The 55,605-nt window shown below is 62.3% G+C and carries 54 protein-coding genes (2 of these 54 running past the window's edge); 20 read left to right on the top strand and 34 right to left on the bottom strand.

Translation table 11 applies throughout. From position 1 onward, the window contains the following. The 5 genes from ACZYTC_RS13230 to ACZYTC_RS13210 form a co-directional block, all read right to left on the bottom strand. Positions 1 to 254, bottom strand: partial view of an ABC transporter ATP-binding protein gene (locus ACZYTC_RS13230; protein ID WP_434959609.1) — the beginning only. The gene continues 859 nt to the left of window position 1, outside the view; 254 of the gene's 1,113 nt are visible here — the first part of the coding sequence; it begins with the start codon at positions 252 to 254; its stop codon lies beyond the left edge, outside the window. Positions 255 to 435: 181 nt separating this feature from the next. Then, positions 436 to 1,260: a sugar phosphate isomerase/epimerase family protein gene (locus ACZYTC_RS13225; RefSeq protein WP_488989775.1), complete on the bottom strand. Its 825-nt coding sequence runs from the start codon at positions 1,258 to 1,260 to the stop codon at positions 436 to 438. Positions 1,261 to 1,281: 21 nt separating this feature from the next. After that, positions 1,282 to 2,115, bottom strand: a complete 834-nt coding sequence (locus ACZYTC_RS13220; protein WP_488989774.1) for a carbohydrate ABC transporter permease — start codon at positions 2,113 to 2,115, stop codon at positions 1,282 to 1,284. 307 nt (positions 2,116 to 2,422) lie between these two features. After that, positions 2,423 to 3,346: a carbohydrate ABC transporter permease gene (locus ACZYTC_RS13215; RefSeq protein ID WP_434955632.1), complete on the bottom strand. Its 924-nt coding sequence runs from the start codon at positions 3,344 to 3,346 to the stop codon at positions 2,423 to 2,425. 4 nt (positions 3,347 to 3,350) lie between these two features. Next, positions 3,351 to 4,691, bottom strand: a complete 1,341-nt coding sequence (locus ACZYTC_RS13210; protein WP_488989773.1) for an ABC transporter substrate-binding protein — start codon at positions 4,689 to 4,691, stop codon at positions 3,351 to 3,353. A gap of 192 nt (positions 4,692 to 4,883) precedes the next feature. Between ACZYTC_RS13210 and ACZYTC_RS13205 the strand changes: the two genes are divergently transcribed. After that, positions 4,884 to 6,023, top strand: a complete 1,140-nt coding sequence (locus ACZYTC_RS13205) for a Gfo/Idh/MocA family protein (protein WP_488989772.1) — start codon at positions 4,884 to 4,886, stop codon at positions 6,021 to 6,023. Between the two features lie 20 nt (positions 6,024 to 6,043). Here the strand turns inward: ACZYTC_RS13205 and ACZYTC_RS13200 are convergent, their stop codons facing one another. Next, positions 6,044 to 6,793: an SDR family oxidoreductase gene (locus ACZYTC_RS13200; protein WP_488989771.1), complete on the bottom strand. Its 750-nt coding sequence runs from the start codon at positions 6,791 to 6,793 to the stop codon at positions 6,044 to 6,046. 111 nt (positions 6,794 to 6,904) lie between these two features. On the opposite strand from ACZYTC_RS13200, the gene ACZYTC_RS13195 reads away from it, so the two are divergent. Further along, positions 6,905 to 7,840 carry a LysR family transcriptional regulator gene (locus ACZYTC_RS13195; RefSeq protein ID WP_488989770.1) on the top strand — a complete coding sequence of 312 codons (936 nt, stop codon included), beginning with the start codon at positions 6,905 to 6,907 and terminating at the stop codon, positions 7,838 to 7,840. Between the two features lie 170 nt (positions 7,841 to 8,010). Next, positions 8,011 to 8,868 (top strand): aldo/keto reductase, encoded by an 858-nt coding sequence (locus tag ACZYTC_RS13190; RefSeq protein ID WP_488989769.1) that lies wholly within the window; start codon positions 8,011 to 8,013, stop codon positions 8,866 to 8,868. A gap of 6 nt (positions 8,869 to 8,874) precedes the next feature. On the opposite strand, the gene ACZYTC_RS13185 is transcribed toward ACZYTC_RS13190, so the two are convergent. Continuing rightward, the gene (locus tag ACZYTC_RS13185; protein ID WP_488989768.1) at positions 8,875 to 9,708 is read right to left on the bottom strand and encodes an aminoglycoside phosphotransferase family protein; all 834 of its coding nucleotides are present in this window, start codon (positions 9,706 to 9,708) and stop codon (positions 8,875 to 8,877) included. A gap of 254 nt (positions 9,709 to 9,962) precedes the next feature. Here ACZYTC_RS13185 and ACZYTC_RS13180 point away from each other — a divergent pair, with 254 nt between their 5' ends. The 5 genes from ACZYTC_RS13180 (at position 9,963) to ACZYTC_RS13160 (ending at position 19,496) form a co-directional block, all read left to right on the top strand. Next, the gene (locus ACZYTC_RS13180) at positions 9,963 to 13,979 is read left to right on the top strand and encodes a PAS domain-containing protein (protein ID WP_488989767.1); all 4,017 of its coding nucleotides are present in this window, start codon (positions 9,963 to 9,965) and stop codon (positions 13,977 to 13,979) included. Positions 13,980 to 14,286: 307 nt separating this feature from the next. Next, positions 14,287 to 15,537, top strand: coding sequence for a sarcosine oxidase subunit beta family protein (locus ACZYTC_RS13175; RefSeq protein WP_454813316.1), 1,251 nt, complete (start codon positions 14,287 to 14,289; stop codon positions 15,535 to 15,537). Positions 15,538 to 15,647: 110 nt separating this feature from the next. Continuing rightward, positions 15,648 to 15,926, top strand: coding sequence for a sarcosine oxidase subunit delta (locus ACZYTC_RS13170; protein WP_149251521.1), 279 nt, complete (start codon positions 15,648 to 15,650; stop codon positions 15,924 to 15,926). Beyond that, positions 15,923 to 18,904, top strand: a complete 2,982-nt coding sequence (locus tag ACZYTC_RS13165; RefSeq protein ID WP_441773776.1) for a sarcosine oxidase subunit alpha family protein — start codon at positions 15,923 to 15,925, stop codon at positions 18,902 to 18,904. The genes ACZYTC_RS13170 and ACZYTC_RS13165 overlap by 4 nt, the downstream gene beginning before the upstream one ends. Continuing rightward, the gene (locus ACZYTC_RS13160; RefSeq protein WP_434955642.1) at positions 18,897 to 19,496 is read left to right on the top strand and encodes a sarcosine oxidase subunit gamma; all 600 of its coding nucleotides are present in this window, start codon (positions 18,897 to 18,899) and stop codon (positions 19,494 to 19,496) included. The genes ACZYTC_RS13165 and ACZYTC_RS13160 overlap by 8 nt, the downstream gene beginning before the upstream one ends. A 74-nt stretch (positions 19,497 to 19,570) precedes the next feature. On the opposite strand, the gene ACZYTC_RS13155 is transcribed toward ACZYTC_RS13160, so the two are convergent. The 3 genes from ACZYTC_RS13155 to ACZYTC_RS13145 form a co-directional block, all read right to left on the bottom strand. Then, the gene (locus ACZYTC_RS13155) at positions 19,571 to 21,169 is read right to left on the bottom strand and encodes a peptide ABC transporter substrate-binding protein (protein WP_488989766.1); all 1,599 of its coding nucleotides are present in this window, start codon (positions 21,167 to 21,169) and stop codon (positions 19,571 to 19,573) included. 123 nt (positions 21,170 to 21,292) lie between these two features. Further along, positions 21,293 to 22,165 (bottom strand): DMT family transporter, encoded by an 873-nt coding sequence (locus tag ACZYTC_RS13150; RefSeq protein WP_441773778.1) that lies wholly within the window; start codon positions 22,163 to 22,165, stop codon positions 21,293 to 21,295. Positions 22,166 to 22,173: 8 nt separating this feature from the next. Next, on the bottom strand, positions 22,174 to 23,079 hold the full coding sequence (locus tag ACZYTC_RS13145; RefSeq protein WP_441773779.1) for an SDR family oxidoreductase: 906 nt from the start codon (positions 23,077 to 23,079) through the stop codon (positions 22,174 to 22,176). A 92-nt stretch (positions 23,080 to 23,171) separates the two neighbouring features. Between ACZYTC_RS13145 and ACZYTC_RS13140 the strand changes: the two genes are divergently transcribed. Next, positions 23,172 to 23,747, top strand: a complete 576-nt coding sequence (locus ACZYTC_RS13140) for a TetR/AcrR family transcriptional regulator (RefSeq protein WP_434959610.1) — start codon at positions 23,172 to 23,174, stop codon at positions 23,745 to 23,747. A gap of 46 nt (positions 23,748 to 23,793) precedes the next feature. On the opposite strand, the gene ACZYTC_RS13135 is transcribed toward ACZYTC_RS13140, so the two are convergent. The 4 genes from ACZYTC_RS13135 to ACZYTC_RS13120 all read right to left on the bottom strand — a co-directional run bounded on the left by ACZYTC_RS13135 (position 23,794) and on the right by ACZYTC_RS13120 (position 27,212). After that, positions 23,794 to 24,129, bottom strand: a complete 336-nt coding sequence (locus tag ACZYTC_RS13135) for an ArsR/SmtB family transcription factor (protein ID WP_441773780.1) — start codon at positions 24,127 to 24,129, stop codon at positions 23,794 to 23,796. Between the two features lie 788 nt (positions 24,130 to 24,917). Beyond that, positions 24,918 to 25,232, bottom strand: a complete 315-nt coding sequence (locus ACZYTC_RS13130) for a hypothetical protein (RefSeq protein WP_488989765.1) — start codon at positions 25,230 to 25,232, stop codon at positions 24,918 to 24,920. Beyond that, entirely contained in the window at positions 25,196 to 25,411 is a 216-nt protein-coding gene (locus ACZYTC_RS13125) for a hypothetical protein (protein ID WP_441773782.1), read from the bottom strand. Before ACZYTC_RS13125 ends, ACZYTC_RS13130 begins: the two co-directional genes overlap by 37 nt. Before the next feature lie 655 nt (positions 25,412 to 26,066). Beyond that, complete coding sequence (locus ACZYTC_RS13120) at positions 26,067 to 27,212, bottom strand: DegT/DnrJ/EryC1/StrS family aminotransferase (RefSeq protein ID WP_434955648.1); 1,146 nt, start codon at positions 27,210 to 27,212, stop codon at positions 26,067 to 26,069. 162 nt (positions 27,213 to 27,374) lie between these two features. On the opposite strand from ACZYTC_RS13120, the gene ACZYTC_RS13115 reads away from it, so the two are divergent. Continuing rightward, positions 27,375 to 28,253 carry a glycosyltransferase family 2 protein gene (locus tag ACZYTC_RS13115; RefSeq protein ID WP_488989764.1) on the top strand — a complete coding sequence of 293 codons (879 nt, stop codon included), beginning with the start codon at positions 27,375 to 27,377 and terminating at the stop codon, positions 28,251 to 28,253. Positions 28,254 to 28,278: 25 nt separating this feature from the next. On the opposite strand, the gene ACZYTC_RS13110 is transcribed toward ACZYTC_RS13115, so the two are convergent. From ACZYTC_RS13110 to ACZYTC_RS13075, 8 genes are all read right to left on the bottom strand, one after another. Beyond that, a complete protein-coding gene (locus tag ACZYTC_RS13110; protein ID WP_488989763.1) occupies positions 28,279 to 28,869 on the bottom strand; it encodes a GNAT family N-acetyltransferase in 591 nt (196 codons plus the stop codon). 45 nt (positions 28,870 to 28,914) lie between these two features. Beyond that, positions 28,915 to 29,634: a WbqC family protein gene (locus tag ACZYTC_RS13105; protein ID WP_488989762.1), complete on the bottom strand. Its 720-nt coding sequence runs from the start codon at positions 29,632 to 29,634 to the stop codon at positions 28,915 to 28,917. A gap of 144 nt (positions 29,635 to 29,778) precedes the next feature. Beyond that, complete coding sequence (locus ACZYTC_RS13100; protein ID WP_488989761.1) at positions 29,779 to 30,492, bottom strand: CatB-related O-acetyltransferase; 714 nt, start codon at positions 30,490 to 30,492, stop codon at positions 29,779 to 29,781. A gap of 236 nt (positions 30,493 to 30,728) precedes the next feature. Next, complete coding sequence (locus ACZYTC_RS13095) at positions 30,729 to 31,556, bottom strand: transporter substrate-binding domain-containing protein (RefSeq protein ID WP_488989760.1); 828 nt, start codon at positions 31,554 to 31,556, stop codon at positions 30,729 to 30,731. 28 nt (positions 31,557 to 31,584) lie between these two features. Next, the gene (locus ACZYTC_RS13090; RefSeq protein WP_488989759.1) at positions 31,585 to 32,235 is read right to left on the bottom strand and encodes an amino acid ABC transporter permease; all 651 of its coding nucleotides are present in this window, start codon (positions 32,233 to 32,235) and stop codon (positions 31,585 to 31,587) included. Between the two features lie 8 nt (positions 32,236 to 32,243). Beyond that, the gene (locus ACZYTC_RS13085) at positions 32,244 to 32,915 is read right to left on the bottom strand and encodes an amino acid ABC transporter permease (protein ID WP_488989758.1); all 672 of its coding nucleotides are present in this window, start codon (positions 32,913 to 32,915) and stop codon (positions 32,244 to 32,246) included. Between the two features lie 196 nt (positions 32,916 to 33,111). Beyond that, positions 33,112 to 33,750 carry a hypothetical protein gene (locus tag ACZYTC_RS13080; RefSeq protein ID WP_488989757.1) on the bottom strand — a complete coding sequence of 213 codons (639 nt, stop codon included), beginning with the start codon at positions 33,748 to 33,750 and terminating at the stop codon, positions 33,112 to 33,114. A 107-nt stretch (positions 33,751 to 33,857) separates the two neighbouring features. Continuing rightward, positions 33,858 to 34,934 (bottom strand): substrate-binding domain-containing protein, encoded by a 1,077-nt coding sequence (locus tag ACZYTC_RS13075; RefSeq protein WP_434955657.1) that lies wholly within the window; start codon positions 34,932 to 34,934, stop codon positions 33,858 to 33,860. Between the two features lie 240 nt (positions 34,935 to 35,174). Between ACZYTC_RS13075 and ACZYTC_RS13070 the strand changes: the two genes are divergently transcribed. Both ACZYTC_RS13070 and ACZYTC_RS13065 read left to right on the top strand, forming a co-directional pair. Next, on the top strand, positions 35,175 to 36,629 hold the full coding sequence (locus ACZYTC_RS13070; RefSeq protein ID WP_488989756.1) for an aldehyde dehydrogenase family protein: 1,455 nt from the start codon (positions 35,175 to 35,177) through the stop codon (positions 36,627 to 36,629). Positions 36,630 to 36,831: 202 nt separating this feature from the next. Continuing rightward, positions 36,832 to 37,797: a methionyl-tRNA formyltransferase gene (locus ACZYTC_RS13065; protein WP_488989755.1), complete on the top strand. Its 966-nt coding sequence runs from the start codon at positions 36,832 to 36,834 to the stop codon at positions 37,795 to 37,797. Between the two features lie 61 nt (positions 37,798 to 37,858). On the opposite strand, the gene hppD is transcribed toward ACZYTC_RS13065, so the two are convergent. Further along, entirely contained in the window at positions 37,859 to 38,962 is a 1,104-nt protein-coding gene (gene hppD, locus ACZYTC_RS13060; protein WP_488989754.1) for a 4-hydroxyphenylpyruvate dioxygenase, read from the bottom strand. Positions 38,963 to 39,205: 243 nt separating this feature from the next. Here hppD and ACZYTC_RS13055 point away from each other — a divergent pair, with 243 nt between their 5' ends. Next, positions 39,206 to 39,688, top strand: a complete 483-nt coding sequence (locus ACZYTC_RS13055; protein WP_488990008.1) for an Lrp/AsnC family transcriptional regulator — start codon at positions 39,206 to 39,208, stop codon at positions 39,686 to 39,688. 15 nt (positions 39,689 to 39,703) lie between these two features. Here ACZYTC_RS13055 and ACZYTC_RS13050 read toward each other — a convergent pair whose 3' ends face one another. After that, positions 39,704 to 40,561, bottom strand: coding sequence for a LysR family transcriptional regulator (locus ACZYTC_RS13050; RefSeq protein WP_454813333.1), 858 nt, complete (start codon positions 40,559 to 40,561; stop codon positions 39,704 to 39,706). 151 nt (positions 40,562 to 40,712) lie between these two features. Here ACZYTC_RS13050 and ACZYTC_RS13045 point away from each other — a divergent pair, with 151 nt between their 5' ends. Next, complete coding sequence (locus tag ACZYTC_RS13045; RefSeq protein WP_488989753.1) at positions 40,713 to 42,287, top strand: MFS transporter; 1,575 nt, start codon at positions 40,713 to 40,715, stop codon at positions 42,285 to 42,287. Positions 42,288 to 42,506: 219 nt separating this feature from the next. Here the strand turns inward: ACZYTC_RS13045 and ACZYTC_RS13040 are convergent, their stop codons facing one another. Next, a complete protein-coding gene (locus ACZYTC_RS13040; RefSeq protein ID WP_434955663.1) occupies positions 42,507 to 42,938 on the bottom strand; it encodes a winged helix-turn-helix transcriptional regulator in 432 nt (143 codons plus the stop codon). A gap of 89 nt (positions 42,939 to 43,027) precedes the next feature. Between ACZYTC_RS13040 and ACZYTC_RS13035 the strand changes: the two genes are divergently transcribed. The 3 genes from ACZYTC_RS13035 to ACZYTC_RS13025 are packed head-to-tail and all read left to right on the top strand — an operon-like array spanning position 43,028 to position 45,549. Further along, on the top strand, positions 43,028 to 43,843 hold the full coding sequence (locus ACZYTC_RS13035) for an oxidoreductase (RefSeq protein ID WP_488989752.1): 816 nt from the start codon (positions 43,028 to 43,030) through the stop codon (positions 43,841 to 43,843). Between the two features lie 48 nt (positions 43,844 to 43,891). Continuing rightward, on the top strand, positions 43,892 to 44,893 hold the full coding sequence (locus ACZYTC_RS13030) for an NADP-dependent oxidoreductase (RefSeq protein ID WP_488989751.1): 1,002 nt from the start codon (positions 43,892 to 43,894) through the stop codon (positions 44,891 to 44,893). A 47-nt stretch (positions 44,894 to 44,940) separates the two neighbouring features. Continuing rightward, positions 44,941 to 45,549 carry an HAD-IA family hydrolase gene (locus ACZYTC_RS13025; protein ID WP_488989750.1) on the top strand — a complete coding sequence of 203 codons (609 nt, stop codon included), beginning with the start codon at positions 44,941 to 44,943 and terminating at the stop codon, positions 45,547 to 45,549. Here ACZYTC_RS13025 and ACZYTC_RS13020 read toward each other — a convergent pair. From ACZYTC_RS13020 to ACZYTC_RS13010, 3 genes are read right to left on the bottom strand one after another with little or no spacing between them, the layout of a single operon-like run. Then, a complete protein-coding gene (locus ACZYTC_RS13020) occupies positions 45,546 to 45,812 on the bottom strand; it encodes a hypothetical protein (RefSeq protein ID WP_488989749.1) in 267 nt (88 codons plus the stop codon). The genes ACZYTC_RS13025 and ACZYTC_RS13020 overlap by 4 nt on opposite strands. Before the next feature lie 26 nt (positions 45,813 to 45,838). After that, positions 45,839 to 46,369, bottom strand: coding sequence for a chromate transporter (locus tag ACZYTC_RS13015; RefSeq protein WP_434955668.1), 531 nt, complete (start codon positions 46,367 to 46,369; stop codon positions 45,839 to 45,841). After that, a complete protein-coding gene (locus tag ACZYTC_RS13010; protein ID WP_488989748.1) occupies positions 46,369 to 46,932 on the bottom strand; it encodes a chromate transporter in 564 nt (187 codons plus the stop codon). Before ACZYTC_RS13010 ends, ACZYTC_RS13015 begins: the two co-directional genes overlap by 1 nt. A 104-nt stretch (positions 46,933 to 47,036) precedes the next feature. Here ACZYTC_RS13010 and ACZYTC_RS13005 point away from each other — a divergent pair, with 104 nt between their 5' ends. Next, positions 47,037 to 47,939, top strand: a complete 903-nt coding sequence (locus ACZYTC_RS13005; protein WP_488989747.1) for a LysR family transcriptional regulator — start codon at positions 47,037 to 47,039, stop codon at positions 47,937 to 47,939. Between the two features lie 17 nt (positions 47,940 to 47,956). On the opposite strand, the gene ACZYTC_RS13000 is transcribed toward ACZYTC_RS13005, so the two are convergent. The 4 genes from ACZYTC_RS13000 to ACZYTC_RS12985 form a co-directional block, all read right to left on the bottom strand. Further along, positions 47,957 to 48,700, bottom strand: a complete 744-nt coding sequence (locus ACZYTC_RS13000; protein ID WP_434955671.1) for an SDR family oxidoreductase — start codon at positions 48,698 to 48,700, stop codon at positions 47,957 to 47,959. A 120-nt stretch (positions 48,701 to 48,820) separates the two neighbouring features. Then, complete coding sequence (locus ACZYTC_RS12995; RefSeq protein WP_488989746.1) at positions 48,821 to 50,092, bottom strand: sugar ABC transporter permease; 1,272 nt, start codon at positions 50,090 to 50,092, stop codon at positions 48,821 to 48,823. After that, entirely contained in the window at positions 50,089 to 50,946 is an 858-nt protein-coding gene (locus ACZYTC_RS12990) for an ATP-binding cassette domain-containing protein (RefSeq protein WP_488989745.1), read from the bottom strand. The genes ACZYTC_RS12995 and ACZYTC_RS12990 overlap by 4 nt, the downstream gene beginning before the upstream one ends. Positions 50,947 to 51,137: 191 nt before the next feature. Next, the gene (locus tag ACZYTC_RS12985; protein WP_434955674.1) at positions 51,138 to 52,208 is read right to left on the bottom strand and encodes an ABC transporter substrate-binding protein; all 1,071 of its coding nucleotides are present in this window, start codon (positions 52,206 to 52,208) and stop codon (positions 51,138 to 51,140) included. A gap of 653 nt (positions 52,209 to 52,861) precedes the next feature. Between ACZYTC_RS12985 and ACZYTC_RS12980 the strand changes: the two genes are divergently transcribed. Further along, positions 52,862 to 54,259 (top strand): glycerophosphodiester phosphodiesterase family protein, encoded by a 1,398-nt coding sequence (locus ACZYTC_RS12980; protein WP_434955675.1) that lies wholly within the window; start codon positions 52,862 to 52,864, stop codon positions 54,257 to 54,259. A gap of 107 nt (positions 54,260 to 54,366) precedes the next feature. Further along, positions 54,367 to 54,747 carry a hypothetical protein gene (locus ACZYTC_RS12975; RefSeq protein WP_434955676.1) on the top strand — a complete coding sequence of 127 codons (381 nt, stop codon included), beginning with the start codon at positions 54,367 to 54,369 and terminating at the stop codon, positions 54,745 to 54,747. Between the two features lie 27 nt (positions 54,748 to 54,774). Here ACZYTC_RS12975 and ACZYTC_RS12970 read toward each other — a convergent pair whose 3' ends face one another. Then, complete coding sequence (locus ACZYTC_RS12970; RefSeq protein WP_488989744.1) at positions 54,775 to 55,302, bottom strand: DUF1697 domain-containing protein; 528 nt, start codon at positions 55,300 to 55,302, stop codon at positions 54,775 to 54,777. Positions 55,303 to 55,448: 146 nt separating this feature from the next. After that, on the bottom strand, positions 55,449 to 55,605 hold the 3' end of the coding sequence (locus ACZYTC_RS12965) for a MarR family winged helix-turn-helix transcriptional regulator (protein WP_488989743.1). 326 nt of this gene lie beyond the right edge of the window; only the last 157 of its 483 coding nucleotides appear in the window; its start codon lies beyond the right edge, outside the window; it ends in the stop codon at positions 55,449 to 55,451.

Below are 55,605 nucleotides of genomic sequence, written 5' to 3'. Positions count from 1 at the left end.
GCATAGCTCTGGAACACCATGGCGAGGCCGCGCTTGGCCGGCGCGATGTCGTTGGAAAGACGCCCGTCGATGAGGAGGTCGCCGCCGGTGATCTTCTCTAGCCCCGCGATCATGCGTAGCAGAGTCGATTTGCCGCAGCCGGAGGGGCCGACGAAGACCACGAACTCGCGATCCTCAACCTCCAGGTCGACGCCCTTGATGACCTCGACGGCGCCATAGGATTTGCGCAATCCCTTGAGATTGACGGTGGCCATCGTGGCGTTCTCCTTTGCGAGATGATGCAGGGATGGAGGGTCGATCTCCAGATCGACCATCTTGGAAACGTCGAGCGAAATAGAGAACAAAGACGGTCGATCTCGCTCCATCGTTCGATGGAGCTGGGAGATCGACCCTCCATTATTCCGCGCTACTGTTCGCAAAGTGAGCGCTCATGGGTCAGATGCCGGCGCGGCGCAGCGTTTCGCGATTGACCCTGACGGCAGCTGCGGGGTCGGCGGCGGCGGTGTCGGATTCTTCCTCCAGCACCAGCCAGCCATTGAAGTTCGGCCCTGCGGCAACGATGTCGACCACGGCTCTGAGATCGCAGACGCCCTGTCCCAGCATGCGCCACTGGCCCTCGGCATCGACATCCTTCAGATGCAGATAGCGGATGCGATCCTGGTAGGTGCGCAACGTATCGAGGATGTCCTGGCCGCCGCGCAGGATGTGGCCGGTGTCGGGTACCCAGCCGACCAGGACCGGGTCCAGAAGGGCCATGATGCGGTCATAGTCGGCTCGCGAGCTCAGCAGCGTGTCGTGATGCGAGCTTGGATGCACGGCGACATCGACGCCGACGATACGGCCGAGTTCGCCGGCGCCATTGTAGAAGCGGCCGGCAATGGCGAACTTGTCGTCGAGAGGGCCGGGACTCATGATCGTGGCGCTGCCCAGCGACAGGATGGCACCGGGGAAATGCGCGGTGAAGCGCAGGGCGCGGTCGACCATGGCGAGGTCGGCCTCGACGGCGTCGGCTTCGGTGAAACCGGAACTGCTGCCGCAGGCAAAGGCCACCAGCGTCAGGCCATGGTCTGCCAATGCTTTCGCAAAGTCCTGCGGGCGGTCGGCATAGGGCGGGATCATGGTGTCGGTGATCTCGATGCCGGCATAACCTGCCGCCGCGATGGCCGCGAGCAGGTCGTCGGCATTGCCGCTCCAGCCCTTGCCCAGCATTTCCCAGGTGAAGGTCTGGCAGCCGGCCTTCAGTTTTGCAGTCTCGTTCATGATGTCATTCCTTGGCGACGGTCATTCCTTGACCGCGCCTTGAGTCAGGCCCTCGATGATGTGGCGCTGGAAGAACAGTACCAGCGCGATCAGCGGCACGGTCACCACCACGGAGGCGGCCGCCACGTCGCCCCAGGGCACGTAATAGAGGTTGGTGAAATTGGCGATGCCGACCGGGATCGTCTGGTGCTCGATGGTCGAGGTGAAGGCCAGGGCGAACATGAATTCGTTCCAGGCAGCGATGAAGGCGAGCAGGCCGGTGGTGACGAGGCCGGGCAGCGACATCGGCAGGATGATGCGGACGAACAGGCCTGTAACCCCGACTCCGTCCATGCGCGCGGCCTCGTCGATCTCGCGCGGCAGCGTGTCGAAATAGCCGAACAGCACCCAGGTCACCAGCGGCAGGCCGAGCGCCAGATAGACGATGACGAGGCCGGTATAGGTGTCGAGGAAGCCGTAATTGGAAGCGGTCAGGTAGAGCGGGCCGACGATGGCGATCTGCGGGAACATCGAGACCGAGAGCACGACCCCGAGGATGCCGAAGCGCCCCTTGACCTCCAGCCGCGACAGCGAGAAGGCGGCCAGCGCCCCGATGGCCAGGCAGAACAGGGTGGTGAGCCCCGCCACGATCACCGAGTTCAGCACATAGAGCTGGAACTTCTTGACGAAGAAGACATTGGCATAGTGTTCGAAGGTGACCGGCGAAGGCCAGAAGCTCGGTACCGGATCGGTCAGCGCCTTGTCGAGCTGCAACGAGGTGGAGAACTGCCACAGGAACGGGCCGGCCGACCACACGAGCAGCAGGGCCGCGCCGGTATAGACGACGATGAGGCGCAGGATCTCGCGGGCGTTCATCCCTGCCTCCTCAGCCACGAAATCGGCATAGGTTGATGACTGATCAGAAGTAGGCGCGACTCAATCCTTCCCCGGTTTCGGGGAAGGTGGCGCTGCGTAGCAGCGACGGAAGGGGGAGAGTGGCACGAGACCATCAAATATGGGTGGCTTCGTGCCACTCTCCCCCACCCGACCTCGCTTTGCTCGGCCACCCTCCCCGAAGTCGGGGAGGGATTCGTGCGCCACACCGGTTCTGGTCGAGAGGCGTGAATGTGATAGCCACAACGGGGGAAGGATATCGTCGCCTGTTTCGGTTGCAGAAGGCAGTTCATCCCTGCCTCCTCAGCCGCGCCACGATGAAGATGCCGAAGCCGATGGCGATCAGGGTTTCGGTGATGAACATCGCGGTGGAGAGCGCAGAGCCATAGCCGAACTGCAGGGTGGAGAAGAGCACCTTGTAGCTCAGGGTGGACAAGGTCTCGGTGGAGTCGGCCGGGCCGCCGCCGGTGAGGACATAGACGAGGTCGAAGATGCGGAAGGCATCGAGGGCCCGGAACATGCCGGCGATCAGCAAGGTCGGCAGCAACAGGGGCAGGCGTACATGCCAGAAGATGCGCCAGGCCGAGGCACCGTCCATCTTGGCGGCCTCGGTGAGAGACCGAGGCACAGTCTGCAAGCCCGCCAGCAGCAGCAGGGCCATGAAGGGCGTGGTCTTCCAGACGTCGGCGATGATGATGGTGTCGAGGGCGTGGTCGACAGAGCCGTACCAGTTGATGTTGCCGTCGATCAGCCCGACGGACTTCAGGAGGTAGTTGATCAGCCCGTGCTGTCCGTCGAACAGCCAGCCGAACATTTTCGAGGTGACCACGGTGGGCATTGCCCAGGGCACCAGCATGGCGGCGCGCACCAGGGAGCGGCCAATGAAGGGCTCGTACAGCAGCAGGGCCATGGCGAGGCCGAGCACGGTCTCAAGCGCCGTCGACACCGCCGTGAACAGCACCGTATGCCCCCAGGCGTTCCAGAAGCCGTCGTCACCGAGCAGCGTGCGATAATTGGCAAGGCCGACGAAGGCGTCTTCCTGGGTGACCAGGGAGGTATTGGTCAGCGACAGCCAGACCCCGTTGACGATGGGATAGACCGAGACCGAGCCGAGCGAGATCAGCAGCGGCAGGATCAGCAGCCAGGGCGCCAGGTCCAGGGACCGCAGGCCAGCCCCGAGGGGAGGGCTGGCCGCGGAGGCTTGCACGCTCATCGCGTCATCCTGCGACGATCGAATTGATCTTGGTGCTGGCGGCCTCCAACTCTGCCTTGATGTTGCCGCTGACCAGCGCCTTGGAGACGCCCGACTGGATGGCGAGGGTGACCTGGGCATATTTCGGGGTTACGGGGCGCGGCGTCGCGCCGGTGAACACCGATTTGAGCTGCTTCATGAAAGGCTGCTCCTTGCCGAGTTGGGCATCTTCGAACACTTCGGGGCGTGTAGGGGCGATCCCGAGCTGCAGGGCGAACTGGAGCTGGGTTGATGGCGAGGACATCCAGGTCAGGAATTCGATGGCCGCCTCCCGGTTCTTGGTGTTGGCGTTGACGCCATATTGATAGCCGCCGAGGCAGGCCGCGCTCTTGCCACCGGCGAAATGGGGCAGTGGCACCACGCCAACCTTGTCGACCACCGAAGATGCCGCCTTGTCCTGCGCGATGGCATAGACATAGGACCAGTTGCGCAGGAAGGGGGCGCGGCCCGCCGTGAAGGGCTGGCGCGAGGGTTCTTCGTCCCAGCTCAGGACATCGGAAGGGCTGATCTTCGTCTTGTTGATGGTGTCATAGAGGAATTGGACGGCCGCCACCGCCTTGTCGTGGCTGAGCGTCGAGGATTTGCCGTCGGGGGCGAGGATCGAGCCGCCATTGGAGGCAATCGCCTCCACGAGATCGCAGACCAGCACTTCAGCCTGCTTGCCTTGCCAGAGATAGCCGAAATCGGCCTTGCCGGATTTCTGGATCTCCTGGGCGGCGGCGGCCAGTTCGTCCCAGGTCTGCGGCGGCTTGGCACCAATGCCTTCGAGCAGGTCCTTGCGATAAAACAGCATGCCTGAATCGACATACCAGGGCAGGGCGGTGAGCTTGTTGTTGTACGTGCAGGCCGCCACCAGACCGGGGAAGAATTGGCTCTGCACCGAGGCATTGAAATATTCGTCCAGCGGCAAGGCCCAGCCGGCACCCGCGAATTCGGCGATCCAGACCACGTCTTGGGTGAAGACGTCGGGCGTGCCCGTGCGACGGGCGAGCTGCTGCACCAGGGCCGTGTGCACTTCGGTGGAGGAACTGGGCGGCGGCAGCTCGACATAAGTGACGTGGATCTTGCCCTGCGATTGGTTATAGGCGTCCACCACCTGCGCCATGGTCTGCTTGCCGAAGAATTTGGCGCTGGCGAAGGTGATCTCGGTGCGGTCCGCGGCATGGGCGCGCCGGGGCAGGCCGAGCGCCAGAGCACCTGCGGCAAGGCCGGCGCCCTGCAGGAAGGTGCGCCGGCTCGGCACCGCTGCCGACCCGGATTGCGAAGCCCCGGCAACCGGGGTCGAGCGTGACTGAACGTCCGACATCACAAGTCCTCCCTTTATGGTGAATGCTCACCTTGATTTTCGGGTCATGCTTGGCCTGAGGCCGCGTGCTGTCAAGGATAAATTGTCATTTTCGTTCAAAAAATTTCATTCAAACACAACGCTTCTCGTGTTTACTTTCTAAATTAATGCAAAAATGAGCAACCCAGCTGACTGGGATGGCGGAGGACGCGCATGGGTAAACTCGGCATCGGCGTGATCGGATGCGGCAATATCTCGATGACCTATCTGCGCAATGCTGCGCTTTTCCCCGGCGTGGAATTGAAAGCCTGTGCCGATATCTCGGCGGAAGTCGCCAAGGTCAGAGCCCGGGAATACGGCATTCGGGCACTTGGCGTGGAAGAACTGCTGGGCGATGACGAAATCGACCTCGTTCTCAACCTGACCATTCCAGCCGTCCATTTCGAGGTATCGATGGCGGCTCTTGCCGCCGGCAAGCACGTCTTCACCGAAAAGCCTCTCGCCGTTACGGCGGCGGAGGGCCGGAGGCTGGTCGAGGAGGCGCGTCGGCATAAGCTGGCGATCGGCTCCGCCCCCGATACTTTTCTCGGTGCGGCGGGGCGGACAGCCCGCCGCCTGATGGAAGAGGGAGCGATCGGCCGTCCGACCACCGGCACCGCCTTCATGATGACCCGCGGCATGGAGCATTGGCATCCCAATCCCCAATTCTATTATCAGCCCGGCGGTGGGCCGGTTCTCGACATGGGCCCCTATTACCTGACCATGCTGGTCAATTTGCTGGGGCCGGCGCGCCAGGTTGCGGCGATGGCGACGACCGGGCAGGCGGAACGGCTGATCACTGCGCCCGGGCCGAACCAGGGCACGAGCTTTGCCGTCGGCACCCCCACGACCTTGATGGCGCTGGTCGAGTTCGCCGGGGGGGCCATCGTCAATGTCGGCATGAGCTGGGACGTGTTCCGCCATTCCAACCAGCCCATCGAACTGCATGGCAGCCAAGGCTCGCTCAGCCTGCCCGATCCGGACACCTTCGGCGGCACCCTCGCCCTCAGCCGCAAGGGCGAGCCCTGGCAGGACATCGATACGGCGGCCATGACCTATGGCGGCCTGAACTGGCCCTATGCCGCGCCCGATCGCGCCAACTATCGGATGCTCGGAGTGGCCGACCTGGCCCGCAGCCTCGAGGAGGGGCGACGGTCGCGGGCTTCCGGCGAACTCGCGCTGCATGTGCTCGAGATCATGGAAGGCATCCTGGAAGCCGCGCGCCTGGGGCGGACGGTGTCGATCGAGCCTCGGGACGTACAGCCCTCGGCCCTGTCGGAAGACGAGGCGGCGAGCCTCGGCAGCACCGGATAGGAGCAGGTGTTCGGGAAGCCCTAGAGCGTGCCCATGCCACCGTCGATCATGAGCTCGCTGCCGACGGTATAGGTCGCTTCGTCGGAAGCCAGGAACACCACGGCCTTGGCGATTTCGCTGGCTTCGCCGAAGCGGCCGGCGGGCACTAGACCCTTGATGCTATCGGCGACGTTCTTCAGGTCCTGCTCCGAGAAGCCGAGCTTGCCATAGAGCGGCGTGGCGATCGGGCCGGGGCTGACGGCATTCAGGCGGATGCCCCGCCCGATCAATTCGCCCGACAAGGTGCGGATCAGCGATTGCAACGCGGCCTTCGACGCGGCGTAGACGCTGGAGTTCGGCATGCCGATATGGGCGTTGACCGAGGTGTTCAGCACGATCGACGCCGGATTGGCCAGGATCGGCAGCAGTGCCTGGATCAGGAAGTAAGGCCCCTTCAGATTGATGTCGAAGACCTTGTCGAAATCGGCCTCGCTCCAGTCCGCTAGCGGCTTGAGCTGGGCAATGCCGGCATTGACGAAGAGGATGTCGAGCCCGCCGAAGGCTTGCGCGATGGTCTCGGCGAGCTGTTTTTGCTTGGCGATGTCGGCGGCATCCGACTGAATGACGAGGGCACCTTCGCCCAGTTCCTTGCGCGCGGCCTCCAGCGTTTGGGGATTGGTGCCCGTCACCGCGATGCGCGCGCCTTCCGCCAGGAATTGGCGGGCGGTTTCCAGGCCTATGCCGGTGGTACCGCCGGTAATGAGAGCGCGCTTGCCCGAGAGCCTGTTCATGATTGCAGTTCCTTGTTCATGGGAGACGCTTTGAATGAAGCGAATATGGCGCAGTCATCATGTTCGGGGTATCCTGCTTATATTGGATCTATCTTCCGGGATTTCCGAACAATGAAGCTGGACGGGATCGCGAGTTTCGTAGCGGTGGCAGAAGCAGGTTCGATCAGCGAGGCGGCACGCAGCCTGCGCCTGTCCAAGTCGGTGGTCAGCGAACGCCTGGGTGAACTGGAGCGGACCGTCGGTACGCGCCTGCTGCATCGTACCACCCGGCGCCTGTCGGTGACCGAGGACGGAGCTGCTTTTCTCGAGCGCGCCAGGCGGATCGTGCGCGAGGTGGAAGAGGCGGCTGCGGATCTGGCGGAGCGGCGCGGCACCCTGGCCGGTCCGATGCGGATTGCCGCGCCGATTACCTTTGGGCACATGCATCTCGGCCCGGCCCTGTTTCCGTTCCTGGCTGATCATCCGCAGGTCGAACTCATCCTGGACCTCGACGATCGCCGGGTCGACGTCGCCTCCGCTGCCTATGACGGCGTGATCCGCCACGGTGCCATTGCGGATTCACGGCTGATGGTCTGGCGCCTGGCTCCAAGCCGGCGCATTCTGGTGGCATCCGCGGATTATCTGGACCGCGAGGGCACGCCGCGTTCCATCGGCGAACTCGATCATCATAAGGGGCTGTTCTATTCGAACCGGGGGGCTGCCGATTGGCGGTTCCTCGGGCCTGACGGTGTCGAAATCGTGCGGGCGAAGGTCGCCTTGCGGGTCAACAATGGTGACATGATCCGTGACGCTGCGCTTGCCGGCCTCGGCATCGGCTTGCTGCCGACTTTCATCGCGGGCCCCGAGATCCGCGCCGGGAAGTTGAAGGTCGTCGATATCGGCGTGCGGCCGGAGCCGGAATTCATCTTCCTCGCTCATCCGGAAGGGCGCCGGCCTTCAGCCAAGCTGCGGGCACTGGCCGAGCATCTGAAACGCAGATTCGGCGACCCGCCTTATTGGGAGGAGGGGATGTCCATGGCCGCTTCCGCTTGCACGAGCGTCTTGTGATTTGATTGAATCATTTCAAATCGCAAAGACGCGTCGAACCAAAGAGTTAGAGCAAAAACCGTTCACACTTGAACACGCTTTGCTCTAGAAGTGACGCGTGGTCACTGTGAGGTCCTGAGATGAGCGATTTGCCGGCACCAGAGAAGATACGCCCCCTCGGCTGCAGCGGCATGTCGGTAAGCTCTGTGGCCTGGGGCATGTGGCGCTTCGGGGGCGAGGACCTCGCTTCGGCTCAACGACTGATCGAGACTGCGCTCGAGGCCGGGGTCACCTTGTTCGACACCGCCGACATCTATGGCCCGTCGGACCTCGGCGGCTTCGGGATTGCTGAGAGCCAGCTCGGCCGGGTGCTTGAAGCCAGCCCCGGCTTGCGCCACCGCATGGTACTGGCAACCAAGGGCGGCATCGTCTTCGGCACCCCCTACAACTCCTCCGCCGCCTATCTTTCCTCGGCCATCGATGCGTCACTGAAGCGGATGCAGGTCGACCGCATCGATCTGTGGCAGATCCACCGGCCCGATATCCTCACCCACCCTAGCGAGATTGCCAGGGCCCTCGAAGACGCGCATCGGGCCGGCAAGATCGCTGCCATTGGCGTGTCGAATTATACGGTTGCCCAGACACAGGGACTGGCGGCTTGCCTCAGCCTGCCCATCGTCAGCCATCAGCCGGAATTTTCGGCCCTCAAGCTCGATCCACTCGCAGACGGGATTCTGGACCAGGCGGTCATGAATGACATGGCGGTGCTCGCCTGGTCGCCATTGGCAGGAGGCAGGCTGGCGCAGCCGCAGGACGAGCGGGCACGGGCGGTGGTGGCCCTGTTCGATGCCAAGGCCGCGCAGGCCGGCATTTCCCGCACCGCCGTCGCCCTGAGCTGGTTGATGGTCCATCCGGCACGGACCATCCCGATCGTGGGAACGCAGAATCTCGACCGCATCCGGGAGATCCCGCAAGCCTATCTGCCGCGCTGGAGCCGGGAGGAGTGGTATTCGGTGCTGGTGGCCTCGCGGGGAGAGCGCCTGCCCTGATGCGGCTCAGCCCTGATCGATTGCGCCGATGGCCAACTTCATGATCGCAAAATCGATGGCGGGGCTCTCGTCGATTTCGATCTGCCATGTCGCGGACAGGCCGGTCCAAGCAATGATCCACTGCAGCATCCGCCTGCGTTCGACACGGGCATGTTCGGTCACGAGGGTCAGCCGGTGTGAAAAACGCTCGGGTGAGGAGGCGAAAGCGCTGCCGTCGCCCTTGCCGGGGTTGCAGAAGAGATTGGCATAGTCGAAGCCACGCTCGCCAAACAGGCCCTTGGGATCGATGACGAGCCAGCCGCGAGTCCCGAAATCGAGGACGTTGTCGTGATGGATGTCGCCATGCAGCACGGTCTCTTCACAGGGATTGGCCAGGAGGGCACGTGCTTCGGCGGCGCTGCGCGCCAGCAGGCCACCCTCCCGGGCCGCGGCTGGCTGCAGATCGGCAAACCAGGCCTGCAAGGGAACGAGGGAGGGAGGAGGATCGGAACGGGCTGCATGCAGCTTTGCCGCGACTTCGCAGAGAATGATCGTGGCTTCGTCGTCCCGCCCGGCGGCGACCAAGGCAGAGAGCGGAGCGCCGCCGCGTTCCATCACGATGGCGTCTTCCTCGGCGGCAAAGATCTCGGCAGCGCCCTTAGCGTGCCACCAACTCATCAACAGACCACCCTGACGCTCTTCTTCCGCCGTGGCCACTTTCAGCATGGCGGGACGTCCTTGCCAGCGCACTGGCAGCAGGCGCGCGGCATGGGTGACGATCGCCTCGCCATCCGGTGTGAGCCGCCAGCGCGCAAGCGCCTCGGCGAAAACGGCATGTTGCCGGAATTGAGACGAATGCATGGGATCTCTCAAAAATAGCTCGCCGTGGCCGCCCGGTGCCCGGAGGAAGAGCGACAGGTAGCCCGATGCCGGCGTCTGTGAAGTGTTTCCTCGGCTTACCGAATGTTCTCGGGCGCCTATTCCGGTGCGGGCGCAAATCACTGCTGAAAAAGGCAAAAATTCCTGCGACGACATTTGGCAATGACGTAGCTTCTCGGTACCATCATGGCAATTCCAATGCTGTTGATTTCGCTCGCGCAGTTGAGATCCGCCAGATGAAGATAGATGCCGGGCTGGGCTCCGATCGCTTCGATGCGGTCGTTCTTCCGGGCGATGTGGCTCTGCTTCGCCGCGTCATCGAGCAAGCCGGTGTCGCCATGGCACTGATCGGGCATGACGGCCGGTTTTGCTATGCCAATCCGGCCTTTTGTCGACTCACCGGTTACCAGGCGGCAGACTATGTCGGCATGACTCTTGTCGACCTTGCTCATCCGGAGGACCGGGCCGGTCTTTCCTGGGATGGTTGGGACGAGGACGGTGTCAAGCGCCGCTATCGTCGCCATGACGGCACGGTCTTCACCGGCATGACCAGCCTCTCCCAACTGGCCAAGCCGGACGAGGCCTCGCCCTATGCCGCCATTGCGCAAATCGTGGCCGTGTCGGCCCAAATGCCGAACGAGACGAGCCTGGCCGAGGCGGAGTGGCGTTGGCGCCAGGCTCTGGAGGGGTCTAGGCAGGTCGTGTGGGACTTCGACGTGCCCACTGCGATGGTGTGGGTGTCGCCGCATTGGTGCACGATGCTCAACCTTCCGGACGACGAGTACGTGCTTTCGATCGGCAATTGGCAGAGCAGGATGCACCCGGACGATCTCGCCCGCACGGAGGAGGCCGCGGAGCGTGTTCGGCTCAATGGCGATCGTGATTTCGACGTCACCTACCGATTGAAGCACAGTGACGGCCATTGGATCTGGGTGATAAGCCGAGGCCGGACGGTCGAGTATGCACCCGACGGCACCGCCAGGCGCATGATCGGAACCATCACCGACATCACGCGGCAAAAGGAGATGGAGGCACGCCTTTCCGCCGTCTCGGAGCGATTGGAAGTTGCCGTGCAGGCCGGTGGTATTGGCATCTTCCACGTCGATTATCCCTCGGGGCTCCGGCATTGGGATGCGCGAACCTACGCGCTTCACGGCGTCACGCCGGAGACGTTCGACAACACGATGGAAGCGTTCCGCAGCTTGCTTTCGCCCGAAGATGCTGCCCGGGTCGACCGTATCCGTCGGAGCGGTCTGCGGTCGGGCTCGCACTATCAGCTCGACTATCGCGTCCGGCATCCGAAGACGGGCAGGGGGCGTCATATCCGCTCCACGGTTCGGCTGATCCGAGGAGAGGACGGCGCCCTGACGCATGGGATCGGTGTCTGCTGGGACGTCACCGACGATGTGGAACGCAATCAGAGGCTGCACGACACGCTGGTTCTGCTGCAGGCCGTGATGAACGGGACGCCCGACCTGATCTACGCCAAGGATCGCGACGGTCGTTACGCGCTGGTCAATCCCTCGGTCGAGAGGCTGATGGGGAAGACGAGCGATGAAATCCTGGGTCGATCCGACACCGAGATTTTTTCGGCCGAGGTGGCGGGCGCCCTGATCGAGAACGACCGCCACGTGATGGAGAGCGGGGAACCCTCCACCATGGAGGAAACGGCGATGCTCGAGGGCTTGCGGCGCACCTATTCCTCCACCAAGGCGCCCCGGCGCAACGAGCGTGGCGAGATTACCGGGCTGATCGGCATCTCCCGCGACATCACCGATGCCAAGGTCGCCGAGGCGGCTTTGCGGCAAAGTGAGATGCGCTGGCAGTTTGCTCTCTATGGATCGGGCGACGGGGTCTGGGACCAAAATCTCGAGACCGGGGAGGTGTTCTATTCGCATCAGTGGAAAGCAATGCTGGGCTACGGGGAGGGCGAGATCGGCACCAGCGCGAGCGAGTGGTCGGATCGCGTTCATCCCGAAGACCTGCCGTATTGCCAGGCGACTATCGAGGCGCATCTGCGTGGCGAGACGCCGGATTTCGTTTTCGAGAACCGTCTGCTCGCCAAGGATGGCAACTGGCGCTGGATCTATGACCGGGGCAAGGTGGTCGAACGGGCAGCGGACGGGCGTGCCTTGCGCATTATCGGAACCCATACCGACATCACCGCACGCAAGGAGGCCGAGAGCGCTATCCTGGCCCTCAATCAGCGGCTGCAACTGGCGATCGAGGCGGCTGGCGTCGGTGTCTTCGAGTATGATTTTGCCTCCCAGCGCTATAGCTGGGACGATCGCCTCCACCAGCTCTATGAAATGGTGCCGGGCAGTTATGACGGCAGCCGGGAGGCCTGGCTCGATCGCATTCATCCGGACGACGTCGTCGCGATCACGCGCGAATATGACAGGGCGATGCGCGAAGACTCGCTGTTCGACATGGAATTCCGCTTGCGGGTCCAGCGTTCCGGCAAGATCCGCCACATCCATTCGCTCGCCCGGGTGATCCGCGACGAGGCCGGCGCGCCTGTCCGCACGGTCGGGATGGATTGGGATGTCACCGAGCACAAGGAACTGGTGGAGGCACTGTTCGAGGAAAAGGAGCGATTGCGGATCACCCTGCATTCGATCGGGGACGCCGTGATCTCGACCGACGCTCACGCAAGGGTCACCTTCATGAACCCGGTCGCGGAAGAAATGACGGGATGGATGGGCCGGGATGCGGTCGGCAAGCGCCTGGCCGAGGTGTTTCGCATCGTCGATGAAACCACTGGCGAGATCCTTGCTGATCCGGTGGAGACCTGCCTGGCGCGGATGCGCCCCTATTATCTCAGCGACGGAGCCGTCCTGCTGCGGCGTGATGGTGAGCGACGCAGCGTGCGCGACTCGGCCGCTCCCGTGCGGACGGCCACGGGAGAGATCATCGGTGCAGTGCTGGTGTTCCAGGACGTGACAAAGGCCCGCGTCCTCCAGCAGGCACTCGAACATTCGGCCAATCACGACAGTCTGACCGGGCTTCCCAACCGGTCCGCCTTCGAGCGCGAGATCCGACTTTCGCTGGAGCGAGCGCGCCAGGGCGAACATTGGCACGTGCTGTGCTTCATCGACCTCGATCGTTTCAAGATCGTCAACGACAGTGCCGGGCATGCTGCCGGCGATGCGCTGCTGCGCGAGGTCGCCAATCTCATGCGCCGCATCTGCCGGCCGGAGGACGTGCCGGCGCGCCTGGGCGGTGACGAGTTCGCACTGCTGCTGCGCGATTGCTCGATCGGCGACGGGGAGGCGGTTGCGCAGCGCTTTCTGCGTGGCCTGGCCGAATTGCGCTTCGCTTGGGATGGCCGGACCTATCAGATCGGGGCCAGCATGGGGCTGACCAAGATCGATGTGCAGTCACCGCGGCAGGATGAGTTGATGAGCCAGGCCGACATCGCCTGCTACACGGCGAAGACCTCCGGCCGAAACCAGTTTGCGGTCTATGGTGACGGTGAGAGTGCGGCCCATCGCAATCACAGCGAGATGCGGGTGGCTGCGGGCATTCGCCATGCGATTGAAGCCAATCGCTTCCGCCTTTATGCCCAAGAGATCTTCGATCTTTCCGGACAGGGCGGCGGACAGCGGCATTTCGAGATCCTGCTCCGCATGCTCGACGATGCCGGCAACATCGTCGCGCCGGCTGCCTTCATCCCGGCCTCCGAACATTATGACCTGATGGGCAGCATCGACCGCTGGGTCATCCACACCACGTTCCGTCGCTATGGTGCCCATCTGCTGGGCGCCGACGACATCACCCTTGCCATCAATCTCTCGGCCAACTCCTTGAACGATCCCTTCCTCTGGCCGCTGCTGCAGGAGGAGTTTGCGCACTCGGGCCTGCCGCCCCGGCGGATCCATTTCGAGATTACCGAGACTGCCGTGATCAACAATCTGGCGGCCGCCCAGCAGTTTCTTTCCAGGGCGCGTGCTGCCGGCTGCGGTGTGATCCTCGACGATTTCGGCAAGGGACTGTCCTCCTTCACCTATCTCAGGCAATTCTCCGTCGACGGCCTGAAGATCGATGGCGATTTCATCCGGCAGATGACACAGAGCGAAGTCGATCGCGCCATCGTCGAATCGATCAATACGGTCGGTCATCGCCTGGGTGCCATTACGGTGGCCGAGCAGGTGGAGAATGAGGAGACTTTGGCTCTGTTGCGTGGCCTGGGCGTCGATCAGGCCCAGGGCTTCATCCTGGCTCGGCCGCAGCCGCTGGATGCCCTGTTTTGAGCCATTTGCGAGCGGTCGCTATTCGTGGTGAAACTTTTTTCCTGGCATTAAAGTAGCAAAAGATCTTGCACGCGCAGGAATAATCTTTCACTGTGGGTAACAGGCTGCTATGCCTATGAACGAGGCAGCCCATATTCGATGAGGGCAGAGGTACCCATGATTCTCGACGATAAGCGCTGATCGTGCCGGCGTGGCCTGGTCTTGGATGTGGGCGCTAGGGCAGCATGCTCTCGAATCCACCTCTCGCCAGGCGGCCAAGCGACCGGACGACCGAAGTTTTCCGAACTCTTCCCCGGCAAGAAGATCGATGCATTACTCTCTGTTCTCCCTTCTCAAGAATGCCCTGAACGGCCACCGTGGCTGGACGCCGACCTGGCGTGACGCCGAGCCGCGCCTCAACTACGACGTGATCATCATCGGCGGCGGTGGCCACGGTCTGGCCACGGCCTATTATCTCGCCAAGAATCACGGCATCACCAATGTCGCCGTGATCGAGAAGGGCTGGATCGGCGGCGGCAATGTCGGCCGCAACACCACGATCGTGCGCTCGAACTACATGTTGCAGGGCAATATTCCCTTCTACGAGCACGCCATGAAGCTGTGGGAGGGCCTGGAGCAGGATCTCAACTACAATGCGATGATGAGCCAGCGCGGCGTGCTGAACCTCTATCATTCCGACGCCCAGCGCGACGCCTTCGCCCGCCGCGGCAATGCCATGCGCCTGAACGGCGTCGATGCCGAACTGCTCGATCGCGATGGCGTGAAGGCGATGGCGCCTTTCCTCAACTTCGACAATGCCCGTTTCCCGATCCAGGGCGGCCTGCTGCAGCGGCGCGGCGGCACGGCGCGTCACGATGCGGTGGCCTGGGGCTATGCGCGTGCCGCCAGCGATCGCGGTGTCGATATCATCCAGAATTGCGAAGTGAAGGGCTTTGTCCGCGAAGGCGGTGCCATCGTGGGTGTCGAGACCACCCGCGGCACCATCCGGGCCAAGAAGATCGGCATGGCGGTAGCGGGCAATACCTCCAAGGTCGGTACCATGGCGGGATTGCGCCTGCCGATCGAGAGCCATGTGCTGCAGGCCTTCGTCACCGAGGGGCTCAAGCCGCTGATCCCGGGCGTGATCACTTTCGGCGCCGGCCATTTCTATGTCAGCCAGTCCGACAAGGGCGGCCTGGTCTTCGGCGGCGACATCGATGGCTACAATTCCTATGCCCAGCGCGGCAATATGCCGGTGGTGGAGGATGTCTGCGAAGGCGGCATGGCGGTGATGCCGATGATCGGCCGTCTCAGGCTGCTGCGCAGCTGGGGCGGCATCATGGACATGTCGATGGATGGCTCGCCCATCATCGACAAGAGCGGCATCGACGGCCTCTATCTCAATTGCGGCTGGTGCTATGGCGGCTTCAAGGCGACGCCGGCTTCCGGTTGGTGCTTTGCCCATCTCATTGCCAAGGATCAGCCGCACGACGTGGCGGCGGCCTATCGGCTCAATCGCTTCGAGACAGGAGCGGTGATCGACGAAAAGGGCCAGGGCGCCCAACCCAATCTTCACTAGAGCACAACGCGGTTGGTAGAACGCGATTTTGCTCTAGCTCTTTGTTTCAACGCGTTTTTGCGATTCTTGGCGAAGCCGTCGGATCGCAAAACACTTCAAGGCACGGTTCAATGCGGATTGCCTGTCCTTATTGCGGTGCGCGCGGCGTGCACGAATTCACCTATCTCGGCGATGCCGGGCCGAGCCGTCCGGATGCCTCGGCGCCGGACGCCGGCAAGCACTTTTATGAATATGCCTACCTGCGCGACAACCCCGAGGGAGCGCATGAGGAGTTCTGGTATCACGGCTCGGGCTGCCGTTCCTGGCTCAAGGTCCGGCGCAACACCAAGACCCACGCAATCGAAAAGGCTGAACTGGTGATGCCTCAAGCTTTGGGAGCCGCATCATGAGCGAGGCCGTTTCCTTCCGTCTGCCCTCCGCCGGCCTGGTCGATCGTAACAGCACGGTGCGGTTCCGCTTCGACGGCAACAGCTATGAAGGGCTTGGTGGCGACACGCTGGCCTCGGCCCTGCTTGCCAACGGCATCCGCCTGGTCGGGCGCTCGTTCAAATATCACCGTCCACGCGGCATCTTCACCGCGGGCCCGGAGGAACCGAATGCGCTGGTGGAACTGCGCAGCGGCGCCCGACGCGAGCCCAATACCAAGGCCACTACGATCGAATTGTACGAAGGCCTGGAGGCGGCGAGCCAGAACCGTTGGCCCTCGCTGAAATTCGACCTCTTGTCGGTAAACCAGCTCGCTGGCCCGATCTTTGTCGGGGGCTTCTACTACAAGACTTTCATGTGGCCGGCGGCCCTGTGGGAGAAGCTCTATGAGCCGATGATCCGCCGTGCCGCGGGCCTCGGCAGCGCCAGTCAATTGCCGGATCCCGACACCTACGAGAAGGCCGCCGCCTTCTGCGACGTGCTGGTGATCGGTGCCGGGCCGGCTGGCCTGATGGCGGCGCTCGAGGCGGGCCGAGCGGGCGCGCGCGTGATCCTGTGCGACGATGATTTCCGGCTTGGCGGGCGGTTGTTGGCCGAGCGGCATGAGGTCGGCGGCAAGCCGGCCGCTGCCTTTGCCGCCGATATCGAGGCGGAACTCGCTTCCATGCCCGAGGTGCGCATCTTCAGACGCACCCAGGTGTTCGGTGTCTATGACACGGGTACCTATGGTGCCCTGGAGCGGGTTGCCGATCACCTGCCCGTACCGCCCGCCCATCAGCCGCGTCAGCGCCTGTGGCACATCATGGCCAAGCGCTGCATCAACGCCATGGGCGCCATCGAGCGTCCCATCGTCTTCGGCGGCAATGACCGTCCGGGCGTGATGCTCGCCTCGGCAGCGCGCAGCTACCTCAACCGTTATGGCGTAGCGCCGGGCCGCCAGGCGGTGGTGTTCACCACCAGCGACGATGGCTGGCGCACGGCGGCCGATCTCGTGGCTGCCGGTGTAACCGTGGCAGCGGTCGTTGATCCGCGCCGTGAGGTCGATGCGGCGGTGTCCGGCTGGGCCGGCAAGGCGGGAACGCGCACTTTGCTCGGTGCGAGCGTGACCGACGCCAAGGGCGGCGCCCAGGGCGTCAAGTCGGTCGAGGTGATCGCCGAGCGCAAGCGCGAGACTATTCCCGCCGATTTCCTGGCGGTGTCCGGTGGCTGGAACCCGCAGGTCGCACTCACCACCCATAAGGGCGCCCGGCCGCGCTGGTCGGATGAGCTTGCGGCTTTCGTGCCGGGCGATCTGCCTGATGGCATGACGGTGGCCGGGGCCGCCAATGGCGACTTTTCCCTGGGTGCTTGCCTGCGGGCGGGCGCGCAAGCGGGCCGGGCCGCGGCTGGCGATCTCGGCTTTTCCGCCGGGCAGGCTCCGATCCCGGCCTGTGACGACGAGCCGACGGGCCTCAAGCCGCTCTGGCATGTCGCCGAGACGAAGAGCAAGGCTTTCGTCGACCAGCAGAACGACGTCACGGCCAAGGACATCGAGATCGCCCATCGCGAAGGCTTCCGCTCGGTCGAACATCTCAAGCGCTACACCACGCTCGGCATGGCGACCGACCAGGGCAAGACCTCGAACATCTCGGGCCATGCCATGATGGCGGGCCTGCTCGGCCGTTCGATGACGGAGGTCGGCACCACGGTTTCGCGTCCGCCGCATTTCCCGGTGGCGATCGGCGCTTTGGCCGGGCCACATCGCGACAAGCATTTCAAGGCAACGCGCCTTACGGCGGGTCATGAATGGGCGATGGCCAACGGCGCCACCATGGTGGAGGCCGGCCAGTGGCTGCGCCCACAATGGTTCTCACGTCCGGGCGAGAAAGACTGGCTGGAGAGCGTCTGCCGCGAGGTCAAGACCACTCGCTCGATTGTCGGCGTGTGCGATGTCTCGACCCTCGGCAAGATCGACATCAAGGGGGCCGATGCCGGCGCTTTCCTCGACCGCGTCTATATCAATACCTTCTCGACTGTTGCTGTCGGTAAATGCCGCTACGGCCTGATGCTGCGCGAAGACGGCTTCGTCATGGATGACGGCACGGCGGCCCGCTTTGCGCCCGATCATTATGTGATCTCGACCACCACGGCGAATGCCGTGAAGGTGATGCAGCATCTCGAATTTTGCCGCCAGACGCTCTGGCCCGAACTCGACGTCTCGCTATCCTCGATCACCGAGCAGTGGTCGCAATATGCGGTGGCCGGGCCGAAGGCGCGGGAACTGCTGCAGAAGCTCTACGGCGCCAGCGCCGATCTGTCGAACGAAGCCTTCCCCTATATGGGATGTGCAACGCTGCAGCTCGGCAATGTCGGCTCGCGGCTCTACCGGCTCTCCTTCTCGGGTGAACTCGCCTTTGAGATCGCGGTACCAGCCCATTACGGCCTTGCGCTGCTCCAGGCGCTGATGACCCTGGCCGAGGAAATCGGCGGCTGCGCCTACGGCACCGAGGCTCTCGGCGTCATGCGCGTGGAGAAGGGGCATGTCGCCGGCAACGAGCTCAACGGCCAGACCACGGCCCGCGATCTTGGCCTCGGCAAGATGATGTCGACCAAGAAGGACTATATCGGCCGTGTCCTGGCCCAGCGTCCGGCCTTGGTGGCGCCCGATCGTCCCGGCCTCGTCGGCGTCAAGCCGGTCAATCCGGCGGATCGGCTGCGTGCCGGCTCGCATTTCCTCAAGAAGGGGGCCGCGGCTGTCGCGGCCAACGATGAGGGCTTTGCGACTTCCGTGGTCTATTCGCCGATGCTCGAAAGCTGGATCGGCCTTGGTCTTCTTGCCAATGGCCCATCCCGCCACGGCGAGGTGATCCGGGCCTATGACCCGGTGCGCAACGGCGACATCGAGGTCGAAGTCCTCTCGCCCATCTTCTTTGATCCTGAAGGGAGCCGTCTCCATGTTTGACGCCATCAGTGCCGGGCGTTTGGAGTCCCGTAGCGCCTTTGCCGGCTTGCTGAAACCGGTGGGAACGGGGGCGGGCGTCACCGTGCAGGATCGCTCAGGCCTGGAAATCGTCACCCTGGCCGCCCGCAAGGGGCAGGAGGGAGCGCTGGCGGCCCGCATGCAGGCCGCCTATGGCCTCGGGCTGCCGAATGGGCCCAAGCGCGCCGTCGCCGGCGCGCTCGCCGCCCTGGGCATCGGGCCGTCGGCCTGGCTGGTTACGCGCGAAGCTGGCGAGGCCAATTTGCTTGTCTCGGATCTGGTCGAAGCGGTTGGCACGCTGGCGTCAGTAACCGACCAGACCTCCGGTTATGCCGCGTTGCGGGTGTCAGGTCCGCGAGCCCGCGATATGTTCGCCAAGGGGCTGGACATCGACCTGCATCCGCGCGCGTTCGCCCCGGGCGACGTCGCGGTCACCGCATGCTCGCATATCGGCGTGACGCTGTGGCAGCTCGACGAAACGCCGACCTATGAGATCGCCCTGTTTCGGAGCATGGCCGGCAGCTTTTGGCACTGGCTTGGTGACAGCGCCGCGGAATTCGGCCTGGTGGCGTAACAGGGTTTCTGTTTGGGCACGTGCTCAGCCTTACCCTGTCCTCAACGGGGAAAGGGCAAGGCTGAGAGATTTCGTCACTCTTCCTTGCTGAGGAACCGCGTCAGATGCTCGTTGGCGGCGTTGTCCTGCCATCCCTTCACCTTGTTCGAGACCAGCCAGAGATCGGCATTGGAGAGTAGCGGCGCGACGGGCTGGTCGCGCGCCAGCAGCGCCTCGGCACTCTCCAGAATCTTCAGGCGCTTGGCCGGATCGGCTTCCGTATAGGATTTGGCGACCAGCGCGTCATAGTCCGGACTGGCAAAATGGGAATAGTTGAACGCCTTGTTGGCCGTCATTGGTAGCGCCAGGAAGTTTTCGGCGTCGGCATAGTCGGCCACCCAGGCCGCGCGCGCCACCTCGTAGGTGCCGCCGTCGCGCAGGAAGGCGTAGTGGGACTTGCTGTCAGAATTGAGCAGCGAGACCTCCACGCCGAGCGCTTTCCACATATCGGCCACGGCGGTGGCGATCCGGCGATTGTTGTCGTTGGTGCCGAAACGGATGGTGAGCTTCAGTGGCTTGCCGCCCTCGCCGAAGCCGGCCTGCTTGAGTAGGTCCTTTGCAGCGTCCTCGCGGTCGAGCTGGGGCATCTGCGCGAAATCAGGCTTGGCGGATGTATAGCCTGGCAGGCCCGAAGGGACAAAGCTGTAGCTGCCGACGCGTGTTCCCGAGAAGATCTTCTCGGCCAGGAAATCGCGATCGACCGCCATCGACAGAGCGCGCCGAACCCTGGCATCGTTGAAGGGCGGGGTGCGGGTGTCGAAGGCATAATACTCATTGGTCAGGTTCGGCGAGACATGCACCTGATCGCCCACCTTCTCCTTGAGAAATTTCAACTGATCGGCCGCGAACTCGAAGGTCATGTCGAGCTCGCCCGCAAGAAAGCGTCGCTGGGCTGCGGCCTGGTCATCGATCGGATAGGAGATCACCTTATCGATGCGGACATTGGCGGCATCCCAGTAACGCTGGTTCTTCACCAGCGTGACATGATCATTGGCAAGGTTCTCGGTCAGGGTGTAGGCACCGTTGGAGATCAAATTGCCGGGCTTGACGAAGTCGGCCTTGAGCTTCTCGACCGAGGCCTGATGCACCGGCAGGGCGCTTTGATTGGCAAGAAGTTGCAGGAGATAGGGCGTTGGCCGTTCCAGCGTGATCTCCAACGTTCTATCATCGAGGGCCTTGACGCCGAGCGTATCGACGCCGGCCTTGCCGCTGTTCACGGCTTCGGCATTCTTGATCGGATAAAACAGATTGGCGAAGCTGGCGGCTTCCTTGGGATCCTCGAGCCGGCGGAAGCTGAAGACGAAGTCACCGGCGGTGACCGGATCGCCATTGGACCATTTGGCGTTGGGGCGCAGCTTGAAGGTATAGACGAGACCGTCGGACGACATCGACCAGCTCTCGGCTGTCCCCGATGTGATCTTGCCGGCAGCGTCGAAAACGGTGAGCCCCTCGAACAGGTCCTTGAGGATGAACTGTTCGGCAATGATCGAGCTGTGGGTTGGATCGAGCGTCTGCGCCTCGGCACCATTGCCTTTGTGAAGCACCGTCTCGGCCCAGGCAGGGTGGGCGGACCCACTTAAAAGGCCGGCCGTGAGGGGGAGGACGAGGGCGAATAGTCTCAGTGCTGGCTTCATGCGGACTTCCCCTTATGGGCGTCCCGGCTGTTGCCGAGATTCGTTATGGCACGAGTAAACGTGCTCGTTCCGCCCGCGACAACCCTGGATATTCGCGGGGGATAAGACCTTCGGGGCCTGGGTTCAGATTGCGGTCCGGCGCAACAACAAGATGAGTCCCGCGGCGATGATGAAGGCGGCTCCGAGCAGGGTCACCATGTCCGGTACGTCGCCGAAGGCGAAATAGCCGACGATGGCGGCGCCAACGAGTTCGGCATAGACGAGAGGTGCCAGGGTCGAGGCATCGGCGAAGCGAAAGGCGATGATGGAGAGCAGGTGGCAGACCGCCGAGATCAGGCCGAGGCCGGCGAAGAGCAGGAGATGATCGACTGCGGGGGCGGACCAGGAAAGCACAGCCTGCGGCGTAAGCAGCGCGGCACCGACGAAGCACTGAAAAGCCAGGGTCTTGACGGGATCACTCTGCTGGGCCGCTCGCCTGGTGGCGATCAGGTAGAAGGCAAAGCAGATGCCGGAGGCCAGGGCCAGCAGAATGCCGGGCTCGATGGCGCTGCCGGGCTGGAGAATGATGAGCGAGCCGGCGAAGCCCAAAGCGAGGCTGACGCCCTTGGCCAGCGTCATGCGTTCCTTGAGCACGACGACCGAAAGCGCGACGGCCAAGACCGGGCCTACGAAATAGGCGCAAAGCGCCGTCGCCAGCGGGATGCGGGCAATGGCCAGGAAATACAGGGTCATCGCCGCGACCAGGAAGACGGTGCGCGCGACATGGGAAGCAAGATGCTCGGCCGGGAACATCCTCTTGCCATGCAGGAGGGCCGAGAGAGGCAGTACCGCCAGACCGGCCACTGCATAGCGCGCCCAGCCGATGAAGAAAGGCGAGTAGTCGGCACTCAGATATTTGGCGATGCCGTCGACGGACGGCACGCTCACCATCGCAATGATCATGGCCAGGATGCCTCGGGTGGATCCTGAGGTTTCGGCGGAGGCAGGCATGGCCATGAAGGAACCTATCGATAACCGGTCGCGTCAGCCGGCTTCCCGGCTTCTTCGACCTCCGGAATGTAGCGCCAAGCGTCGGGCTGGGAGCCGTCAAGATCGGTGAAACCGTAGATTCGCGCCAGTTGTCCGCTCGAAAGAGACTGCCCGTTCCAGCGATTCTTTTCAGCATCGCCTGCAAGAGCCGCCACTGCACGCCCGACAAAGCGCGGCGTTTCCGAAATGACGAAATGCGGCACCGTCGCCATGGCATCCCGCCAGTTTTCTTCTGAGACGCCGAACGCCTCGAGCATCATTTCCGAACGCAGCCAGCCCGGGGTGAGTGCCACCGAGGTCGCGCCATGCTTGGCAAGGTCCTTGGCATGCGCCCAGGCGAGGCGGATCACCGATGTCTTCACCAGATCGTAAAAGGGCGAGAGACGATAGTGTTCGGCATTGTATGCCGCCGTCCCGTCCGTCATCTCCACGAGAAGACCGCCGGGGCGCTCGATCAGCAGGGGCAGGGCGTGGTGTGCGGTGATCAGATGGGTATCGATGCCCAGGCGCAGCAGGCGCAATCCCTTGTCGAGATCGTGCTCCCAGACGGCCTTGTTCCATTCGAACAATTTCTCGCCGCCCCAGATGTCGTTGACCAGGATGTCGAGGCGGCCATGTTCGGTCCGGATCCGTTCCACCAGGCCGCGCACCTCGTCGGGTACGAGATGGTCGACGCGGACGGCAATGCCCTTGCCGCCCGCAGCATTGATCAGTTCGGCCGTCTCCTCGATGGTTTCCGGCCGGTCATATTCCGAGCGATGGCCGCGCGTGCTGCGTCCGGTGACATAGACGGTTGCACCTGCCGCACCGAGTTCGACGGCAACGCCTCGGCCGGCTCCTCGCGTGCCGCCCGTGACCAGTGCGATCTTTCTGTCCAGCATGAGAACAACTCCCAGTTTCGATAGCGAGCACCTTTTCTCGTTGCCCGAAACAATATATATAAATGATCGTTCGGTTATAAATGGTTGTCAAGATGCCTAGACACAAGACTTTGTCCGATGAGGCCGTGCTGGAGGCGGCCCTCAAGCTGCTTCACAGCAAGGGGCCGGAGGCTCTGACATTTGCGGGTTTGGCGCAGGCCTGCGGACTGGCCGCGGCCACTCTCGTGCAACGCTTCGGCAGCAAGGTTCACCTGAAACAGGCCGCATTGCTGTATGCCTGGGATCGTCTGGATGAAAAAACCGCACAATTGGCAGCACGGGCATCGCGCACGCCGGAGGGCGCGATCGACCTGCTGGTCGCCCTTTCCGGGGATTATGGCGGTATCGAATCCTATGCCGAGGGATTGCTGATCCTGCGGGAAGATCTGCGCGATCCTCTATTGCGGGCCCGCGGCGCGCGCTGGCGCGCGGTTCTCGTCGGCGTCCTCGATGCTTGTCTGGCGAAGCAGAGCGACGGGCAGGCGGGGCTTGGCCAGTTGATGGCCTCACAGTGGCAAGGCTCGCTGGCGTGGTGGGGCTTCGAGCCCAAATGCAGCATCGCCGACCAGGTCGGATGCGATCTCAGGCATTTCATGGCTGCACTGCAGCATCGTCGAGTGGGCGCCTGACGGGCGCCCACTCTATCACTTTAAGCCTCCTCGCGGAGGCCCAAGATCACCGGGCTTCGACGGAGCGAAGCTGCGTCACCTGAGCACGCTCCGGCAGCTTTACCGGCAGCGGCGCGTCGTCGCCTGCGTGGTCGAGCAAGGCCATGCGTTCGGCGACCCAGCTTTCCGCCAGCGCAAGCGCATGCGGCGTCATGCGATAGGTGCGCACGCGGCCGGCCTTCTCGGAGACGACGATACCCCCAGCTTCGAGCACACCGAGATGCTTGAGCACCGCAGGCATGCCCATCGAGAGGGGGAGTGCGAGTTCACTGACAGAGGCTGGTCCGCGGGCAAGACGATCGACCATGGAGCGACGGCTGGTATCGGCGAGCGCATGGAACATTCTGTCGAGTATAAGAGGATCGAGGCGAGCTTCCACGTCAGGCTACTTTCTTAGTCGGAGGAGGAAACCGGCCAGCAACGTGCCGGCCGGTGTGGCGTCAAGCCAGGGAAAACAATCGCGGGAATACCAGTCTGGCGGGTCCCGGGCCTGGAAAGGGGAGGCATCGGCGTTGAGTTTCGATGGATGGTTTGGTTCGGCGAATGCCTGGGTTTCACATGCGCGATCCGGCTCCCGATCTTGCCGGTGAATCAGCTGATACGATGAAGGAGAGAGCGTCATCGTCAGGCCTCAAAATGCCAATGATCTTCCAAACCGCGCTGGGCTGCCCAAGGAGCCTATCGAATTGATATCTTTCGAAATTCCAAACTTCTGTCCGTCTTGCCGATCACAAAAAGAAGCCCGCTGCGCGGGCTTGGGAGGGTATCGAGAGAACCGAGCGAAGGTGCGAACAGCACAGCATGGAGGGGATCTGTTTGGAGATCGCTGCGCCGTTCGCAAGAGCAATCTAGACGGGCGGCGCTAGGAGCACACTCCGTCAAATATGACGTGTCGAATTTGACGGATTGGCTGGGAGGCGCGAATAGCGCGCAGGCCTCGCGGCGTGTGAAGGCGAGGCTTTTTTGCATAAAGATGCGTAGATTGGAATAGATTTAGCAGGTTCGGGCGCTGGCAGGAAGCCGATCCTGATACCTCTTTAGTAGCAGGCTTGGCATTTGCCATGGGAAAGAGCCGCTGCGGACGCCGATTCGGCCGCGATCGAAACAGCCATCGAGCCGCGGTGGCTGGCCTTATTCTGCCGGCGCGGCAATCTCCTTCTCGGTCAAGGTGAGCCTGGCCAGAATCAGCGCCGCGATAGCGCAGAGGGCGATGATGGTGACCATCGGCAAGGCCGTGCCGTTGAAGAACAGGCTGGCGATCGCGATCATGACAGCCCCGGTCACCATCTGCGGCGTGCCGCCAAGGGCCGAAGCCATGCCCGCGATGGGGCCGTGACGTTCCAGCGAAAGTACCATGCTGGTCGGAATGACCAGGCCGAGGAAGGCAAAGGTGATGAACAGCATCACGATCAGGACGGGCAGGCTATCGACACCGCTGGTAACCACCGCGAAGTGACGCCGAAACCCAGAAAGAAGGCCATCAGGGTCATTTGCGCGGCGGCGGTGCTGGTCTGGAGATGCTCCGCCATCGAAGGGAGGGCGGGAATATACATATCGATTGCAAACGGGCCGATGGCGGCTAGCAGGCCGAGCACCAGAGCGTTGCGAGCAAAGCTATGCGGCATGGCAAATCCTGTGATGACCGGCGAGTTGGAAAGCCTCGAAGACGCGCCCGATGCGGGCGGGAGGCATGAACCTGAAGGTCTGCTTGCCGCTCACGTGGTTATCGCGGGCCGACTCGTCAAGCAAGAGCCTGAAATAGACAGACCAGTCCGTCCGTCGGCCGTTCTGCCGCGAAATCGCGCCTACCGGCCGCTCGAGAAAGGAATTACGGTATGTAGGTGCTGTAGATGGTTCGAGCTGAAAAAGCCGGCAGCGACAACCGGCAACGAAAACGGGGGAAGAAGTAATACTTCTTCCCCCGTTCACCGATTTCTCGAAACGCCAAGCTTTCGCAAGCGAAATCTGCACTTGGTTATTACGTTAAACAACTCCCGGCAGAAATGGCACCCACAAACTCAATAGCGTCTTTGTTAACAAGGTAGAATGCTACAATCAATTTCGGCTCTGTCCAGCACGAAATTGAACCAGGCTATCCGTTGCGGAAGTTATATCGATTTACTTTTTTTAGATGAGCATAAGTATCAAAGCGGGTAGCTTTGGAGACTATTCGATGCTGACGTTTCACGCGTCGCAATGTGGCTCGAGTGACTGGTGATAGGCGAGCCCACCACACGAGCCATCCGTCGTGACGGCCGCGTCATCCGTCTTTTCGGCGCATCAGGCCCGGCCCGCAAGAATTTCGCGCAAGGCGCCCGCCACGATATCCGCCTTGTCTTCGGTCATGTTGTAGCCCGACGGCAGATTGATGCCGTGCCTGGCGATCGCCTGTCCCTTGTCGTGCGGGGTGACCAGGCGCTTGGCGGCCGGGCGATCGGCGAAAGCTTGCATGCTCGACAGGGGCGAGAAGAAAGGACGCGTATCGATGTTACGCTTGTCGAATTCGGCCATCAGGCTGAACTTGTCGAGACCGAGTGCCGGATCGAGCACTACCGTCACCATCCAGAAGGAGTTCTCGCTATCTTCCGGTTCGGCATTGAGTGTGATGCCGTTAAGCCCGCCGAGCCGTTGCCGATACCAGTCGAAAATGGCGCGCTTATGGGCGATCAGCGTGTCGATGCGTTCCATCTGCGCGACGCCGAGCGCTGCCGTCACGCCGTTCATGCGATATTTGAAGGCGATTTCCTGATTGATGAAAAGGCGGTGATCTCCGGGTGCCCGGCCATGATCGCGCAGGCAGAGCACGCGCTGGTGAAGAGCGTCGTCATCGGTCACCAGCATGCCGCCCTCGCCGGTGGCGACCGTTTTCGAACCATGGAAGCTAAAGGCAGCGGCCCGTCCGAAGCTGCCCGCCCGGCGTCCGCGATAACGAGAGCCGAGAGCCTCGGCCGAATCCTCGATGAGATGGATGCCGTGCCGGTCGGCAATCTCCTGCAAGGCCTGCCAGTCACACATCGAACCATAGAGATCCACGCCCAGGATTGCCTTGGTCTTGGGGCCGATGGCGGCCTCTGCGGCGCGCGGATCGATGCACCAGGTATCCGGCAGAATGTCGACGAGCACCGGCTCGGCGCCGACATAGGTGATCGGTGCCACCGAGGCGATCCAGGTCACGTCGGGCACGATCACCTCGTCGCCCGGGCCGATGCCGAGCGCGGCCAGGATGAGATGCAGCGCCGCTGTCGCATGAGGCACGCTGACGGCATGCTTCACACCGACATAATCGGCCATCATGCGCTCGAAGCGGGCATTATAGGCATAGTGATTGGCATACCATGCCGTGCGGGCAGCCTCCGCGGCGAGTTCTGCTTCTCTCTCGGTGATGGAGGGACCTGCGACGGGAATGCGTTCGGGAGCAATGATCACGGGGACTCGGCTCTACTTGATTGGCAGTCGATACATACCGCGCTCGCCTACGCGACGCCAGAGTGATCAAAACGCTCGGACCAGCGCGAGATTTGGTAGTTGCAGCTGTTGCTGCAAAGGAATAGGACATCCCTTGATTGTTGCTGATAGGAGCCCGCGAGCGTGTCAGAGCCCTGCGTAACTATAGGGATTCCTGTCTACAATGCAGAAGACATGATTGCGGAATGTCTGGACTGTTTATTGAGCCAGACATACAAGAATATTCATGTCGTTATTTCGGATAACGCTTCAACAGACGGCACTCAAGCCATCATCGAGCGATATGCGGCAATCGATAATCGAATTACATATTTGCGACGGCCTGCGAATGTCGGGCCTGTGAAGAATTTTCGTGGCCTGGTGGACGCTGCGGAGACGCCGTTCTTCCTGTGGCGAGCGCATGATGATTTGTCGTCCGCCGATTATGTCGAGCGGTTGGTAGCCGCTTTTGATAGAACGCCGGATGCCCTACTGGCGGTTCCTACCGTCATGACCTATCGAAACGACCGGCCTGTTACCATTGCGCGTCCTCGAGAGCCGCAGGGAACGCAACTCCGACAGATCGCGGATCTTCTTTATGACTCTCACGCAAGCTGGTTTTACGGAATGTGGCGAACGGATGCCTTGCGTGGAATATTGGACTATGTGAATCGAGCGTACCCGGACCCCTGGGGGTCCGATCATCTGGTGATGTATCCAGTTTTCATACGCAGAGCCGTTGCGACGGCGCCGGAGGCTCAGTTTTCTCAGCGAGTCATCTGGAAGGAGGCCAATCGCTCGATGAGGATCGTGCCGGCTATGCATCTGATCCGGCTGCGGCGAGCCTATTGGAAAGCTTGCCTCCATAATATCGATGAAGCCGGATTTAGCGGAGCAAGGAAGCTTGCCCTGAAGGGAATTACTTTTTTCTATGTCGGTAAAAGGGTTGCCCGAGTTGGGAAGATTACCCGTGTCGCCATCAGACAGGTTTTAGCCTTGTTCAAGAGCAAAACTCGAAAATAAAGAAACTTTGAATTCCAATATAATTCTATAATTGTTTCTCCATCAATATTACATCATAAGATTTATCATCCGTATGAAAATGATTCAGTAGTGTACCTACAATTCGAAAATTCATCGACTGGTAAAGCGAGAGCGCAGCGAGATTATCTGCTCTGACTTCCAGGAGTATTTTCTCCAGTTGGTATTTTTCCTTTGCGACGGCAACGAGATTCGCCATTGCAAGGCGCCCCAGACCTTGGCCTCGGGCGCTCTGCGCAAGAGCGATCCCAACAAAGCCATACCGGTTGCGATGGTGAATGTTGGTAATCTGGGCAAAGCCTATTGGTTCGTCCGTCGTATCGTCGGCAATGACCATGAAACTGCCATCGGGGTCGCTTTTCCGGCGGTCTAACCATCCCGCGACTGCATCATCATCCGTCGATGCCACCACATTGAGAAGCAGGGCCTGCAGCACGGAATCTCTCCGAAGCGAGGCAAGAAACTCAAAATCGCTGTTTTCCGGAGATCTCAAGCTCACTCGCTTCAATATCGTATTCCTGTTTGCTTGACTGCGTTTCCCAAGAACCCGGGAATACGAAAATCCATGAAGAGTTAGCAGCCTTTTCGTTACTCCCATGAACCACCGCCAGTAGTCGATAGGGGGAGTCTGCCGGTCAACGCGTCATGGCTCCTGCTTTGCCAGAAATTCCCGCCAATGCGTGGTTCGGGGTTGCAGATATTGATGGGCATCGCGGCCGACATGGCCGATCAGGTCGAGGACGGAGACATGAGGGGTAAAGGCGACATCGCCCTGTGGCCATGGTGTTAGGCTGTAGTCCATATACTCGACGCTCACGCCATTCGATTCGAACGCCTCATGGTCCATATATCGCGCGGCCCCATGTCCGGTAAGATATCGTGTCCCTCCCAAACTGAGGACGATGTCCAGCACGCGCCTCCACGAGGAGCCGGGTACATTCAGCGCGCTGCTATAGGTTATTTTGCGCGATTTTCCGATGCCGATATAGGCTGCAGATAGCTCTATGCTTTGGATGAGCGCGTCACACAGTTTCTCTTGCTGGTATGCCTCATCAAGGATGTCGATTGCATCCTTCGCATGAGGCCCATTGGCGAGCGATTGCTTGAGGAGCAACTGGTGACTTGCCCGCCAATCGGCCGTCGTTGCATCCAGGTCCATGATGGCCTTGTAAGTGCCCCCGCCGGCAAGCGGAATGGTCATCCACTTGACTTGATCACCGACCTTGATTTGCACGCGATTTGTAAAGCTTCCTTTCGAAAACTGAGCATCATCCAAATAAACGTAAATATCCGCCAAGGCGAGTTGCTCGAAAAAGCCTGGCCAGGGGAACAGCATGGGTTGGGTGATTACAACAGTTGCCATGTTCAATTTCAGAGTTGTGAGTCGCGCGCTTTATTTCGCTAGGATATTAAAATAGCATCTTAATTATGGAATGGCCTAGCAGGGCGACGATACCCCGCCATTGGTTGAGGCGCTCGCATTTCATCGTCCAGATGCCTCGGGTACTCAAAGCTGGGCGAGGAACGCGGCTGGGTCCCGCAATAGCGATGCCCTGGCTCGGATGGCCGCATCCGGCCAGGTCCACCAAGCACTGGCCAGCAATTTTTCGATGGTAGCGTCATCGAAGCGGTAGCGGATCAGTTTGGCGGGCACGCCACCCATGATGGCATAGGGAGGCACGTCCCTGGCCACCACCGCGCCGCCGGCGATCACGGCGCCGTGCCCGATGGTGATGCCGGTCATCAGGGTTGCACCCATGCCGATCCAGACATCGTGTCCGATCACGATCGGTTCGTTCTTGGGATAAGGGCGATCGATCGTCTCGTCGACGATTCCCCAGCCTTTGAGGTAGGTGGCGGGGCTGGTCGAGACAAGGTCGAGAGGGTGGTTGCCGCCGGAGACCTTGATCTCGGTCGCAATCGAGCAAAAAGCGCCGATCTCGGCAATCATGGATTGCTTGGTGCAGAGGGGGCGGTATCCGTAACTGTATTTGCCGACGGAGATGCCGAAACGCTGCTTGACCAGTGCCCGCATGAAATCGTCCCGCGGGCCATAGCGGTGGCGCGACCATTTGGCGGCTTTGCGCAAGGCAAAGCGCGGCAGGCCGATTTGTAGTGCCCGCCGATGCAGGGCGGAGCGAATGACGATATCATCGGGAGCGTAGGTCAGGGTCGTCGCTTTGGGGGAAATTGCCACGGCAGACTTTCGTTTCTTCGCCATCGTCTCTCTCGGCCAAGTCAGCCCCTATGCGGCGATCGAGAGTGGGACCGCCGGAGCTCCCGTTGCCTACACCAACTCTACCGACTTCCTCAACGGCTTCTTCGAAGGCTGCCGGCTCTTCTTCATCGCGCCACGGAGACAATCGAGAGGAGGCTGCAATACACCAAACATTGGCGGAATTTCCCGGCGCGGCCTATCCGTCGGCCTGGCCGGGAAACTCTGGTTAGGCGCTCATGTCAGAACTTCGGCATCGGCGGCAAGGGGGCCAGCGCAGAGCCGAACCATTTCTGGTTGATCTGGCTGAGCTGTCCGTCAGCCACGATCTCGGCAATGAAACCGTTACACCATTCCTGCAGGGCGGCGTCGGCCTTGCGGAAGGCCATGCCGTTGGCCTGCTCCTTCATCTTGAACTTGGCCTCGATGCCGAGGCTGGCATAGTCCTTGGTGAGCTGGGCGAGCACGGTATTGGAGGCGCCGATCGACTGCACCTGGCCCGATATCAGAGCCTGAGTGGTGGTGGCGTCGTCGTCGAAACGCATGATCTGGGTGCCGGAGGGGGCGATCTGCGAGACGGTGATGTCCTGCGTCGAGGCGCGGGCCACGCCCACGGTGACGCCGACGAGCTCTTCGGGTTTGGTTACCTTCAGGTCTTTCGGCCCCATGATATAGGTGGTCAGCGTGCTGTAGGGATTGGAGAACAACACCTGCTTCATACGCTCGGGCGTGATGCCGAAAGTGGCGATCAAAAGGTCGACCTTGTTGGTGAGCAGATAGGGGATGCGGTTGGGCCCGCTCACCGGCACCAGCTCCAGCGAGACGCCGAGCTTCTTGGCCATCAGGGCGGCGACGTCGGCATCATAACCGGCCGGTTTCTGTTCGGAATCGGTGCCGCCGAAGGGTGGATAGTCGGTAAGGACGCCAACAATCAGCTTGCCGCGCGCCTTGATTTCATCGGGTGTCGCGGCGGCTGCCGGCTCGGCGGCGAGGGGCAGGGCCAAGGCAGCCATGCTGGCGGCGAGGCACAGCCCCAGCCTTCGGCGCGAAATCGGATATGTCAAAGCCATGATCGTGTCCTCCCGTTGATTGAAAATTTCAGCGTCTTGCCACCGTCAGCCGCCGCTCCATGGCGCGGCTCCAGAGCGACAGGGGCCAGCACACCAGGAAATAGGCGAGCGCCACCAGGCCGAAGATGGTGAAGGGCCTGAAGGCGGCGTTGTTGATGATCTGGGCGGCGCGGGTGATCTCGACGAAGCCGATGATCGAGGCGAGCGAAGTGCCCTTGATCAACTGTACCAGGAAGCCGATGGTCGGTGGGATGGCGATGCGTATGGCCTGGGGAATGACCACCTTGAACATGCGCGGCACATAGGTGAGGGCGAGTGCCCGAGCGGCCTCGCTCTGGCCGGGTGGCACCACCTCGATGGCGCCGCGCCAGATCTCGCCGAGGAACGCACTGGCGTTGAGGGAAAGGCCGATCGCCGCCGCCGTCCAGGGATTGACGTCGATGCCGAAGATGCCGGGCACGAAAAAGGCCAGAAAAAGCTGCATCAACAGCGGGGTGCCCTGGAACAGCTTGATATAGCCCATGGCCAGCCAGCGCAGGGGCCGGATTTGGGCCGTGCGCGCCAAGGCGACGAGGAGGCCGCCGAGGCCGCCACCGATGAAGGCGACCACCGAAAGCAGCAGCGTCCAGCGCACGGCCAGCAGGATGTAGAGAATGTCGGCTTCGCTGAGAGTGCGCATGCTGCCTCCTACCGCCGGCTCGGTTGGCGCAGGAAGGCGCGCTCGATGCCAGCGAACAGGCACCAGAACACGATCGACAGGGCCAGATAGACGCTGGTCGCCACGAAATAGACCTCGAAACTACGGAAGGTACGCGACTGGATGTCACCCGCCGCTGCCGTCAGTTCGCTGGCGGCGATGGCCGAACAGACGCTGGAGTTGAGCATGAGCAGGATGAACTGGCTGGTCAGCGAGGGATAGATCGCCTGAATCGCCGGTTTGAGGATGACGAGGCGGAAGATCTGCAGCGGCTTGAGGCCGAGCGATTTGCCGGCCTCGATCTGGCCCTTGGAGATGCTCTCGATGCCGGCGCGGATGATCTCGATGCCATAGGCGCCGACATTCACCACCAGCGCCAGCAGCGCCGCGCTGTTCGAGGAAAAGCGCAGGCCGAGCGAAGGCAGCCCGAAGAAGATCACGAAGACCTGGATGAGGAAGGGGGTGTTGCGGATCAGCTCGATATAGGCGTCGACGACGTAACGCAGCCAGGTTGGGCCGGAGGTCTTGGCGAGCGCGCCGACCACCGCCACCACCATGCCGATCGCCATCGCCAGCCCGGAGAGGACGAGAGTGTGCAGGGCGCCGGCGGCAAGCTCCGGCCAATGGGCGAAGACGTCAGCGAACTCGAATTCGTAACTCATGCCGTCCGCTCTCGCGGCAGTCCAGTATCGGCTCGGACGGAACGGCCCACGCGGCGTCTCCCTTTGACGTTCCCGTTAAGCGCCCGATCTTCGTGGGCCTCGATCGATGGAACGCAGCTTTGCATGGATGGCCGGCAGGGTGAAGCGCCAGCCGGGAAGATATCCAAGGATATTGGAAAGACCGCGCGTTGAGCGGTCAGTGAGCCTTGCCGGGCAGGATCAGGCCGGGTGAGACGGCGCCGAGCACGATCGGCTTGTCCTTGCCACAATGGAACGAGCGGGCGTGCTCGTCAGCGATCTTGCGCGCCAGGGCATTGGCGCCGGCATTGGCCCGGGCATCGACATAGCCGAGGTGACAGGTGCCATCCTTGCCGAGCCGGGTGACGACGAGCACACGGCCGGAGGCGGGCGAGGGACCCTTGGCATCGGATTTGTGGTCGGCTTCCGTCATCACCTGCCATTGCAGGATGGTGGCGAACGGTTGTTGCTCGCCGGCAGCGAGACGCCATTCCACCGTACCCTGATAGGCACTGTTGAAACCGGCGAAGGTTTCGTTGGCCGCGATGTCGTTGGCGCCGGCCTTGCCGAAGCTCACGAACATGCGCTGGTCGCCGGCGGCAAGCCGCACCGGCAGGCCTCTATAGCCCGGGCAGCGCCAGGTGCCGTAGTCCTCCTCGTCGCTTCCCGGCTGGTGGGGGCATTTGGCGGTATCGAAGCTGGTATAGGCGCTGGTGAAGGGCTCGGCCGCGAGGACGCCGGAAGAGAGCAGCAGCAGGACGGCCAGCCCCAGCAGGAAGCTGGCGAAAAGGGTCTCCGCGATGTCGTTGCGTGTCATGGCGCTCCTCCTGTCTTCCCGGTTTCGCTGACGCCCTTCTAGGGCCGCCTCGACGAAGACACTGTGCAGGATGACACGGAGCCGGCTCGGCGAGCGGCAGAGCAGGACTACTCCGACCGGCGGAAGACATCCCGGATGGTCTTGATCGCGCCGGCTTCCTTCACGCGATAGCCCGGCAATTGCGAGATGGCGGTGTGAAATTCCTGGCCGCGCATGACCGCCAGCACGCGCTGCATGGCGGGCTGGTCGAGGATCTGTTTGTGGCACACGAAGACATAGTCTTCGGTGAGGAGGCGCACGAAGTCGAGGCCGAACTGCCGGGCGGCCGCCTCGACCCCGAAGGCCACGTCGGCGAGACCGCTGGCGACATAGGCGGCGACGGCGGCATGGGTGAATTCGGAATGTTCATAGCCGTTGATCCGGCTGCCATCGATGGCGTGCTGGGCCAGAAGCTGTTCGAAGACGAGCCTCGTGCCTGAATCCGGATCCCGATTGACGAAACGGATCGATGGTTCGAGCAGCTTTTCCAGCCCGTCTATCCCGCGCGGATTGCCACGCTGCACGATAAGGCCGACCTCGCGCGTTACGAAGGAGATCACGCGGTGCAGATTCGGGTTGAGCCAGCCCTTGCTGGCAGCGATCGCGCGCTTGCGCAACTCACCCTGCGGCAGATGCATGCCGGCGAGGTCGCAGCCGTCATGGACCAGCGAGACCAGTGAGCTCTGATTGCTGACATAGCGAAAATCGATGTCGATATCCGGCTCTCGGCTGAGAAGCTCGCGCAGCTTGGGCACAGCGAAGCCGTGGCTGGCATGGATGCGCAGCACCAGCGGCCCGTGCGGCAGCATCTGGTTGATTTCGGTTTCCAGTTCCTGCGAGAGATTTTGCAGCAGCGGTCCCAGCCGCGCTTCCAGCCGCTGTCCCGCCCAGACCAGTTTCTCCCCGAAGGGTGTGAGGCTGGTGCCGCTGCCTTGCTTGCGGACGACGATGGGCGTGCTGAAGAATTCGGACCATTTCTCGATCAGGTTCCAGGCGTGGCGATAGGAAACACGCGCCTTGTCCGCGGCGGCGGTGATCTTTCCGGTGGCGCGGATCTCGGCGAGGAAGTCCAACATGATCTGGAGCGATTGCGCATCTTCCTGCCGGCGAAAACGCCAAACGGGCTCGATCTCGATCCGGATCATGCTCTCCCTCCGACTCGAAGCTTTGCGGCGAGTGCGCCAGCATATGAAATTGAATTCATATTATATCCGTCACAACATAGGATCGTTCGTTCATAACTCCAGCGGTGTTTATAAGCAGAAGATTTCATATTCCCATGATTTTATTAGGTAACTAGCATCATTTCTGTCCTGCGGCCGACGGCCTTCGTCGCCGACAACAAGATAAAATATGAACTATAATACATATATGGGAGCTCTAGCGTGCTTAAACGGGTTTATGGCGACATACATGATCTCTTGATCGACGGCCGCCGGGTCGCGGCCGCATCCGGTCGCAGTTTCGAGACACTCAATCCCGCGACCGGCGAAGTCGTGGCCCGGGTGGCGGAGGCAGATGCCGGTGATGTCGATGCCTCCGTCCGTTCGGCTCGTGCGGCCTTCGAGGGCAGTTGGTCGCGGATGAAGGCCAGCGAGAGAGGAGCGTTGCTCCTGAAACTGGCAGATCTCATCCGCCGCGATGCGGATGAATTGGCACGGTTGGAGAGCCTCGATTCCGGCAAGACAGTTTCCGCCATTCGCCGCCAGGACCTGCCCGCCGTTCTCGACACGCTCACCTATTATGCCGGCATGGCCGACAAGATTAACGGCCAGGTCATACCGGCCCGCACTGACGCTTTGACCTATACGATGCGTGAGCCGCTGGGGGTTGTCGGCGCCATCATTCCCTGGAACTTCCCGCTGATGATCGGCATGTGGAAGATCGCGCCCGCGCTGGCCTGCGGTTGCACCGTGGTGCTCAAGCCCGCCGAACTGACGCCCCTCACGGCCCTGAAGATCGGCGAACTCGCGCTGGAGGCAGGCTTTCCCGCCGGCGTTCTCAACGTCGTGCCGGGGTTTGGCAAGATTGCCGGCCAGGCGCTCGTCGATCACATGGATGTCGACAAGATCACCTTCACCGGCTCACCTGTGGTCGGACGCCAGATCCTGCAGGGGGCGATCGGCAATCTCAAGCGCGTGACGCTCGAACTGGGCGGCAAGTCGGCCAACGTCATCTTCCCGGACGCCGACCTCGACGCCGCTGCCAAGGCGGCGGGAGCCGGAATCTTCTTCAATACGGGGCAGGTCTGTTCTGCCGGTTCGCGCATTCTCGTGCATGAGAGCGTCTATGACGAAATGGTCGAGCGGCTGGCGGCGCGCGCCCGCTCTATCCGCCTCGGGGATCCCCTGGAGGCATCGACCACGATGGGGCCACTGGTCTCGGAGGTGCAGATGAAGCGGGTGCTTGATTATATCGACATCGGCCGCAAGGAAGGGGCTTCCATTGTCACCGGCGGTGCCAGACATGGCAAGACCGGCTATTTCGTCGAGCCGACCGTCTTTGCCGGCGTCCAGCATGAGATGCGTATCTCCCAGGAGGAAATCTTCGGGCCTGTCGCGGCCGTCATCCCATTCAAGGACGAGGAAGATGCCATCCGCCTGGCCAATGGCACGGTCTACAGCCTGGCTGCCGGTGTCTGGACCGGGGATATCGGCCGGGCGCACCGCTTTACCCGGCGGCTGAAGGCCGGCACGGTCTGGGTCAATACCTATGGTCCCACCGACGTCCGCCTGCCCTGGGGTGGCACGCGCGATTCAGGCTTTGGCCGCGAGCATGGCGATGCCGCCATCGACAATTTCACCGAGCCCAAGGTGGTGTGGATCAACACCGGCGCCTGACCAAAGCAGGAGCCGGAAAACCGTGCTGCGGTTTTCCGGCAAGAATCTGCGTCAAGACAAGAACCTAAGCAGACGAAGCGTCGGCGGAGCCACGCAAGTTTGCCTGGCGCCGGCCTGAATGCCGGGTCCCCGAGACATGGAGCGTTTTCCAACCCCACGCGAGCGGGGACGGAGCTTCTTTGCCTGTATTCATGGAGAAATCATGCGTATCGCAATCATTGGCCAGCAAGCGTTCGGCAAGAGCGTGCTGGAAGCCTTTCTGGCCCGCGGCGACGAGGTGGCGGCCGTCTTCTGTGCTCCCGAAAAGCCGGGTGCACGGCCCGATCCGCTCCGCCTCGCCGCCGAGGAGCGGGGGCTCAAGCTGTTCCAACTGCCCAATCTCAAGAGCCCGGCAGCCGAAGGCGCCTTGCGCGCGCTCGATGTCGATCTCGCCGTCATGGCCTATGTGCTGCAATTCGCGCCGCAATCCTTCGTCAACATCCCAAGGCACGGCACGATCCAGTACCATCCGTCCCTGCTGCCGCTATATCGGGGCCCGAGTTCAATCAACTGGCCGATCATCAAGGGGGACAGACAGACGGGCCTCACCATCTTCCGCCCGACGGACGGACTCGACGAGGGACCGGTGATCCTGCAGAAGACCGTGGCGATCGGCCCGAATGACACGCTCGGCAGCGTCTATTTCGACCATCTCTTTCCCCTCGGCGTCGAGGCCATGCTGGAGGCGGCGGACGTGGTCGTGGCTGGTCGCCATGCGGAACACATCCAGGACGAGAACCTCGCCTCCTATGAGGGCTGGTGCCGGGATGCCGAGGCCAGGGTCAATTGGAATGCCCATGCCGAGGCCATTCACAATCTCATCCGAGGCTGCGATCCTGCTCCCGGTGCCTGGACGACGGTGCAGGGCCGGAAGGTCCGCCTGTTCGGCAGCGTGATGTGGCGGGTACGCCGTTTTGGCGATGTTGCCGGTAAGGCCGGGGAGATCACTGCCATCGGTGAGCAGGGCATTGCGATTGCGGCGCAAGGAGGCATGATCGAGATTGCCACAGTCCGCAACGATGCCGGGCAGAAGCAATCGGCCGCCGCCTTTGCAAAGTCGCACGGTCTTTCGGTCGGGGATCGCTTCGAATCCGGTGCCGATGTCGATCTCGCTGCTGCTGTGGGCTGAAAGCTGAGACAAGAGTGCCGACGCCGCAACGGCGTCGGTTTCCCGGCGCTGCCGGAAGGGCCTATTCGGCAGCCAGCGCGCCGCGTCGGATCTGGTCCTCCTCGATCGACTCGAACAAGGCACGGAAATTGCCCTCGCCGAAGCCTTCGTCGCCCTTGCGCTGGATGAATTCGAAGAAGATCGGGCCGATCACAGTCTTGGAGAAGATCTGCAAGAGGATCTTGGTCATGCCACCGTCGCGCACGCCTTCGCCGTCGATCAGGATGCCGTGCTTCTTCATGCGCTCTATCGGCTCGTCATGGCCGTTCACCCTGGCATGGGAGCGCTGGTAATAGGTGTTGGGCGGGCCCGGCATGAATTTCAGGTTGTTGGCGGCCAGTTTGTCGACCGAGTCGTAGATTCCCTCGGTGCCGACGGCGATGTGTTGGATGCCTTCGCCATGATATTTCTTGAGGAATTCCTCGATCTGGCTGGTGTCATCCTTGGACTCGTTGAGCGGGATGCGGATCTTGCCGCAGGGCGAGGTGATGGCGCGGCTGACGAGGCCGGTGATGCGGCCGTCGATGTTGAAGAAGTGGATCTGCTTGAAGCCGAACAATTCGCGATAGAAGGCCCACCATTTGTCCATGTTGCCGCGATAGACATTGTGGGTGAGGTGGTCGAGATAATAGAAGCCGACACCGGCCGGCTTTGGATCGTGCTCGCCCAGCCAGTCGAATTCCCGGGCGTAGGCCGAGCCTTTTTCGCCATAGGCGTCGATGAAATAGAGCAGGGAACCGCCAATGCCGACGATGGCCGGCACGTCCAGCGTCTTGTCGTTGCCTTCATAGGGCGTGGCGCCCCGGGCCACCGCATGCTCGAAGGCGTGCTTGGCATCGACCACGCGCCAGGCCATGGAGGGCGCGCAGGGGCCATGGGTTTCGACGAAGCGCAAGGCGTGGCTGCCGGGCTCGGCATTGACGATGTAGTTGATGTCGCCCTGACGCCAGACCGTGATGTCCTTGGTCTTATGGGTGGCGACAGGCACATAGCCCATGCTAGTGAACAGCGCCTGGAGCTTGGCGGGGTCGGGATGAGCGAATTCGACGAATTCGAACCCATCCGTTCCGGCGGGATTGTCGGTGGTAATGGCCGCCGGCGGCGCGTCATGCGGGAAAGGGCCCATATTTTCCTCCTGCCATAGCGTTTTGCGATTTGACGGAGCCGGCAAGGATCGCAAAGACGCGTCGTAACAAATAGCTAGAGCAAAGAGGCGTTCAGCCATGAATGCGCTTTGCTCTAGGAGGGCGATGATGCGCCCTCCGCTTTGTGAGGAATTGTGCCACTGAGCGCATGCAATGTGCTTGCATCTTTCGCGTGATCGGCAAAAACTATGCACGAAACGCGCATGAAATCACGGATTGATGCAATGATCGATCTCGACGCTTATGATCTCCGAATCCTGCTGGAGCTGCAGCGCGACGGTCGCCTGACCAATATCGAACTGTCCGAGAAGATCGCGCTATCAGCCTCGCAATGCTCGCGCCGGCGCTCTCGCCTGGAGGCGACAGGGGTGATCTGCGGCTATCAGGCCAGCCTCGATCCGCACAAGATCGGGCTCGACCTCCTGGTGGTGATTTCAGTGACGCTCGCCACCCACAACCGCGACAATGCCCGCAAATTTGCCCAGCTGGTCAATGACCTGCCCGAGGTGCTGGAGGCCTATGCCCTCACCGGCGAGATGGACTACCACCTCAAAGTGGCGACACGCGGCCTCGCCGGCCTGTCGCGCTTCGTCAACGAGGTATTGCTGCCGCATGATTCCGTGCAGCACGTGAAGACCTCGATCGTCCTGGACACGCTGAAGCGTTTCGAAGGGCTGCCGCTCTCCAGCCTGCACGAGGAAGAATGATGCTTGCTCCGTGCCTCAGCTCGTTCGGTGTTCCCGGAAGGCCGTGGTGAGGACGCGCAGGGCATCCCGCGCCCGCGGCGACAGGGCGTTGCAATGCAGGATGATCTGCGATGGCGGCAAGGGAGGCAGGCCGAGCTTGGCGCTGACTTCGATCACGCCGGGCGGGGCGACGCGGTGGGCGAGGGCCGCGACCGCGACGCCGGCGGAAACGGCAAGGTTAAGGGCCGAGCCACCGCCGCCGACGAAGGTCTCGCTCCAGGCCAGGCCCGCTTGCTCGAGAGCTTCCGTGGAGCGCAGGCGATCGGGGCAGGTTTCGCACATGCTCAACATGGCGAGCGGCAAGGGATCTTCGCGCCGCCATTCGAAGCCGGGTGAGGCGTACCAGCCGTAGTGGGTCGCCGAAAGTGGCGTGCCCGGCCGTCGATCGTCCTCGTTATGGACGATGACGGCGTCGAGCCCGCCTTCGTCGAGAGCGGCCATCAGCATGGTGGTTGTGTCGATCTTCACCTTCAAGGTGAGCGTCGGGTCGTGGGCGTTGAGCTGCGCCAACAGGGCAGGCAGTTCGGGGCCGGCGACATGATCGACGAAGCCGAGCGACAGCCGGCAGGGCGCCGAAGCGAATTCGGCGATCGCCCGCTCATGGGCTGCGATGAAGTCGCGGGCGGCGGGCAGGAAGGCGGCGCCGCGCGGTGACAGGCGCACCCGCCGCGGCGTGCGCTCGATCAGCCTTGCGCCGAGTTTTTCTTCCAGCCGCCTCAGCTTGACGCTGATGGTGGCCTGCGTGCTTGCCAGCGCCTCGGCGGCCCTGGTGAAACTCTGCAGGTCTGCCACCATTACGAAGGCCTTGACGGCGTCGACATCCAGCGTCGTCATCGTATCAATTCCATTTTGTCATTTCTGAAATAGATGATGATCGTCTTTTTATATGATCGGCCATCTTCTATGTGAGGACAACCGTCTTTTTCAAGAGCCGGGGGAGGAGTGCGCGGCCATCGCCGCCGGCCCCGGACCAGGTTGTTCGATCATGACTTTTCAGACAGGGCGCAATGCTGTCGCATTGGCGGGCGTATGTCTCGCTTCCCTCTTGTTCGGGCTGGAGATTTCCAGCGTGCCGGTCATCTTGCCGACCCTTGAAACCGCGCTCAAGGCGGATTTCAAGGATCTGCAGTGGATCATGAATGCCTATACCATCGCCTGCACCACCGTCTTGATGGCGACTGGCACCCTGGCCGATCGTTTCGGCCGCAAGCGCGTGACTGTGATCACCACCATCGCCTTCGCCATGGCCTCGTTGATCTGCGGCCTTGCCCAGGATTCATTGGTGCTAATCGTTGCCCGTTTCTTGCAAGGCCTGGCAGGCGGGGCGATGTTGCTGTGCACCGTGGCTGTGCTCTCGCACCAGTTCCAGGACGGCACCGAGCGCGGCCGGGCCTTCACGGCCTGGGGCATCGTCTCGGGTATCGGCCTCGGTTTCGGTCCGCTGATCGGCGGCCTGATCGTCTCGCTTTCCAACTGGCAATGGGTGTTCCTCATCCATGTGCCGCTTGCGGCCGTGGCGCTGCTTCTCATCGGTGTCGGCGTCAGGGAATCGCGCGATCCCCAGGCCAAGCGCATCGATTTGGCCGGTATCGTCACGCTGTCCCTGGCCGTGTTCGGTTTCTCCTATCTGATCACCCAGGGAGCCGACCTGGCACCGGCCATGCGCTGGGGCGCCGCGGCAGTGGCCATCGTCGCCTTCGTTGCCTTTCTGGTGGCCGAAAAGATCAGCCCGCATCCGATGTTCGACTTCTCGGTATTTCGCATCCGCCAGTTCTCAGGCGCGATCATGGGCTGCATCGGCATGAATTTCAGCTATTGGCCCTTCATCATCTATCTGCCGATCTATGTCTCCAGCGGTCTTGGTTATGACGCCACCCAGGCCGGTTTGCTGCTCTTGGCCTATACATTGCCCTTCATGGTCGGCCCGCCACTCGGCGAGGCCTTGCGTCGGCGTTATCAGGCCCGGGTCGCCATTCCGCTCGGCCTGCTGACGATCGGCCTCGGTTTCATCGCCATGAAGATCGGTGCTGGCGTCGAGGGTGCCAATTGGCTGACCCTGCTGCCGGGCCTCCTGATCGCCGGCCTCGGCATCGGCATCACCTCGACGCCCACCACCAATACCACCACCGCTTCGGTATCGCCGGATAGGGCCGGCATGGCCTCCGGCATCGATATCAGTGCCCGCCTGATCACCCTGGCCCTCAATATCGCGGTGATGGGTCTCGTCCTGGTCGAGGGCATCCGGGCCTCGCTGCAGGCGAGCCTTGGGGTGGCGCTGGGAACCGAGGAATTGCGGACGCTGGCGGAGAAGGTTGCCGCCGGCAATCTCGCCAGCCTGACCCAGGCCGTGCCCAAACTCGCCGGGGCGGATCCGACCGGCGCTCTCGTCCACGCCGCGCTAGTCGACGGCTTCGGGCTGGTGATGCTCTATGGCGGCATCGGCGTGATCGTGCTGGCCATTCTCAGCTATCTGATCTTCGGATCCGGACAGGCACAGACGGTGGGCAAGGCCGAACGCGAAGTTGCGCCTTCGCCTGCTGTCGCTCTGAAAGGGGAATGAAGTATTCGACCGTATATAGAAGACAAAATAGTCGAGCGGCGCCGTTGAACCTATCGGCGCCGCAATGCTTTTCTAGGCTCAGAACCTAAGAGTCCGACATCCGCATTTGGCAGCAACTCCCTGAGACGTCGCTCGACGAACGGAGCGTCACCGGCCCCCCAACTGGAAGCGAGCTTTCAACAGGAGTTGTCAGGCGCGGCTTTATCTGCCGTGGGCAGACTATTCGGGCGCGGCGATACGAATAGGACGTGTTCCGACAGGAGCGCCGGTCTGGCGGTCGATGGTGACGGGATCGATCTCCGTTCCGGTCTCAGCGTCGAAGAACCGGGTCACCTTGCCTCCGCCGCGATGCTTGCGTCCCCAGGCACCGATCGCAAACAGCACCGGCAGAAAGTCGCGGCCGGCTTCCGTCAACACATATTCGTCCCGCGGCGGACGGTCGGAATAGCGGCGTTTCTCCAGCAGCCCGTCGTCGGTCAGGGCTGAAAGACGCCCCGTCAGCATCGTCGGCGCGATACCGAGGCTCTTGCGAAAATCATCGAAGCGGGTCAGCCCCGCATGGGCATCGCGCAGGATCAGCATGCTCCATGCGTCACCCACAAGCGCCAGGCTGCGGGCGATCAGACATGGCTGATCCGAGAGCTTTTTCATGTCAGTATCTTTTTAGTAGTGACTTACTATCGAATTGATAGTAATGGATCGCTCATCGATGTTCCACGATAAAATGAAAGCCGAACCTGATGAGCAAGACAGAACGCGGCATTGCCCTGGTCACGGGGGCCTCCTCCGGCATCGGGCTGGTGACCGCACAGGCGCTGCGTCGCAATGGCTACCGTGTCTTCGGTACCAGCCGAAAGACGATGCCCCACACTGCGGACGGGATCACGATGCTGATCTGCGACGTAACCAGCGATGCCTCCGTTCAGAGCCTCGTCGACGAGGTCCTGAGCCGCGCGGGGCGGATCGATCTTCTGGTCAATAACGCTGGTCTCGGCCTCCTAGGGGGCGCTGAGGAATCCTCGGTTGCACAGGTGCAAGCCCTGTTCGACGTCAATCTGTTCGGCGTCATCCGCATGACCAATGCCGTGTTGCCGTCGATGCGGCGGCACGGCAAAGGACGCATCATCAACATCGGCTCGATCTTGGGCCTCATACCTGCGCCGTATGCGGCTCATTATTCAGCGGCAAAACACGCAATCGAGGGCTATTCGGAATCACTGGATCACGAAGTTCGTGCCTTCAATATTCGCGTCTCGGTTATCGAGCCGGCGTTCGTCCGCACTGTCTTCGACCAGAATGGGATTAAGCCGGATTCCATCTTGAATGAATATGATGGCGCTCGAGCTGGCCTCGACGCGCTCCTTCGCGACGTGATGCCCAAAGCCGATCTGCCAGATGTCGTGGCCGCTGTGGTGGTCAAGGCCGCGACCGACGCCCGTCCGCGACGCCGCTATACCGCTGGCAAGGCGGCGCAGCAGATCGGCATACTGCGCCGGTTTGCCCCTTCAGATGTATTCGACAAGAGTTTGCGCAAACAGTTTCGTTTGCCGGTCTGACGGCATTGCTCGGTCTGCCTGCTTTCCATAGAAATGAAAGTCAATCTAATGAGATCATTCCTGATTGACCGCTACACGAAAGGCGGTGTTCTGCGGCTCAACGAAAGTCCCGAGCCAGCGTTGCTTGCGAATGACGTCATGGTAGAGATTCGAGCCGCCGGCGTGAACCTCCTCGACAGCAAGATCAGGGACGGGGAGTTCAAGTTGATCCTGCCCTACCGCCTTCCCCTGGTGCTGGGCAACGATGTAGCGGGCGTGGTGGTGCGGGTCGGGGCCAATGTCCGGCGCTTCAAGCCTGGCGACGAGGTCTACGCACGTCCGGCCCAGGATCGCATCGGGACTTTTGCCGAGTATATCGCCATGGACGAGGCCGATGTAGCGATCAAGCCGAACAATCTGAGTATGATCGAGGCTGCATCCATTCCGCTTGTCGCCCTGACGGCCTGGCAGGCGCTGGTTGAGCGGGCCGAGTTGCAGAAGGGACAGAAAGTTCTGATCCATGCCGGCTCGGGCGGGGTGGGCACGATCGCGATCCAGCTTGCCAAGCATCTGGGGGCTTATGTGGCCACGACCACGAGCACGGCCAATATCGCTCTTGTGAAAAGTCTCGGCGCGGACGTCGTGGTCGACTACAAGAAGGATGATTTCGAGAAAGTGCTGCAGGGTTACGACGTCGTGCTGAACAGCCTCGGGAAGGATACGCTGGAAAAATCCCTTGCTGTGCTGAAGCCGGGCGGCAAGCTCATCTCGATTTCTGGTCCGCCGGATCCGGACTTCGCGAGACAGAATGGCTCGGGCTGGCTGCTTCAACAGGTCATGCGCCTGCTGAGCTCCGGTATTAGGAGAAAATCGAGACGGCAAAAAATCAGCTATTCGTTTCTCTTTATGACAGCCAACGGCGGGCAACTTGGTAAGATCACTTCCCTGATCGAGGCGGGCGGCATACGCCCGGTAATTGACTCGGTTTTCCCGTTCGAGAGGACCAACGAAGCACTGAACTATGTCGAAACGGGTCGTGCGAAGGGGAAGGTCGTCGTCGCTGTGAAGTGACGTCTGGAGACCAATAGAGGTCAGCGGATTTGAAAGCAGGGAGCATCATGTCGTCTTCGCCGTTCCAAGCGCTCGTCTTCGATCTCGGCGGCGTCGTGGTGGAGCACGACAATGCCGTGCTGTTCGAGCGCCTGGCTTCACGCTGCCATCCCTCCTGGACGCCCGAGGAGGTGGTGGGCTTGTTCCGGCAATCGCGTTGGGGCACGGGAACAGCGATCCGCCTGTTTCACCAGCAATTGGCCGAGGTGGGCGGGTATGAGGCTTCATGGGACGTTTTCGTCGAGGATTGGAGCTGCCATCTCGCCGTCAATCCCTCCATGCTTGCCGTCATGGAGCGCCTGGCAAAGCGCAACCGGGTGATGATCTTCTCGAACACCAATCAGGAACATTGGGATTTCGTACGGAAAGCGTCGGGCGGCGTGCTGGCCGGTTTCGAGCCCTATCTCAGCCATGAGATCGGGCATGAGAAACCCTCGCTGCGTTCCTTCCGGGTGGTGGCCGAAAAGGCCGGCATCGATCCGGCCGGCTCCATATTCTTCGATGACCTGCCCGCCAATGTGGACGGCGCCCGGCAGGCTGGTTTCCAGGCCGAAGTGTTTCTGGGTGAACCTTGGCTCCTGTCTTACCTGGAAGCCCGCGGTGTTGCCTTGGGCTAAGCCTCGAAGTCAGGGGCGGATCGGACGTCACGCTCCTGCTTCAGGAACAGCCTGCCTGCTTCGGTCACGCCGACCATGGCATTGCCATCGATCCAGTTGCGCGCAACGAAACCTCGATCATTGGCCTCTTCCCATACCGGTAGTCGCGGACACGATGTCCGCCAGGCGTCCATGACCTCGGCATAGGGGCGGTCATTGTGCGACAGCCAGGCCAGGAGGTCGCACAGCAGGGGAACGAGTGTGTCGGATGCCGGTGTTGCCATGATCGAAAACCCTCTTCGTCCTCGCCTCAGAATTGGGCAAGCCCGCTCAGTCCGATCGCGGCGCCTCCCGCCAGTACCAGAAGCGGATGTATGCGCGTCGTCGCGGTGAGCAAGGCGGAAACCGCGATGATGCCGGCCAGCAGCCAGGTCTCGGCGGAGGCTTCGGCGATCACCGAGGCACTCGCCGTGACCAGTCCCACCGTCATCGGCAGCAGGCCCGCCTGCACCTTCTGCCGCCAGGGCCGGTCGCGAAAGCGGTCCCAGAGCCTGAGGGCAACACCGGTGATGAGGGAGGAGGGGCCGAATTTGGCCAGCGAGGTCACCAATACCCCCGGCAATCCGGCGACATGCCAGCCCACGAGCGGCACGATCATCATGTTCGGGCCGGGGGCGGCCTGCGCCAGGGCGAACATTGCGCCGAATTGCTGCGCCGACATCCAGTGATGGATATCGACTACCTGCCGGTGCATCTCGGGCAGGATGGTATTGCCGCCGCCGAAAGCGAGCAGCGAAAGCTCGGTGAAGATCAAAACGAGGCTCAGCAGGGTCGACGCCATCACGCTTTCCTCCAGGCCAGGAGGATGCCGAGGGGGCCCAGGACCAGCATGGTCGCGAGCAGGGGCAGGCGCAGGATGGCGATCGCAAGGAAGCACGCGCAGGCGATCACGATACCAGCGGGGTCGCGCCGCAGCGGACGGGCGACCTTGATCGCCATCGAGACGAGAAGTCCCGCCGCGGCCGCCGAAAGCCCCGCGAAGAGGTGGTGGACATGCGGATCGGCGTGGAAGCGATCATAGAGCACGCCGAGACCGATGACGATTGCCGTCGGAGCGGCGATCAAGCCCAGCAGGGCCGCGCAGGCGCCGGCTACGCCGCGAAAGCGCAAACCGATGGCGACCGACATGTTGATGATGTTGCCGCCTGGCAGGAATTGGCACAGGCCCAGGAGGTCGGCGAATTCCTGCGCGCTCAACCAGCGGCGCTCTTCCACGACCATGCGGCGTGCCAGCGGCAGTACGCCGCCGAAGCCGATCAGGCCCAGAGTGAGGAAACCACCGAAGAGGTCGGCAATGTCGGGGGATCTTCTCTCCATCGGGAGGGAAGGGGTTGCTGCGTCCATGATGATGTCGGGCCTAGCTTCGAGAATTTGCGCTGAAGTTAGGCTTCTCGACCCATCACGTCCAATATATGGTAACGGTATTATTCATATCTAAAGGATATGGCATGATCGAACTACGCCATCTTCGCTATGCCGTGACCGTTGCGGATGAGGGGCATGTGACACGCGCGGCCGAGCGCCTCGGCATCCAGCAGCCGCCGCTCAGCCAGCAGATCCGTGCGCTGGAGCGTGAGGTCGGCGCGCCCCTGTTTCAGCGCCTGCCCCGCGGTGTGCGCTTGACCGAGCCGGGGCGGGTGCTGGTGGAGCGAGCCCGGCTCGTCCTGCAGGATGTTGATGCGGCATTGGAGGCGGCGAGAAGGGTGGCGCGGGGCGAACAGGGCAGGCTTGCGGTCGGCTATACGACCTCGGCTGCCTTCCATCCGCTGGTCTCCGCCGTCATGCGTGGGCTGCGGGAGGCGGCGCCCGGTATCGCGCTCTCATTGGAGGAAGGCAGCACGGGCGATCTTATCGAGCTGCTGCGCGCCGATCGGCTGGACGCGGCCTTCGTCCGGGCACCGGCCGCGAGCCCCGACGGACTTATCGTGGAGCCTCTCCACATCGAGGAGATGCTGGTTGCCCTGCCGGACCATCATCCGCTTGCCGCAGCTTCCTTGCGCCGGCAACGCTTGTCGCTCGGCGCTCTTGCAAACGAGACCTTCGTTCTCAATCGCCGGCCCTCCGGCCCGGGCCTCTATGACGACATCATCGCGGCCTGCCGCGCCGCAGGGTTCAGCCCGATGGTAGGGCAGGAAACGCCGCGGATGGTCTCGACGCTGAGCCTGGTCTCGGCCGGTCTCGGCCTCTCGATCGTGCCGGCTTCCATGGCGAAATTGGAGACGAACGGCATCGTCTATCGTCGGCTCGATAAGACGACGCGGCTGGCCGCGCCGCTCTATCTCGCCCGCCGCGAGGATGCACCGAGCCCCGTCTTGGCGAGGTTCCTGGATATGATACGTCGACAGGCCTGACTCTTGGTATGCCGACGTCAGAGATCGTTGGCCTGGGGGAGGATCACCAGGTCGCGGATGGTGACGTTGCGGGGACGGCTGAGCATGAACATCACTGCATCAGCCACTTCCGTCGGCTGCATAAGATCGCCGGCCGCCAGGGCCGCGTCGAGCTTGGCCTTGGGCCAGTCGCTGATCAGGGCGGTGACCACGGGTCCGGGCTGGACGGCGCCGACACGGATGCCGTGCTTGGCGACCTGGCGCCTGACCGTATGGACGAAGGCCTGCACCGCATGCTTGGAAGCGGTGTAAACAGGCTCCCACACCACTGGGATCATGCCGGCGACCGACGAGGTGACGATGATGTCGCCGGTCTTGCGTTCCACCATATGCGGCAGCACTTCGCGTATCGTGCGGAAGGCGGCATTGATGTTGAGATTGAGCATGCGATCCCAGGCGTCGGGATCGCCCTCGACGACCTCGCCGCCGATATAGGAGCCGGCATTGGCGTGGAAGATGTCGAGCTGGCCTGTTTTGTCGAGAATCTCAGGCATCATCCGCGACACGCTGGTCGGATCGAGCAGGTTGGTCACCACCGGGATGGCGTTCGGGCCGAGTTCCTCGCAGATCGTCTTGAGGGCATCCTCGGCGCGGTCGACGAAGACGACGCGGGCGCCGGCCGCGAGCAGGGCCTTGGCGCATTCGAGGCCTATGCCCGAAGCTGCGCCGGTGATGGCCGCGACCTTCCCCGAGAAATTCTGGCTGTTGAAATTCTGTTCCATGAACGGCGTCTCCTCGATCAGTTCCGGGACGGCGCATGCCTCCCGCTGGGACTTTGAGTATCTCGGGAAAATGAGCCGGCGAGCTCTTGATCGGTAACAGTTCGCCGGCTCGGGACAGGGTCAGGCGCGGCCGTGGGAGACGCGGGACCTGCGGGCCAGGGAGTCGACGATCACGGCGATGGCGAGCACGGCGCCGGTGATCATGTAGCGCAGCGAGGAGGACAGATCGAGCAGCGTCAGGCCGCTCGAAATCGCCTGGATGACGATGATGCCGAGCAGGGCCGAATAGGCACTGCCACGGCCGCCGAACAGGCTGGTGCCGCCGATGACCGCCGAGGCGATGGCATTGAGGTTCACCTCGCCAGTGCCGGCCTGCTGGCTGGCGGAAGCCAGGCGCGCCGCGGCCAGGATGCCGCCGATGGCCGCCAGGCCTGCGCAGGTCACGAAGGCGGAGGCATAGATGAAGCGGACATTGATACCGGCGCGCCGCGCCGCCTCGCGATTGCCGCCGACGGCGGTCATCGAGCGGCCCCATTTGGTGCGGGTCAGCGCGTAGTTCATCACCACGACCAGGACGACGAACAAGGTGAACATCCACGGCACGCCGCGGTCCTGGTTGAGATAGAACACCACGAGTTCCAGCGCCACGATGATCGCGGCAGCGCGCAGCAGGATGAAGGCGAAGGGACGGGCGGATAGCCCGGCTTCGCGGCGGCGGGCTGCGGTGCGAAAATCGGCATAGAAGATCACCACGCCGGCGATGGCGGCGAGGGCGTAGGAGATGATGTGAGGCATCACCAAGGTCTGGCCGAAATCCACCACGCCGGAGCCATAAGGCAGGTTGATGGAGCCGGTCGAGCCGAGCAGATAGAGCTGCAGGCCGAGCACGGCGAGCAGGCCCGCCAGGGTAGCGACGAAGCTCGGCATACCGAAACGGTTGAACAGGAATGCGTAGACGGCGCCGATCGCCATGCCTGCCAGGACCGCGGCGGGAATGGCGAGCGCCACCGGCCAGTTCATGTTAACCCACAGCACGCCGAGCAAAGCCGAGGACAGGCCGCTCACCGAGCCGACCGAAAGGTCGATCTCGCCCAGCATCAGGATGCAGACGATGCCGAGGGCGATCACGCCGACTGTCGAGCAGTCGAACAGCAGGTTGACCAGATTGTTGGCCGAGAGAAACACCGGACTCAGGCTCTGGAACACGATGCAGATCAGGATCAGGCCGACGATCACCGGCAGGAAGCCGAGATCGCCCGAGCGTATGCGTTCCAGGAAGGCACTGATGGCGCCGCCGACGCTGTCGTCATGCTTCACGCGGACATCGGCGCGGTCGAGCGGCGTTTTGGCGGTAGCCGGTTCAGAGCGACTTTGGTCGATGTTGCTGCTCATGGCCGGCTCTCCTGGCTCTGGCTCTGGCTCTGCCTACCCTCGGTGGCGCCTTGTCCCTGAAGCCGCGTGGCGCGCCGGGACACTGAATTCTCCGCGGTGCCGGTAATGGCGCTGATGAGGTCTTGATGAGAATCCTCAGGCGTGAAGACCCCGTTGTTGCGCCCGAGCCGGAGCACCACGATGCGGTCGGCGACGGCGCGGACGTCGTCCATATTGTGGCTGATCATCACCACGCCGAGGCCGCGATCGCGGACGCGCTCGATGAGATCGAGCACTTCGGCGGTCTGTGCGACGCCGAGGGCTGCCGTCGGCTCGTCGAGCAGGATGATCCTGGGTTCGAGCAGGAGCGAGCGGGCGATGGCGACGGTCTGGCGCTGGCCGCCGGACAGCGAGGCGATGGGTTCGCGCACGCTCGGAATGCGCGCCGACAATTCGTTCAGCAGCTTCCAGGCCTTGATCTCCATCGAGACCTCGTCGAGCCGGTAAGGTTCGAGTTCGCGACCGAGGAAGATATTGGCGACCGAGTCGAGGTTCTCGCACAAGGCTAGATCCTGGAAGACGGTGGCGATGCCGAGATTGAGGGCGTCGCTCGGCGTCGAGAGCGTCACCGGCTTGCCGTGGAAGGTGATGGTGCCGGAACTGGGTTGGTGGACGCCGGCCAGCACCTTGACCAGGGTCGACTTGCCGGCGCCGTTGTCGCCGACCAGTGCCACCACCTCGCCGGCATGGACGTCGAGTTCGATATCGGTCAGGGCCGATACGGCGCCGAAATGCTTGGAGACATTGCGCAGGCTCAAAATGAGCTCGCCCATGGGCGCGTTGGCCGATGTGGAACTGGGAGAAAGGTCAGTCATGCCGGAATCCTTTCATGTGTGGGATCGGGAAGGCCTGGCTGCTGGAGGGGTTCGAACAGATGCATTTGGCCGTGGCGCCATCCTCCTGCGAGGCAGCATCCTGCGATATCCGTCAATGTATACAGCCGGAGACTGTGTGGGCAGCCGCGATCTCCCGGCCGCTCGGGGCGGCCGGGAGGGCGATGGCATGCTTACTGTGTGATGCCGAGCTTCTTGCAGCCTTCGGCATAGCGTCCGCCGCAGAGCTGATCTGCCGTGGCGATCTTCTTGTCGATGATCTCCGCCTTCAGGTTCTCGGAGGTCACGATGACCGGCACGAACAGCTTGGAGGGCGTGTCGAACAGGGTGGCCTCAGCCTTGGGGGTCTTGCCGCCAAGGAGTTCGAAGGCGACATCGGCGGCGGCGGCGGCGACGATCTCGCTCGGTTTGGAGATGGTATTGTACTGGTCGCCGGCAATGATCAACTGCAGGGCAGCGAGGGTGGCATCATTGCCGGTGACGGGCGGCACGGGGTCGAAGCCGGCCGCCTTGAAGGCTGCGATCGCGCCGCCACCGGTGCCGTCATTGGCAGCGACCACGCCGACGATCTTCTTGCTGAAGCGCGAGATCTGGCCACTGGCCCATTGCTGGGCGTTTGAAGGCAGCCAGTTGGGCGTGTCGAATTCGGCCAGGGTCTTGTAGCCGCCGCTCTTCAGGCCCTCATGGATGCCGTCGCGGATCAGCCGGGCGGCGGCGTCGGTCGGCGAGCCGTTGATCTGCAGCACGCCGGTGTCCTCGGTCGGCGCCTTCGTCGCCTTCAGATGCTCGACCAGGGATTCGGCAATGGCCTTGCCGATCGCCTTATTGTCGAAGGACACGTAGAAATCGGCCTTGGCGTCGGGGATGGGGCGGTCATAGGCGATGACCTTGATGCCCTGGCTCTGGGCCTGCTTGACCATGGAGGCCGCGGCGGCCGAGTCGACCGGATCGAGCACGATGACCTTGGCACCCTGCGTGATCACCGAGTTGAACTGCTGCTGCTGCTTGGAGATGCTGGCGTCGGCGTTCTGGTAGAGTACCTTGCAGCTCTCGCACAGCTTCTTCATCTGGGCGACGAAGCCGGGATGATCATGTTCTTCATAGCGGGTCGAGCCCTGATCGGGCATGAGGAACGCCACGGTGGCGTCCTTGACGGCGGCGTCCTGCGCCAGGGCAGAGGCGCTGCCAAGCAGGGACAGGGCGAGGACGGCGATGCCGGTCGATTTCAAGGATGTGAGTTTCATTCGGGCTTTCTCCCTAGGACTTTATGATTGTTCGAATGATCGATGGTGACGTTGCGCGGCCGAGATTGGTCTGGTGTCCGCCGCGTTCCGGGATGGAGCTTGGCGGTACAACGCATTGGCTGGCCGCAGGGTACCAAGGCGCTGCTATTTTTTGATCGGCGCGTCAGACCCGGCTTGCCGCGGGACCATGGTCAACTGGAAGAAGCAGGGTGATTGGGAGCGCTGGCGCGTGATCTCGTTTCGAGCCGGCATGACGTGGATTGGCGATAATGCTCGCAGCGCCTCTCCCGGGCCGGTTTCGGATCCCTGGGCATGACCGTCTCCCCCAAATGCGGCCGGCTTGACCCTGCCGCTCTTGCCGTCGAGCCAATGGCTCTCCAGTCCCATTAAGCTAACCCGTTGGGGAAACTACGTGCCACCACGTTTCACGGGTTGTGGTGATACTTTTTTGATCGCTGAGGCGCAGATCCGGCTGTCTTCCCAGCCGGGGCCCGTTGCGGGTCAAAAATGATGCGTCCGTGTTTCGGCCGGACATGGCACGGCGTGGTTCTCGTCGACTTGCTTCACCGGTCATCCGGTTGTCAGAAAATTACGACAAGAACATAGGGGCGGGCATTCAGGGGCGATGGCGAGCAAAGGGTGGAGATCCGGTCATGAAATTTGGTTGCGCGAGATGGAATGCTCTTGTCGGTGTGGCTTTGCTCGGCGCTGCCGCCGTGGGCATGGCCCCGTCTTCGGCAGTCCTTGCTCAAACCGCTAGCGCACCGACAGGCGCCAAGTCTTTTCTGACCCTCGACGGCAAGCCGCCGCTGGTCATCGGACATCGTGGCCTGCCGGGCCTCGCGCCGGAAGAGACGGAGGCTTCCTATGATCTGGCCGCGGCCCTCGGGACGGATGCGCTGGAAGAGGATCTGCATTTGACCAAGGATTGCGTGCTGGTGGCGCGCCACAATCCCTGGCTGAGCGACAATACCAACGTTGCGGAGGTGGCCAAGACCAATGCTGAGGTCGCCGCCCGCAAACGCACGGTGCCCGGGGTCACGGTCAAGGTGAAATGGCCCCAGTCGCCGACCAGCGGACCTGCCGAATACCTCACCGACCTGACCGATCCGGCCAATCCCCAATCGGTGCTGAAGTCCCTGGTTGTCGACGGCGAAGACCATACCAATGATTGGTCGATCACCGATTTCACCATGGCCGAGCTGAAGAATTGGATCGCCGGCACCACCTATGACGCGGCCAATGAGCGGCCGAAGGTGTTCAACGGCAAGTTCCCGATCCTCAGCTTCCAGGAGGTCATCGACATCGCCAAGGCCAAGAGCAAGGAAACCGGACGCCCGATCGCCGTCTATCCGGAAACCAAGAACCCATCCTGGAACAATGCGCAGGCCATCGCCAATGGCTGCGGCGCGCCGGGCAGCCGTCCGCTCGAAGATGCCCTGATCAAGATCATCAAGGACAATGGCCTCAACACCAAGGAAGCCCCCATCCTGGTGCAGAGCTTTGAGCCGAGCAGCCTGAAATATATGCGCAAGCACGGTCTGGAGACCCGGCAGGTCCAGCTCATCGATGGGGATGGCATCGACTTCAAGACCGGCAAGGTCCTCTATGACGACATCACCAATTCCCGCCCCTTCGATTGGACCGTCTCGGGCGACCCGCGCTGGTTCGACGCCATGCTGAGCCCGACGGGCCTGGCGGAGATCAAGAGCTATGCCGACGGCATCGGTCCCTGGAAGCCTCAGATCGTCTCGCTCAAGATCTCGCCCTGGAAGGAAATCAATGCCGATGGCACACCCTTCAAGGGATCGACGCCTGATGCTTCGACCCAGGATCCGACCAGCCTCGTCGCCGACGCGCACAAGGCGGGCCTGTTCGTGCATGTCTTCACTTTCCGGAACGAGAAGAAATATCTGGCCGCCGACTATCGCGGAGATCCGAGCCTGGAATATCTGAAGTTCTTCCGCCTGGGCGTGGATGGCGTCTTTACCGATTTCACCCATACGGGCGTCGGTGCCCGCGCCGCGTATCTGCGCGAACTCGGTTGGTAGGAAACCGCCATCACAAATCCGTATGAAAGCGGCAATGTCGGCGTAATCCCGATCTAGCAAGATCCCCCGAGCGCGGGCGGAACGGCATCGCGCTCTGGACCTTCGACATGCGGATCTATTTCCTCTGCCTTTGGCTGCTCGCTCCCTTGGCTGCCCTGCCGGTGCTGGTTTCCACGCCCAAGCCGGTGACGGTTGTTGCCAATCCGTGGCAGGACCTCCTGATGCTCGAGGTCATGGCGACCGAAACGATCGCGCTGGCTTCGAAGGAAGATCTGGAGGCCGCCGAGAAGCGGATCGGCGATTTCGAGGCGGTCTGGCAAAATGCCGAGATCCATGTGAAGCCCTGGGACGGCAGACTTTGGCGGCTGATCGATCAGGCGATCATGCGGGCAGGCGCGGAATTGCGTGGCAGCGAGCGCAGCCCGGTCCGAGCGCGGGCAGCCCTGTCGAGCCTGCTGGCTGCCTTGAACAGCCGGGTGGGTGGATGATGATTTTGGCTGTCCTGCGCAGCAACGTTACACGGCCAGTTTCAAGACCGTGTTCCAGTTGCGGCCGGTCACCAGCGTACCGAGATGGCGCTCGATCAGCTTGGTGGTGAGCTTGGAGCGGCCGATGCCGTCCGGGTAATGGGCATAGAGACAGCGCTCACTGGCGGCGATGCGTTCGCGCCCCTGGATCGCCGCGCGCAAGGAAGCGAGCGCGGGGCCGGCAATCTCGCCCTTGCTGGGAAGGGCGAGCAACTGGGCGGGGTGCGCTTCTGCCTCGATCTGGAAGGGATTGGCTGCGATCAGGGCCTGCCATTCCGGCATGGTGCGGATCATGAAGGCGGCCGGGACGCCGAAGCTCTCGGCGACAGCCTGTTCCCAGCGCTGCTCCAGATCCGGCACCGCTGCCTCGCCGGCCTCGAAGGTGAGGTTCCCGCTCTGCAGCAGGGTTGTCACCCCGATGAAGCCGAGGCTTTCGCCGAGGGCGCGCAGTTCGGCCATCTTGATCGTCGAGTTTCCCCCGACATTGATGGCGCGCAGCAAGGCGATGTAGCGCATGATCGGGCCCTCGGTCGGGGAACGCACGATGTCGGGCTATAAGCCAGACTCGATGCAATTGGGGGGGATGATATCGGCGATTTCAGCACTGGCTTCGTGTGTGCGGTCAAGCCAATTCGATCATGGAGTGGCAGGTATCCCGTAGGTCATTCCGGGGAAGTCGCCGTGATGTCGTCCGCAAATCTGCGCATGAGCCGCACGAGTTCGCTAAAGTCGCTGTCCTCCCATCCGGCAAAGATCGCACGGCCCATCTTCTCGCGAGCGGCATCGACCAGATCGGTCATCGCCTTGCCTTTGGGCGTG

Source organism: Labrys sp. F242, from assembly GCF_057813875.1.
This window is presented reverse-complemented; position numbering and strand designations above follow the sequence as displayed.

Coding starts and splice junctions, on each gene's coding strand:
- ACZYTC_RS13125 (WP_441773782.1), bottom strand. CDS start 25,411: ATGCCGCATAGCTTTGCTCGCAACGCTCTGGTGCTCGGCCTGCTAGCC.
- ACZYTC_RS13160 (WP_434955642.1), top strand. CDS start 18,897: ATGTTTGACGCCATCAGTGCCGGGCGTTTGGAGTCCCGTAGCGCCTTT.
- ACZYTC_RS13135 (WP_441773780.1), bottom strand. CDS start 24,129: ATGTTCCATGCGCTCGCCGATACCAGCCGTCGCTCCATGGTCGATCGT.
- ACZYTC_RS13025 (WP_488989750.1), top strand. CDS start 44,941: ATGTCGTCTTCGCCGTTCCAAGCGCTCGTCTTCGATCTCGGCGGCGTC.
- ACZYTC_RS13150 (WP_441773778.1), bottom strand. CDS start 22,165: ATGGCCATGCCTGCCTCCGCCGAAACCTCAGGATCCACCCGAGGCATC.
- hppD (WP_488989754.1), bottom strand. CDS start 38,962: ATGGGCCCTTTCCCGCATGACGCGCCGCCGGCGGCCATTACCACCGAC.
- ACZYTC_RS13045 (WP_488989753.1), top strand. CDS start 40,713: ATGACTTTTCAGACAGGGCGCAATGCTGTCGCATTGGCGGGCGTATGT.
- ACZYTC_RS13040 (WP_434955663.1), bottom strand. CDS start 42,938: ATGAAAAAGCTCTCGGATCAGCCATGTCTGATCGCCCGCAGCCTGGCG.
- ACZYTC_RS12990 (WP_488989745.1), bottom strand. CDS start 50,946: ATGACTGACCTTTCTCCCAGTTCCACATCGGCCAACGCGCCCATGGGC.
- ACZYTC_RS12985 (WP_434955674.1), bottom strand. CDS start 52,208: ATGAAACTCACATCCTTGAAATCGACCGGCATCGCCGTCCTCGCCCTG.
- ACZYTC_RS13030 (WP_488989751.1), top strand. CDS start 43,892: ATGAGATCATTCCTGATTGACCGCTACACGAAAGGCGGTGTTCTGCGG.
- ACZYTC_RS13205 (WP_488989772.1), top strand. CDS start 4,884: ATGGGTAAACTCGGCATCGGCGTGATCGGATGCGGCAATATCTCGATG.
- ACZYTC_RS13000 (WP_434955671.1), bottom strand. CDS start 48,700: ATGGAACAGAATTTCAACAGCCAGAATTTCTCGGGGAAGGTCGCGGCC.
- ACZYTC_RS13165 (WP_441773776.1), top strand. CDS start 15,923: ATGAGCGAGGCCGTTTCCTTCCGTCTGCCCTCCGCCGGCCTGGTCGAT.
- ACZYTC_RS13185 (WP_488989768.1), bottom strand. CDS start 9,708: ATGCATTCGTCTCAATTCCGGCAACATGCCGTTTTCGCCGAGGCGCTT.
- ACZYTC_RS13020 (WP_488989749.1), bottom strand. CDS start 45,812: ATGGCAACACCGGCATCCGACACACTCGTTCCCCTGCTGTGCGACCTC.
- ACZYTC_RS13090 (WP_488989759.1), bottom strand. CDS start 32,235: ATGCGCACTCTCAGCGAAGCCGACATTCTCTACATCCTGCTGGCCGTG.
- ACZYTC_RS13140 (WP_434959610.1), top strand. CDS start 23,172: ATGCCTAGACACAAGACTTTGTCCGATGAGGCCGTGCTGGAGGCGGCC.
- ACZYTC_RS13180 (WP_488989767.1), top strand. CDS start 9,963: ATGAAGATAGATGCCGGGCTGGGCTCCGATCGCTTCGATGCGGTCGTT.
- ACZYTC_RS12975 (WP_434955676.1), top strand. CDS start 54,367: ATGCGGATCTATTTCCTCTGCCTTTGGCTGCTCGCTCCCTTGGCTGCC.
- ACZYTC_RS13200 (WP_488989771.1), bottom strand. CDS start 6,793: ATGAACAGGCTCTCGGGCAAGCGCGCTCTCATTACCGGCGGTACCACC.
- ACZYTC_RS13155 (WP_488989766.1), bottom strand. CDS start 21,169: ATGAAGCCAGCACTGAGACTATTCGCCCTCGTCCTCCCCCTCACGGCC.
- ACZYTC_RS12970 (WP_488989744.1), bottom strand. CDS start 55,302: ATGCGCTACATCGCCTTGCTGCGCGCCATCAATGTCGGGGGAAACTCG.
- ACZYTC_RS13035 (WP_488989752.1), top strand. CDS start 43,028: ATGAGCAAGACAGAACGCGGCATTGCCCTGGTCACGGGGGCCTCCTCC.
- ACZYTC_RS13105 (WP_488989762.1), bottom strand. CDS start 29,634: ATGGCAACTGTTGTAATCACCCAACCCATGCTGTTCCCCTGGCCAGGC.
- ACZYTC_RS13225 (WP_488989775.1), bottom strand. CDS start 1,260: ATGAACGAGACTGCAAAACTGAAGGCCGGCTGCCAGACCTTCACCTGG.
- ACZYTC_RS13095 (WP_488989760.1), bottom strand. CDS start 31,556: ATGGCTTTGACATATCCGATTTCGCGCCGAAGGCTGGGGCTGTGCCTC.
- ACZYTC_RS12980 (WP_434955675.1), top strand. CDS start 52,862: ATGAAATTTGGTTGCGCGAGATGGAATGCTCTTGTCGGTGTGGCTTTG.
- ACZYTC_RS13050 (WP_454813333.1), bottom strand. CDS start 40,561: ATGACGACGCTGGATGTCGACGCCGTCAAGGCCTTCGTAATGGTGGCA.
- ACZYTC_RS13080 (WP_488989757.1), bottom strand. CDS start 33,750: ATGACACGCAACGACATCGCGGAGACCCTTTTCGCCAGCTTCCTGCTG.
- ACZYTC_RS13170 (WP_149251521.1), top strand. CDS start 15,648: ATGCGGATTGCCTGTCCTTATTGCGGTGCGCGCGGCGTGCACGAATTC.
- ACZYTC_RS13010 (WP_488989748.1), bottom strand. CDS start 46,932: ATGGACGCAGCAACCCCTTCCCTCCCGATGGAGAGAAGATCCCCCGAC.
- ACZYTC_RS13065 (WP_488989755.1), top strand. CDS start 36,832: ATGCGTATCGCAATCATTGGCCAGCAAGCGTTCGGCAAGAGCGTGCTG.
- ACZYTC_RS13210 (WP_488989773.1), bottom strand. CDS start 4,691: ATGTCGGACGTTCAGTCACGCTCGACCCCGGTTGCCGGGGCTTCGCAA.
- ACZYTC_RS13195 (WP_488989770.1), top strand. CDS start 6,905: ATGAAGCTGGACGGGATCGCGAGTTTCGTAGCGGTGGCAGAAGCAGGT.
- ACZYTC_RS13055 (WP_488990008.1), top strand. CDS start 39,206: ATGATCGATCTCGACGCTTATGATCTCCGAATCCTGCTGGAGCTGCAG.
- ACZYTC_RS13215 (WP_434955632.1), bottom strand. CDS start 3,346: ATGAGCGTGCAAGCCTCCGCGGCCAGCCCTCCCCTCGGGGCTGGCCTG.
- ACZYTC_RS13220 (WP_488989774.1), bottom strand. CDS start 2,115: ATGAACGCCCGCGAGATCCTGCGCCTCATCGTCGTCTATACCGGCGCG.
- ACZYTC_RS13145 (WP_441773779.1), bottom strand. CDS start 23,079: ATGCTGGACAGAAAGATCGCACTGGTCACGGGCGGCACGCGAGGAGCC.
- ACZYTC_RS13005 (WP_488989747.1), top strand. CDS start 47,037: ATGATCGAACTACGCCATCTTCGCTATGCCGTGACCGTTGCGGATGAG.
- ACZYTC_RS13015 (WP_434955668.1), bottom strand. CDS start 46,369: ATGGCGTCGACCCTGCTGAGCCTCGTTTTGATCTTCACCGAGCTTTCG.
- ACZYTC_RS13100 (WP_488989761.1), bottom strand. CDS start 30,492: ATGGCGAAGAAACGAAAGTCTGCCGTGGCAATTTCCCCCAAAGCGACG.
- ACZYTC_RS13075 (WP_434955657.1), bottom strand. CDS start 34,934: ATGATCCGGATCGAGATCGAGCCCGTTTGGCGTTTTCGCCGGCAGGAA.
- ACZYTC_RS13190 (WP_488989769.1), top strand. CDS start 8,011: ATGTCGGTAAGCTCTGTGGCCTGGGGCATGTGGCGCTTCGGGGGCGAG.
- ACZYTC_RS12995 (WP_488989746.1), bottom strand. CDS start 50,092: ATGAGCAGCAACATCGACCAAAGTCGCTCTGAACCGGCTACCGCCAAA.
- ACZYTC_RS13110 (WP_488989763.1), bottom strand. CDS start 28,869: ATGGGAGTAACGAAAAGGCTGCTAACTCTTCATGGATTTTCGTATTCC.
- ACZYTC_RS13175 (WP_454813316.1), top strand. CDS start 14,287: ATGCATTACTCTCTGTTCTCCCTTCTCAAGAATGCCCTGAACGGCCAC.
- ACZYTC_RS13085 (WP_488989758.1), bottom strand. CDS start 32,915: ATGAGTTACGAATTCGAGTTCGCTGACGTCTTCGCCCATTGGCCGGAG.